Source organism: Alistipes sp. D31t1_170403_E11 (genome assembly GCF_015553985.1).
GTDB classification, from domain to species: domain Bacteria; phylum Bacteroidota; class Bacteroidia; order Bacteroidales; family Rikenellaceae; genus Alistipes; species Alistipes montrealensis.
In genome coordinates this window covers 403701-461371 of record NZ_JADNHQ010000002.1, presented here as the reverse complement: position 1 = coordinate 461371, position 57671 = coordinate 403701, and the positions used below count along the sequence as shown (strand labels likewise).

General features: G+C 58.7%; 34 protein-coding genes (2 of these 34 cut by a window edge). 11 read left to right on the top strand and 23 right to left on the bottom strand.

What is annotated here, in order from left to right:
* Nucleotides 1–1287, top strand: partial view of a S46 family peptidase gene (locus tag I2E69_RS05230; protein WP_195459470.1) — the 3' portion only. Its footprint begins 888 nt before the window's first position; the window shows 1287 of its 2175 coding nt (coding positions 889–2175); the start codon falls outside the window, past its left edge; the stop codon is at nucleotides 1285–1287.
* A 122-nt stretch (nucleotides 1288–1409) separates the two neighbouring features.
* On the opposite strand, the gene I2E69_RS05225 is transcribed toward I2E69_RS05230, so the two are convergent.
* The 3 genes from I2E69_RS05225 to I2E69_RS05215 are packed head-to-tail and all read right to left on the bottom strand — an operon-like array spanning nucleotide 1410 to nucleotide 7206.
* The gene (locus I2E69_RS05225) at nucleotides 1410–2999 is read right to left on the bottom strand and encodes a DUF6850 family outer membrane beta-barrel protein (RefSeq protein WP_195459467.1); all 1590 of its coding nucleotides are present in this window, start codon (nucleotides 2997–2999) and stop codon (nucleotides 1410–1412) included.
* 12 nt (nucleotides 3000–3011) lie between these two features.
* On the bottom strand, nucleotides 3012–4286 hold the full coding sequence (locus I2E69_RS05220) for a DUF4876 domain-containing protein (RefSeq protein ID WP_195459464.1): 1275 nt from the start codon (nucleotides 4284–4286) through the stop codon (nucleotides 3012–3014).
* 13 nt (nucleotides 4287–4299) lie between these two features.
* Nucleotides 4300–7206 (bottom strand): TonB-dependent receptor, encoded by a 2907-nt coding sequence (locus I2E69_RS05215; RefSeq protein WP_195459461.1) that lies wholly within the window; start codon nucleotides 7204–7206, stop codon nucleotides 4300–4302.
* Between the two features lie 651 nt (nucleotides 7207–7857).
* Here I2E69_RS05215 and I2E69_RS05210 point away from each other — a divergent pair.
* Together I2E69_RS05210 and I2E69_RS05205 are read left to right on the top strand one after the other, a co-directional pair.
* Nucleotides 7858–10503: a hypothetical protein gene (locus I2E69_RS05210; RefSeq protein ID WP_229095394.1), complete on the top strand. Its 2646-nt coding sequence runs from the start codon at nucleotides 7858–7860 to the stop codon at nucleotides 10501–10503.
* A gap of 92 nt (nucleotides 10504–10595) precedes the next feature.
* Nucleotides 10596–12794 (top strand): alpha-galactosidase, encoded by a 2199-nt coding sequence (locus I2E69_RS05205; protein WP_195459456.1) that lies wholly within the window; start codon nucleotides 10596–10598, stop codon nucleotides 12792–12794.
* Nucleotides 12795–12953: 159 nt separating this feature from the next.
* Here I2E69_RS05205 and I2E69_RS05200 read toward each other — a convergent pair whose 3' ends face one another.
* The 11 genes from I2E69_RS05200 to I2E69_RS05150 all read right to left on the bottom strand — a co-directional run bounded on the left by I2E69_RS05200 (nucleotide 12954) and on the right by I2E69_RS05150 (nucleotide 30703).
* Nucleotides 12954–13796: a hypothetical protein gene (locus I2E69_RS05200; protein WP_195459453.1), complete on the bottom strand. Its 843-nt coding sequence runs from the start codon at nucleotides 13794–13796 to the stop codon at nucleotides 12954–12956.
* A gap of 29 nt (nucleotides 13797–13825) precedes the next feature.
* Nucleotides 13826–14653, bottom strand: a complete 828-nt coding sequence (locus tag I2E69_RS05195; RefSeq protein ID WP_195459450.1) for an endonuclease/exonuclease/phosphatase family protein — start codon at nucleotides 14651–14653, stop codon at nucleotides 13826–13828.
* 24 nt (nucleotides 14654–14677) lie between these two features.
* The gene (locus I2E69_RS05190; RefSeq protein WP_195459447.1) at nucleotides 14678–16315 is read right to left on the bottom strand and encodes a RagB/SusD family nutrient uptake outer membrane protein; all 1638 of its coding nucleotides are present in this window, start codon (nucleotides 16313–16315) and stop codon (nucleotides 14678–14680) included.
* Between the two features lie 21 nt (nucleotides 16316–16336).
* On the bottom strand, nucleotides 16337–19543 hold the full coding sequence (locus I2E69_RS05185) for a SusC/RagA family TonB-linked outer membrane protein (protein WP_195459444.1): 3207 nt from the start codon (nucleotides 19541–19543) through the stop codon (nucleotides 16337–16339).
* Between the two features lie 334 nt (nucleotides 19544–19877).
* Nucleotides 19878–21503 (bottom strand): beta-N-acetylhexosaminidase, encoded by a 1626-nt coding sequence (locus I2E69_RS05180; RefSeq protein WP_195459441.1) that lies wholly within the window; start codon nucleotides 21501–21503, stop codon nucleotides 19878–19880.
* Between the two features lie 10 nt (nucleotides 21504–21513).
* Complete coding sequence (locus I2E69_RS05175; protein WP_195459437.1) at nucleotides 21514–22335, bottom strand: ROK family protein; 822 nt, start codon at nucleotides 22333–22335, stop codon at nucleotides 21514–21516.
* Between the two features lie 7 nt (nucleotides 22336–22342).
* Complete coding sequence (locus tag I2E69_RS05170) at nucleotides 22343–23341, bottom strand: metallophosphoesterase family protein (protein ID WP_195459434.1); 999 nt, start codon at nucleotides 23339–23341, stop codon at nucleotides 22343–22345.
* A 21-nt stretch (nucleotides 23342–23362) separates the two neighbouring features.
* On the bottom strand, nucleotides 23363–24979 hold the full coding sequence (locus I2E69_RS05165) for an MGH1-like glycoside hydrolase domain-containing protein (protein WP_195459431.1): 1617 nt from the start codon (nucleotides 24977–24979) through the stop codon (nucleotides 23363–23365).
* Nucleotides 24957–26930 carry an alkaline phosphatase gene (locus I2E69_RS05160; protein WP_195459429.1) on the bottom strand — a complete coding sequence of 658 codons (1974 nt, stop codon included), beginning with the start codon at nucleotides 26928–26930 and terminating at the stop codon, nucleotides 24957–24959. Before I2E69_RS05160 ends, I2E69_RS05165 begins: the two co-directional genes overlap by 23 nt.
* A 15-nt stretch (nucleotides 26931–26945) precedes the next feature.
* Complete coding sequence (locus I2E69_RS05155) at nucleotides 26946–27794, bottom strand: endonuclease/exonuclease/phosphatase family protein (protein ID WP_195459426.1); 849 nt, start codon at nucleotides 27792–27794, stop codon at nucleotides 26946–26948.
* 11 nt (nucleotides 27795–27805) lie between these two features.
* On the bottom strand, nucleotides 27806–30703 hold the full coding sequence (locus tag I2E69_RS05150) for a GH92 family glycosyl hydrolase (protein ID WP_410489098.1): 2898 nt from the start codon (nucleotides 30701–30703) through the stop codon (nucleotides 27806–27808).
* Between the two features lie 41 nt (nucleotides 30704–30744).
* On the opposite strand from I2E69_RS05150, the gene I2E69_RS05145 reads away from it, so the two are divergent.
* Nucleotides 30745–30981, top strand: a complete 237-nt coding sequence (locus I2E69_RS05145) for a hypothetical protein (RefSeq protein WP_195459423.1) — start codon at nucleotides 30745–30747, stop codon at nucleotides 30979–30981.
* 21 nt (nucleotides 30982–31002) lie between these two features.
* Nucleotides 31003–32178 carry a xylose operon transcription regulator XylR gene (locus I2E69_RS05140; RefSeq protein WP_195459420.1) on the top strand — a complete coding sequence of 392 codons (1176 nt, stop codon included), beginning with the start codon at nucleotides 31003–31005 and terminating at the stop codon, nucleotides 32176–32178.
* 89 nt (nucleotides 32179–32267) lie between these two features.
* On the opposite strand, the gene I2E69_RS05135 is transcribed toward I2E69_RS05140, so the two are convergent.
* The 8 genes from I2E69_RS05135 to I2E69_RS05100 form a co-directional block, all read right to left on the bottom strand.
* Nucleotides 32268–33851: a beta-N-acetylhexosaminidase gene (locus I2E69_RS05135; protein WP_195459417.1), complete on the bottom strand. Its 1584-nt coding sequence runs from the start codon at nucleotides 33849–33851 to the stop codon at nucleotides 32268–32270.
* Nucleotides 33852–33914: 63 nt separating this feature from the next.
* A complete protein-coding gene (locus tag I2E69_RS05130; protein WP_195459415.1) occupies nucleotides 33915–36194 on the bottom strand; it encodes a DUF5689 domain-containing protein in 2280 nt (759 codons plus the stop codon).
* 24 nt (nucleotides 36195–36218) lie between these two features.
* Nucleotides 36219–37775: a hypothetical protein gene (locus tag I2E69_RS05125; RefSeq protein WP_229095393.1), complete on the bottom strand. Its 1557-nt coding sequence runs from the start codon at nucleotides 37773–37775 to the stop codon at nucleotides 36219–36221.
* A gap of 20 nt (nucleotides 37776–37795) precedes the next feature.
* Nucleotides 37796–38821, bottom strand: a complete 1026-nt coding sequence (locus I2E69_RS05120) for a BACON domain-containing protein (protein WP_195459412.1) — start codon at nucleotides 38819–38821, stop codon at nucleotides 37796–37798.
* A gap of 17 nt (nucleotides 38822–38838) precedes the next feature.
* On the bottom strand, nucleotides 38839–40338 hold the full coding sequence (locus tag I2E69_RS05115) for a RagB/SusD family nutrient uptake outer membrane protein (RefSeq protein ID WP_195459410.1): 1500 nt from the start codon (nucleotides 40336–40338) through the stop codon (nucleotides 38839–38841).
* 19 nt (nucleotides 40339–40357) lie between these two features.
* Complete coding sequence (locus I2E69_RS05110; protein WP_195459408.1) at nucleotides 40358–43675, bottom strand: SusC/RagA family TonB-linked outer membrane protein; 3318 nt, start codon at nucleotides 43673–43675, stop codon at nucleotides 40358–40360.
* 25 nt (nucleotides 43676–43700) lie between these two features.
* Nucleotides 43701–45290 (bottom strand): metallophosphoesterase N-terminal domain-containing protein, encoded by a 1590-nt coding sequence (locus tag I2E69_RS05105; RefSeq protein ID WP_195459404.1) that lies wholly within the window; start codon nucleotides 45288–45290, stop codon nucleotides 43701–43703.
* A gap of 22 nt (nucleotides 45291–45312) precedes the next feature.
* On the bottom strand, nucleotides 45313–46899 hold the full coding sequence (locus I2E69_RS05100) for a metallophosphoesterase N-terminal domain-containing protein (RefSeq protein ID WP_195459401.1): 1587 nt from the start codon (nucleotides 46897–46899) through the stop codon (nucleotides 45313–45315).
* 261 nt (nucleotides 46900–47160) lie between these two features.
* Here I2E69_RS05100 and I2E69_RS05095 point away from each other — a divergent pair, with 261 nt between their 5' ends.
* The 6 genes from I2E69_RS05095 (at nucleotide 47161) to I2E69_RS05070 (ending at nucleotide 56395) form a co-directional block, all read left to right on the top strand.
* Nucleotides 47161–48831, top strand: a complete 1671-nt coding sequence (locus tag I2E69_RS05095) for a DUF6377 domain-containing protein (protein ID WP_195459398.1) — start codon at nucleotides 47161–47163, stop codon at nucleotides 48829–48831.
* 212 nt (nucleotides 48832–49043) lie between these two features.
* On the top strand, nucleotides 49044–50387 hold the full coding sequence (locus tag I2E69_RS05090; protein ID WP_195459395.1) for a hypothetical protein: 1344 nt from the start codon (nucleotides 49044–49046) through the stop codon (nucleotides 50385–50387).
* A 14-nt stretch (nucleotides 50388–50401) separates the two neighbouring features.
* Nucleotides 50402–51484, top strand: coding sequence for a trypsin-like peptidase domain-containing protein (locus I2E69_RS05085; protein WP_195459392.1), 1083 nt, complete (start codon nucleotides 50402–50404; stop codon nucleotides 51482–51484).
* 139 nt (nucleotides 51485–51623) lie between these two features.
* Nucleotides 51624–53741 carry a Tex family protein gene (locus I2E69_RS05080; RefSeq protein ID WP_195459388.1) on the top strand — a complete coding sequence of 706 codons (2118 nt, stop codon included), beginning with the start codon at nucleotides 51624–51626 and terminating at the stop codon, nucleotides 53739–53741.
* A gap of 13 nt (nucleotides 53742–53754) precedes the next feature.
* Nucleotides 53755–54699: a DUF1848 domain-containing protein gene (locus I2E69_RS05075; RefSeq protein ID WP_195459385.1), complete on the top strand. Its 945-nt coding sequence runs from the start codon at nucleotides 53755–53757 to the stop codon at nucleotides 54697–54699.
* A gap of 154 nt (nucleotides 54700–54853) precedes the next feature.
* Nucleotides 54854–56395 (top strand): sulfatase family protein, encoded by a 1542-nt coding sequence (locus tag I2E69_RS05070; protein WP_195459383.1) that lies wholly within the window; start codon nucleotides 54854–54856, stop codon nucleotides 56393–56395.
* Between the two features lie 132 nt (nucleotides 56396–56527).
* On the opposite strand, the gene I2E69_RS05065 is transcribed toward I2E69_RS05070, so the two are convergent.
* A protein-coding gene (locus tag I2E69_RS05065; RefSeq protein ID WP_195459380.1) for a glycoside hydrolase family 130 protein crosses the window boundary here: on the bottom strand, nucleotides 56528–57671 show its 3' portion. Its footprint extends 41 nt past the window's final position; only the last 1144 of its 1185 coding nucleotides appear in the window; its start codon lies off the right edge, out of view; the stop codon is at nucleotides 56528–56530.

Sequence of the window (57671 nt, the reverse complement as noted above, 5' to 3'; positions counted from 1 at the left end):
AAGGCGCGCCACGACCGCCTCGACATCATGAAGCGCCACATGGAGGCCGACCCCGACGTACGCCTGATGTACAGCGACAAATACTTCGGCATCAGTAACTACGCCGACTACGCCAAATGGGAGAACATCTGCCTGCGCCGTTACGACGTGATCGGCATCCGTGCCGCCGAGGAGCAGCGCCTCGCCGCCTGGATCGATGCCGACCCGGCCCGCAAGGCCGAATACGGCGACCTGCTCGCCAACCTGAAAAAGGGCTACGAAGCGCGCGCCCAGGCCGTACGCTGCAAGTGTTATTACCAGGAGACGTGGATTCGCCCGAGCGACGTAATGATGACGGCCAACCGTCTCGGCACGCTCGTCGACCGGATGCTGCGCGACAGCATCGCCACGGTAAAGGACGGCGACAAGGACTTCGCAGGCGTGAAGAGCAACACCCGGCGGATGATGAAGGATTTCGACCCGGCCACCGACAAGGAGGTGCTGACACAGATGGTGCAGAGCTTCACCGACAACGTCCCCCGCGAAATGTGGGGCGACCGACTGCCGCAGCTTTACGACCGCTTCGAAGGCAACGTTCCGGCGCTGATCGACTACGCTTTCGAAAATACCTGCTGCACCAGCTACGAGAAACTGTGCGCCTGGTTCGCCGAACCCCGTTCCGCAGAAGACATCCTCTCCGACCCGATGGCGGCCATGGCCAATTCGGTCAGCTCGCGGTGCTTCGCCGAGAATCTCAAGCAGGCCGAAGGAGCCTCCGGCATCGACACCGACGCCGAAGAACTGCGCTACGCCCACGCGATCTACGAGATGCGCGAATCGGAGGGCGTGCCCCAATACCCCGACGCCAACTCGACGATGCGCCTCACCTACGGAACCGTAGGTCCGGTTTCGCCGAAGGACGCCGTGCACTACGACTCCCGGTCGACGATCGACGGCTACCCCGAAAAATACAACCCCGACGACTACGAATTCCGTGTCGACGAGCGGATGTTCTCACTCATCCGCAACAAGGACTGGGGCCGCTGGGGCGAAAACGGCCAGCTCTACGTCAATTTCCTCACCAACAACGATATCACGGGCGGCAACTCGGGCAGCCCGGTGCTCAACGCCAAAGGCGACGTGATCGGACTGGCGTTCGACGGCAACCGCGAGTCGATGTCGGGCGACATCTACTTCCATCCGACCAACTTCAAGACCGTCTGCGTCGACATCCGCTTCGTGCTGTGGATCATGGACAAGTACGCCGGCGCCGGATCGCTGATCGACGAAATGCGGCTGGTGAAATAACCCGCCCTTAATTTATACAGGAGAACGGACCCGGTCGGGGTCCGTTCTTTTTTTGACATCCCGGCAACAAAAACCCCGCAGGGCTTTAAAGCCCTGCGGGGTTTTAATCGGGAAACGGAGGGTCAGAAATTCAGACCCACGGCTGCGAACACGCCGCCCCGGCGGCTGCCGTCCATCAGTCCGCTGCGAGCCCATGCGGCGCGCCCTTTCAAGTCGACGTAAAGGCCGATCTTTTTCGCCGGGAAGTAATGCGTATAGCGCAGGCCCGCCTCACCGTTCAGGCGGTCGTTGGTCAGGAAAGCGTACTCCTGGGCCAGCAGGTCGGCCCGGTAGTTCTCGTTGTCGATCTGCACGCCCTCGGGACACGTCTTTTCCAACTGGTTCCCGCCGCCGAACGTATATCCGCCGCGCGCCGTCACGTCGAGCCAGTTGCGACTGTCGAACCGGAAATTCTTCGTCACTCCGAGCATCAGCTTCGAAAAGTGCACATCCTGGTTGTACCGCGCCGGAGCGATCGTATACTCCGATTCGGTTTTATAGTAATTATAGGCCACATCGACGATCCACGAACTGCTCCACTCGTTACGCTTGACATAGAGTTTATAGTCGGCGTCGACGCTGCGCTGCTTCTGTGAGAACTTCAGGAAACGACCGTACTGCTTGTACGATTTTTGGTTGGTCTCCGGATCGAGCTCCAGCTCCTGAATATTGTTGTATTTCAGCAGGTCGCCCCACGAAGCGTCAACCGAAAGCCGCTGATCGACACAACGGCCCGTGAAGTTCAAGACTCCCAGATAACGATAGGTTAACTGATCGTTGTCGCCCATATGCTGGTCCAAATCGAAACGGAAACGCTCCATTTTGCTGTATTCGGCCGAAAACTGGTTGAAGAACTTCACCCGCTTTCCCAGCTTCAGTTCCATCTGGGCAGCACCTCCGTATTCGGAACCTTTGTAATAGATATCATAGAAAGTCTCGGTTCCTCCAAGCTGCTGGCTGGTATAAAACCACATACCTTCGAAGAAATAGATCATTCCGCCAGTCGTATTCGTACCGAAAGCCTTGTAGCCAATCCGCTCTGTTATACGTTTATATGTAAAATTAAGACCGGCATCCACTACCTTCGAAGTAAACATTACACCCGGCTGAACGCTCATGTACATAGAAGTCGTCTTATTGCGCGAGTCACGGCGCTTTGCCAGGCTGCGATCTTCGTATTTACCCATCGCTCCGATCACCCAGTGGCCCATACGGTAAGCTACCCCGGCCTCGATGGCATAGGTTTCATTGCGCGTGTTACCCGGAATCGAATCGCCGATCAGCATCGGAGAATCACCGATATAGGCATTTCCAGCCCAGCTCCGGTCAGTCGAAGCCGCATAATTGTAGCTCAACTTACCGTAGAACGAAAGCCGGTCCCAACGACGGTACGATTCGGACTGAACGCCGAGCACATTTACCTTCGGCCCATCGGTGACATCGCGCAGTCCGCCTTTCTCGAAATCATAATTTACTTCCGCAATGGAGAGCGAAGCCTGATTAAGCATCAAGCCCGCCGCGTTGTCCGAAACGAGCCATCCGCTTTTCGAACGAATACGTTCCAGGGTATAATATTTTTCAAGGTTCTCCTTCGGAGTGGAAGACTGGGCGAAAACGCCCGACCCCGCACATACCGCAGTCAACAGGAGTACCGCATATATTTTTTTCTTCATAGCTGTTTGGTTTTATCGGTTTTTGTACTCCGTGCAAAGGGTCGGTTCGTCGAGCGGAATCCAGTCATCAGCCGAATTATTCGTATCCTGATAAACCGTACGCCCGACGATCTCCGAAGCGCTTTCGTCCACCTTGCGGATATAGGACTGACCGCTGTACGAGGTCGTCGTGATAAACAAAGGCTGAAGACTGATGTCGGAGCAAAGGCGCGGGACGTGCGTATCGTTGTTACGAAACTCCACACCATCGAGAATACACTCCTTGGGAACCATTATCGAAGGCATATTCGTATATTTCGTAGGCTGATACATCACCTTACCGTAAGGCTGGCTTTTGAAGGCCCCATCCTTAACGTACTCATAAGGATCTTCAGGCAAGCGATACACGACGATTGCCGGCGAACTGATGGAGAGAACGATCGAATTTCCGGATGCCAGTTCACAGAAGCATTCCAACCGTTCAACGCCTGCAGCAGGAGCTTTCACCGCAGAACTCGATCCAAAACGATCAATATACATTGCCCATACATTATCCGCGGCGAGATTCATCGGTCGGCTGGTCTGGTCTGCTGTTTGTTCAACGGCACTCAGAGCAATCACGACCTCTTCACCCGGCTGTATCGGATGTTCCTGGCCTTTACCCGGAAAAACAAAACCGAAGGCATTGACCGGAATAGAGTCGCGAAGTTCGGTGCTGGTACTTCCCAACCAGAATTTATTGTACACGACCGATTTTCCCGAATTGAACGTAGTGTGGAATCCGACTCCCACGCCATCGAGATACTGCACATCGTCGGAATTATTGCAGAGCGTGAAATACTGGTCATAGTTATAATTCGCTTTCCCGTCGGCAGTCTTCGTTTTGTGAAAATAAACCTCTTTCAGAATGATCGTCCCACGCGCCGTAGCTTTAATTTCGAGATTGCTCGTCTCGGCCGACTGACCGTCTTTATTCAGAACAAAATCCTTGGTAGCATGCAGGAACTTGCTAATTCCATCCACATCGGCCACTTTGCTGATAATCACGCTGTAATTTCCATACTCGGCATCGATCCGGGTTTCACCCTTCGCATCGGTTTCGGTAACATACGTATTTCCGATCTTCGTATTGCGCATGGTTACCTTGAATCCCGCCTTGTCGAGCGACGCCAGTTCTCCGGGCAAATCGATAGAAATCAACACCTCTTTGTTGCCGTGAAGCAGTTCACTGTCTTTCATATCTTTGAGGCAGCCGCTCAGCAGAAAGATCGCTGCCAAAGGAACCATATAACATAAAATATTTTTCATCGTCTGCAACTCTTTAGAATTTAAGTTTTAATTCTGCGCCGAAATAAATATCGGTATTCACACGCTTGTAAGTTCCTGTATTCTTCAGTAACATTTTGGGATGCGAATCCGTAAAGTTGTTGGCATAGAATGAAATCTGTGCAACCCGACCGATCTCTTTCGTGACACGGAGATTGGCCATGAAATAAGGCTTGAATGAGTTTTCAATAAAGGTAGTAGTCGTACTGGCCGTCTGAAGATATTCCCGATAAGCCGCCCCATAAGTGGGGTCGTTGTACAAATCCCGATTGAAAGGCAGCACCTGACCGTCGGAGTTCATGTAGAAATCGGGGTCTCTGTAAATCATCTTACCGTTCGTTCCGTTCGAAAAATCGCCATAAACGGGATTCCCGCTGTCATCGAGAATGTAAATACCGTCAGCCTGGAGATTTCGAGTCCGGTTGAGCCATACGCACTGAATCGTCAGCGTCGTGATCAGGCGCAACTTCGGAATATGCGTGATCAGATTGATATTGGAATTGAATCGGGTGTACACCGAGCCGGAAGAAGCGGACTTGCCGCCATAATAGGCACCCAGAAACGGATTGTAGATATTTTTACCGTCGGAGGGCACTTTTACCGTAGAATAAGTATCGTACAACAGCACACCCTCGCCCTCTTTCTGGGTCATGGTCATATATGCTCCGTTGACGACGACCGAAGTCCGGACCGGACGAATCTGGCCGAAATCGAACGTATACTCGACACCCCATTTATCGTATTTACCGTCATTGGCCGGTTTTTTGACGGATGCCGTATTGAATATTTTCTCATCCCGATAAGGAAGCGGAACACCTCCCACGCCCAGGACCTTTTGTCCCGGGTTGTTCGGATCGTCCATATAAACCGGGGCTTCTGTTCCCTTATAGGTCTCATACTCCCGGAACGACACGATTTGCGGAGTCATACGAAGGGTATAACCGTTACGCATCTTCTCGTTATAATATGTAACACCTCCCTTGATACCAAACATCTCGAAATCGAGACCTACCTCAAGGTTCTTGCTGTACTGCATCTTCAGGTCACGGTTAATCATATCGGACTGCGGAGTCACGAATGTAGTCCATGCCGCCATGGGACCCGTTTCAGACGTTCCGCCCCAGCTGAACGAAACCCGGTCGATATACACCGGAAAAGGATAAAGCAACCGTAAGGCCGGCAGCGTGGTCTGAATACCCCAGCCGCCGCGGATACTGAGTTCACGAACTTTTTTCGGGGCCCGGTTGCTGATGATTGTATATTTGGCGTTGAAACGCGGATCAACAGCCCAGTTATCGTTCAACTGATCCGTCGCCATATAGGTGAAACGCCCGCCTGCCTGCAACGTAAGCGACGTTTTTCCGATCGGAAGCGTCGCTTTTTCTTCGGCAAAGACAGCCACCTGATTCAAAAAAGGAATATCACTGAACGGTTCCGGACGGAATGACATGGGGCGCACGCCCTCGTAATACTGACCCTTGCCTGTATTTCCCGAATTATTCCATTCGACACCGAGCATCGCCTTGTTGTAAACCTTGCCGTAACGTCCCGAAAGTTCGGCTACCATTTTAGCCGTCGTGTAATAAGCCATACTCAGATTCCGAATATCGCTCAAGTAATTGTCGGGCATAAATTCAGTCAGATACTCCCCGTTTTCCAAAGCTCCGGGATTGGCGACGCCAAGCGCACTGGGAGCTGTCCGCTGACGGGCATACTGACGGGTCATCGACGTATTGAGTACATATTTCAACGTCGTAATCCACGATTTATTGAGCAGCCATGAACCATTGAGGTTGATCGACAGATTCCGGTCGTCGAGTTCCTTGCGTTCCGCCTGCGAGATATTGTCCGGATCTGCCTTCGTTGTGCCGCGCGAAAGGTAGCCGCTCACCTTGGCATTGAACTGAAATGGAGTGCGATCACGGTTAAAGGTGTTGGTATAACCCACCGAAAACGTTCCGCGGTCATAAGCTTCTTCCACCGTACGGATATCTTTCATCGCATTGGCGTAATCGATCGACGCATTGAGGAACCCCTTGTCGGGGCCCAATGCATAACCTTTGGTCAGCGCCACGGCCTTAGTATCCGGCACGGTCTTCACCCGGACTTCATAAGGAGTACGACCTTGCTTGGTCTTGACAACGACCGCTCCGGCGCTCATATTACCGTATTCGGCCGACGCCACACCGCGAATAACTTCGATCGATTCGATATTGTCGGTCGAAATCGTACGCATGTCGATACCTCGACTCGTTTGCTGCCCGAAAGCAGCAGCTTTTCCACCCATCAGCATTGCGTTATTATTCATAACGGCCCCATCGACATAGACACCTACCGAACTCGAGTTGATACTGCTCGCCTCCTTACCGTCCGTCATCGAGTTAGGGAGATCACGGATGCCAACGAAATTCGAAGTGGAGTTCGTCAATTCCGGATTCGCGGTCAACACACCCGGCAGCAACTGCATCACGTCCTTGACGGAGGTTGCCTGCAGGTGGTCCATCGCCTGACGGTCGATCGTCGACGAGGAGTTGATGCTGCGGCCCCGCTGGGCCGTCACGGTCACGGTGTTCAGTTGCAGGCTCGACTCCTTGAGGCGCAATGACAGCGTTCCGATCGAACTGGTGACCGTCACCTTATACGAAAGGGGCTCGTAGCCCAGGCAGGTCGTCTCGATGGTATAGCTGCCGGTAGTCACCGACGGCATCCGGAACCGGCCTTTGGCATCGGTCACCACCCACAGTTCGAGCGTCGGGATGGCAACCACACAGCCTGCAATCGGCTGTTTCGTGTTATACTCCGTCACGGTTCCTTCGATGGAAACCTTCTTCGGAGCCTGGGCCTGCACACCCAGCGGAATGCAGACGCCCGCCAATAAAAGTACTAGTAAAAATTTCTTCATGGCAAACAGGGTTATGTGAATACTGAGAATGTTGTTCGTTTCTGAGGCACAAAGATACGCGACCGCAAAACGGGCCGCAATCCCGAATAATGGGGATTTTTAACGATCAGGGAACATAAAAGCGACTGCCGGCAACTGCACGGCGCAATTGTCGGGTATCGGAAAATACTCGGCTGTCAACAGGGAATACGGCGGCTCCCGCGGGGGGGGGAACCCGGGCAGGGAGTTCGTCGGCACGATCCGGAACACAAGTCCGTCCGTCTGCGGTGCGGTGATTCAATTCACTTTTCCTCATGCCGGTCTCTTTAATTTACGATGGGTCTTGCGTCGCAAGATAAGAAAAAAACAGCATTCCGGATGCCTTTTCGGGGCATGAATTCACCCTCGGTTACGATCCGGACGCATCCGGCGGAATATTGCAAAAGAATTTAACCGTATCCTTCCATTCGGTTTCGATTCGCAACAGACTGACGGGGCCGAAAATTCTTTTTCTCGGACCGATTGTACTATGGACGGAAATTACTACCTTGCAACCCATAAACCTTTTCACTCCCCGGTTTGGCCCGTTACTTACTCCTGATTCTCGCCCTTCTCGGTTTTGTCGGCATGCCCTCCGCGCATCCGGCACGAAGCGGTGCACCCCAATCCCGCATGGTTTACGCACAAGTCCTGGGCGGCAGGTCGGCACGCACGACCATTATCGTGCAGGACAAACAGACGCGGGACCCGCTGATCGGCGCTACGGTCTCGATCATCAGCAGGAGCGATACGCTGCGGGGCACAACCACCAAAGAGGATTTCTACCGCATCCTGGCCACCTACCACTGCGACCGTATTTTCCGCGATTCGGTCGATCTGGAAGTCTCTTACGTCGGCTACAAGCCCTTCAAACGGCGCTACGGCAAGAACGAGTTCCGGGGCAGTATCGATGTCAAAATGGAGTTCGACGAGCAATCGATCGCCCAGGTCGTGGTCGTCGGGCAGCAGGTCGCCATGGTTTTCCGGGGCGACACGACGGTCTACAACGCCGGGGCCTTCAAAACCATGGCCGACGACCGTTTCGCGGAACTGCTGAAACAGTTGCCGGGAGTCGAAATCAAGGACAACAAGATTTACGCCGAAGGACAGGAGGTCAAACGGGTGCTCATCGACGGCAAAAACCTCTTCGGGACCCAAACGTCCTATGTCCTCACCGACCTCGAAGCTTCGGATGTCAAGAGCGTGCGGGTCTACGAAGACCTGAGCCCCACGGCAAAACGCATGGGCGACAACACCGCCGAAAAGGAGAAGGTGATGGATGTCGAGACCAAGTCGAAGCGCGGGTTCATCCAGGGCGGCAACCTGGAAGCCTCGCTCGGAGCGAGCCTCGAAAAGGACTACTCGGGGCGGCATGAAATCCGCCACTCCGAGGCCGGGACTTTCTACCGCAACAGCGAGAAGGGCAACCTGCGTCTCGAAGCCTCCAATTCGAAGGACAGCAATCAGCAGGGGGAGACCGCCTCGTACAACTCGAAAACCACCCCCACCAAACAGACCGACGCCCGTGCGGAGTACACCCTCCGCCGGGGCGACTCGACCAACGTCATGACCACCGTCCGGTTCGGCCGCAGCCGCCAGAGCAGCATCAACCGCTCGCAAACCGAATATTTCCCGACCGAAGCCTACGCCCTGCGCAACGAGGAGAGCGTCAGCGAATCGCTCTCGAAGTCGCTTTCGACCGAAGTCGCGAATTTCACCAGCATCCAGCGGAAAAAGAATGTGCTCGGCGCCTCAACCTCCTTCTCGATCGACGACGGCTCGTCGGCAGGACACAACCGCATGAAACAGCAGATCGACGACGAACAAACCCGGACCGACCTCAACAGCAATTCCGACAAACGGGACATCCGGCTCAATCTCTCCCTCTATTACCAGACACGGATCTCCGAGCGTTCGACGCTGACATTCAGCATCTCGGGCCGGTACAACACCGGCAACCGCGACGGATGGCGTATCGACACGACGGCCTCGACACCCGGCCTGCAGGTCAAACTGCGCAACGACGGCGACAGCCGCAGCTATTCGATCGGCGCCAATGTGGGCTACCGCTACAAACTGGGAAAGAAGGGTTCGTTCGGCGCATCCTATAACTTCAGCCGCGACTACGACCGGTCGAAACAACTGGCAGTCGATTTCCTCAGCGATCCGCGGGGTGTCATCGACACTGTCAATTCCTACAACTATACGAACGACACCTACACGCATAACCTGCAGGCCAACCTTCAATACCGGAACGAGGATTTCTGGATGACGGCCGGACTGACCGGCACGGTCTACGACATCGCCCGCAGCGAACGGTTCCCGGAAGAAGCGCGTTTCCCGCGGCTGTTCTTCGAGGTGAGCCCCTGGGTCTCCCTCTCGGTCGGCAAGTCCCGGCGGCGGTTTTCGTTCAACCTCAGCTCCTATCCGCAGATGATTCCGCTCGAATCGCTGCGCTCGACGCTCGACGCCACCAATCCCCTTGCACTGCAAGCCGGAAATCCCGACCTCAAATTGCAGAACAACCTTTCGGCAACGACGGGATTCCAGTTCACCGATGTCAAGAAAGCCCTCAATTTCAGCGTGCGGCTCAACGGCAGTTACACCGTCAACTACATCGCCTCGCGGCGCACGCTCTTCCTCGAAGACACCTACCTGCCCCAGTACGATTACACGGCGCAGAAAGGAGCGCAACTCTCCACGCAGGACAATGTCGGAGGCTGCTACAACATCGGAGGTACGGTCTCCTACTCGCAGCAGGTCAACCCGCTGCGGTCGACCGTAAACGTCTCGGTGAACTACGGATTCAACCAGACGCCCTACTTCACCGGCGACGACCTCTTCCATTCGCTCCGGCATTCGCTCCGCATCGGTTTCGGGTTCGACTCGGGCTTTTCGACCAAGGTCAAATTCTCCGTCCGTTCCAACACCTCGATGAGTTCCTACACCACGCAGAAAGAGACCTCGCAGGAGTTGCGCGAACAGGTCAACGCCCGCGTCGACCTGCGGTTCGGCAAATATTTCGGCTCGGTCGGTACGCTCTACGAGTTCTACTGCAACAGTCGTTCGCATTCGCTCACGCGCCATAACGTGATCCTCAACGCCTCCGCCGGGCGTAAATTCGGCAAGGAAAACCGACTGGGCTGTTCGATCGGCGTCATCGACATCCTCAACCGTCCCGACTACGCCACCACCAGTTTCGATACCGACTACATCGTCACCTCTTCGACCTCCTACCTGGGCCGTTACGGCTACCTGCGCATCGCCTATACGTTCTGATCGCAACTCACGGAATTCCGTTGTTATTTCGGATCATTTCATATAGTTTCGCAGATTTTCGTATCTTTGGGCCAGAAACCACTAAAAACACGATGAAAAAACTACTGATTCCCCTGATCGCCGCTTTCGCCGCGAACACCGTATCGGCCGCCGCGCCGCCGCAGGTCATCGACATCAGCACCGACAACGTATCGATGGTGCTCACCGCCACCCCCGGAGGTGAAGTATATTTCCGCCACTTCGGCGGACGCATCGACGACACGGCGCCGCTCGCCGCCTACAAGAGCAGCCGCCGCGGCGACCACGGAACCGAAGACCTGGCCTACTCGGCACAAGGAGGCCGCAATTTCCGCGAACCCGCCCTGCGCATCACCCATGCCAATGGCGATATGAACACCGAACTGCGCTACGTATCGCACACCTCGAAACAACTCTCCGACAAAAACGTGACGGAGACCGTCGTGAAAATGACAGACTGCTGCCAGGCGCTCGACGTGGAACTGGTTTTCACGGCCTATGCCAAAGAGAACGTCATCTCGACGCACGCTGTGATCCGCAACCGCGAAAAAGGACCTGTAACGCTACACAGCTTCTACTCCTCGTCGCTGCCCCTGAAAGCCGACAAATACCTCCTGACCCACCTCTACGGAGCCTGGGCCCGCGAGGCACAGGTCGACCACACGGTGCTGACCCACGGTTCGAAAAGCATCGAGTCGACGCGTGAAGTACGCACTACCCACACCGAGAATCCCGCCTTCCTGCTCACGCTGGGCAGCGACACGTTCAGCGAGAACTGCGGCGAGGTCATCGGCGGAGCGCTGGCCTGGAGCGGCAATTTCCGCCTCAACTTCGAGGTCGACGAATTCGACGCGCTGACCATCCTCGCCGGTGCGAATCCCAACTCTTCGGCCTACAAACTCCGTCCGGGCGCATCGTTCACCACCCCCGAAATGATCTACACCCACTCGTTCTGCGGCGCAGGCGGCGCCTCGCGCAACTTCCACGACTGGGCCCGCAACTACGGCGTTTACCGCGGCCACGAGGTTGTTCCAACGCTGCTCAACAGTTGGGAGGGCGCCTATTTCAAATTCGACGCCAAGGTTCTCAAAGACATGATTGACGACGCAGCCTCGATGGGCCTGGAAATGTTCGTCCTCGACGACGGCTGGTTCGGCAATAAATACCCGCGTAACGACTCCGGCGCCGGACTGGGCGACTGGCAGGTGAATGCCGCGAAACTGCCCGAAGGCATCGACCACATCGCCTCCTACGCCCATTCGAAGGGACTGAAATTCGGCATCTGGATCGAACCCGAGATGGTCAACCCCAAGAGCGAACTGGCCGAGAAACACCCCGACTGGATCGTCCGTCCGCCGAAGCGCGAGGCCCCGCAGACCCGCAACCAGTGGCTGCTCGACCTTTCGAACCCCAAAGTACAGGATTTCGTATTCGAGGTATTCGACAACACGATGAAACTCTCGGACAAAATCGACTACATCAAGTGGGACGCCAACCGCAACGCCAACAACATGGGTTCGGCCTACCTCCCCGCCGACGAACAGTCGCATTTCTGGATCGACTACGCCCAGGGCTTCTACAAGGTGATGGAACGCATCCGCGCCAAATATCCCGACGTACTGATCCAGGCCTGCGCCTCGGGCGGCGGCCGTGTGGAGTACGGCGCCCTGAAATATTTCGACGAAGTGTGGACAAGCGACAACACCGAGGCGCTTTCGCGCGCCCGCATCCAGTACGGCACGAGCCTCTTCTACCCGGCTATCGTCATGGGTTCGCACGTCTCGGCGACGCCCAACCACCAGACGGGCAACATCACGCCCATCAAATTCCGCTTCGACATGGCCTGCGCCGGACGCCTCGGCATGGAACTCCAGCCCAAACAGATGACCGACCAGGAGCGGCAGTTCGCCCGCCGGGCCATCGCCAGCTACAAGGAGTACCGCGACATCGTCATGCAGGGCGACCTCTACCGCATCGGCACGCCCTACGACAAGAACGGCTGCTACGGCCTGATGTATGTCTCTAAAGATAAAAAGCAGGCCGTCCTGTTCACTTACAGCCTGCAATACCAGGGCCGTTCGCTGATCCCGAAATTCCGCCTGCAGGGCCTCGACCCCAAGACGGGTTACACCGTTCGCGAACTCAACGTCGACAAACCCCGCAGTTGGTTCGACGGCAAGACCCTCAGCGGCGAAATGCTTGCGAATGCCGGCATCAACCCCGCAATGCCGAAGATTTACGACAGTTGCGTATTCCTGCTCACGGCGGAATAATCCCGGTTGCAATGCGATAAAAACGGGGAGGCTTCTTTCGAAGCCTCCCCGTTTATCATCCCGGCGCCCGCCGCCGGAAACAGACAGCAGACGGCTGCAAAAAAAGAAGACGCGCCGTCGCCGGCACGTCTTCCCCTCCTCTGAAATAAAAACCCAACTCTACCACATCAGGTTCACGGTGTAGGCCGTAATCCCGTTTGCCAGATTGTCGCTCGTAACGCCCGTAGGAGCCCAGAAACGCTCTTCGCTGATCATGAACAGGGTGTAACCGCTTCCTTGCGCCAGATTGTGCGCATGGAAGGTCGCGTCGGTCGACGCCACGGTCGACTGAAGACCCGAAAACAGTTCGTTCTTCACGGTTCCGATCATCAGCATGTTCATCTTCTCGCGCTTGAGTTTGTTCATCACCCCGTTTTCGCCGCCGAAAGCCGCAACCTGGTCCGCCGTGTCGAAACGCGCCGTGCGGAACTCGATATTGAACGAAACATCGACCGTTCCGGTGACGTTTCCGCTTTCATCCTTGTCCGTGCGGGTTCCCTCCATCTTGGGCGACATACCCGTGATGTAACAGCCCTTGCCGCAGGCCTCCGACTTCACCAGCCGCGACGGCTGGTTGAAGAAGAGCATACTGCCTTCGTAGGTAGTCCTGTTCTTCAGCCGGTTGAATGCAAACGCCGTCCAGCGGTAAGCGTTGAGCGAAACCGTCATCACTTTCGTCAGGTCGACATTGTCCGTCCGGTCGAGAATCGTGAGCCACGCCCCCTCCTGTCCCTTGAGCGTGTTGACCATGTAATTGTTGATCGCCGTATAGTCTGCATCGCCCGTAACCAGCGGGGCGTCGGTCAAACGGCTCACCACCTGAATTTTGGCGTTGAACTTGTCCGAAGGACTTGCGCTGACCGATTCCAGCGAATAAGAGTCGTCCTCGGTGCATCCGGTGAATACCGGAGCCGCAAGAGCCAGGGCGAGGACGGCAGCGAGATATTTTTTCACACTTTTCATTTTTTCGTCTTTGAGAGTTCAACAAGCGGTTATTTAAGCGAAATAACACCGATGATCGGATCGTGGTCGGAGAGTTTGCCGCAACTGACGGAATTCCCGCTGATTTTCGTCCACGCATTTTTCGGATAGGTGAAAATAAAATCCACCCACGACGAGTAAATCAGGTCTCCCGGTTCGGAGATGGCGGGAATACTGGAAGCGCTGCCCACATTCATGTCGCCCATCAGCACCGTCGGATAGGCCGGTTCGTTCAGGCCGATGAAGTCGGCCACCTCCTGTGCCTGCCTGATCTTTCCGGAGGAATTGATCTGGTGGTCGAGGTGCGAGCAGACGATACGCACGACCTGCCCCTCGGAGTCCGATGTCGGAACCAGGATATCGGCATAGCCCACGCTGCGCTGGTCGGCGCCGTACGTTCTGGTATAGGCGTCGTTATTGAACTGATAGTTTCCTTCGCCCAGGTAGTGTTTGTAGGAGATCAGTTTCGACCCCGTAGCGATAATGGGATATTTCGACAGGATGCCGTTTCCATAATACCCTACGTCCTTCGGATAGGACATGATGTAATAAGGAAACATGTCCAGGCGCGTGGCCAGTTCCACCAGCTTCTCCTTACCCATGCGGCTGGTTCCGCTTTCGAGTTCGTTCAGGCAGAGGACATCCGGGTCCTGAGCCTTGATCAGGGTGACATACTGGTCGATGTCGAAGGTGATCTGGTTGGATTTGTCGGTCATTTCGAACGAGAGCACGTTCCAATCCATCACCTTGAGCTGGACCTTCTGGGCGCTCGCCGTCGCGGCCGAAAGGAACAGGCCGCACAAGGCGCCCGCACGGACGATATTTTTCAACAGTTTCATAGCTGCTTATGGTATTAGTGGTTATTAATAGCCTTTGTTCTGCACGAGGTTCACCGAACCGTTGAATGCGGTGACCGGAATCGGGAAAACCTGGTTGATTTCGGGGTTGAACGTACGGCCGTTGTCGTAGTTCGACGGGGCATCGATCACGACCGTCTGCGTCGCGGCGTCCCAATGCGAATTGGCACGGCGGGTAGGTTTTGCATATTCGGTCTTCGCATCGCCCCAGCGAACCATATCGAGGTGGCGCGCAGGCATGAACTCGAAGGCGAGCTCGCAGCGGCGCTGGTTCTTCAGCTCGGCTTTCGTCGCAGGGCTGTTCTCCGGGAGGCGTGCGCGCTTGCGGATGCGGTTGAGCAGCGCCTTGGCCTCGGCATCTCCTTCGCCGTTTTTCCAGATCAGGGCCTCGGCCTTCATCAGCAGGACATCGGCAAAGCGGATCAGGCAGGTCCCGAGCGTATTGCTGGCATTGTCGCCGTTGCTGTTTACCTCTTTTCCGATGCAGTCCGCCCCTTCCCACGGCGACAGGAACTTACGGCAGGTAAGGCCCGTATCGGAGGAAATGTCGTAGTTGAAAGAGCTGCCGTTCTTGAGTCCGTAACCGCCGAAGATGACATCCTGGCCCACGAACTTGACATGCTGTCCGGGATAGAGGATCGTGGCGTCGCGGCGGATGTCGCCCGATTCGAACGCCTCCCACAGGCCGAGGGTCGGCTGGAAGTAACCCCACGTGTTATAGAGCTTCCAACCGCCGTTCTGGAACAGCATGCCGTGGTATTTCGGACCATCGACCGAGCTTCCCAGCAGCGAGAAGAGATATTCGCTGCCGAAGTTCTGCTCCTTGCGCCAGAGGTTGGCGAAAGCGTTGGGGGTTCCGTCGTCGAAAAGTTCGCGCTTGTCCTTGCCCGAAAGCGCCATCACTTTGTCGCACATCTCGATCACGACATCGTAATACGAAGCGTCGTACTGGGCGGCATAGAGGGCCGCACGGGCGGCAAAAGCCCATGCCGCAGCCTTGTGCGGATAACCGTACTGCTCGGCGGGCAGTTCGGAGAAGAGCGGCAGACGTTCGCCGGCCTCACGCATATCCTTGATGATCTGTTCGTAGTTCATCACCACCGAAGCGGGGCGCGGCGAGTCCATCGCAGCGGGTTCGGTCGTATCGAGGATAATCGGAATGCCGCCGTTGATGCCGCCGTCGCCGTAATAGGGAGCGATCCAGAGCATAGCCAGTCCGCGGAAGAAATAGGCGATGCCGGTAGCTTTCGTCTTGAAGGCGGGACTCAACTGGCTCATCGTCGGAACGACCTTGATGAGGTTGTTAGCCTTGGCGTTGGTCTCGTACATCTCTTTCCAGGTGGTTTTCACGTCGCGTCCGTTGCTCGGGCTCATCTGGAAATTGCGGATCTGCTCGGCCTCGGCCTGGGGACGGCCCACGGTCACATTGTCGCTGCAACACTCGAACCACGCGATACCGCGTCCGGTGACGCCCTCCGAGTTATTCGAAGTAAAGGAGTAGAGGGCGGCAATGGCCTTGGTGATGTCATCCTCCGTCTCCCATGTTTTTGCCTCGTGGTACTTCTTGACATCGAGAAAATCGGTGCATCCCAATAAAAGAAGTCCGCAGGCAAATATGCTGATCGTTGATAATATCCTTTTCATATCTGTGTAGTTATACATTGGTTAGAAGTTGATGTTTACACCGAAGTTGTAGAAACGGGATACCGGATAGACACCGCTGTCGATACCGTAGTTGCCCACCTCGGGGTCGATACCGTCATAACCGGTGATCGTAAATGCGTTGTCGACACTTACATACAGACGGATCGAGGTGCTCTGCAGCCCGATGGCGCGGCCGACGGACTTGGGAAGCGTATAACCCAGCGTAACGTTCTTCAGGCGCAGGTAGTCGCCCTTCTCCAGGAAAATATCGGAGAACTTGGTGTAGTTGCCGTTGCTGTCCTGCGTAAGGCCCAGGCGGGGATACTTGCTGTGCTCGGGGTTGAAATCCCAGGTGTCGAGCACTTCGGTGCTCAGGTTGCCGTAGTCGTCGCGGGCATTCATCGAGAGCTGCTTCGTGCCGTTGTAAATCTTGTTGCCGGTCACGCCCTGGAACATGAAGTTGAAATCGAAACCCTTCCAGTTGAGCGAAGCTCCGAACGAGAAGGTATTCTTCGGGGCATAAGACCCGGACAGCACCTGGTCGGCATCGTTGATCACGCCGTCGTTATTGGTGTCCACGAAGATCAGGTCGCCCACCTTCGCATCGGGCATCAGGAGTTTGGCCTCACCGGTCTCGGGATTCTTGTAGATATACTTGTCGATCTCGTCCTGCGAGCGGAAAATGCCGGCCGTACGGTATACCTGGAACGAATACCAGGGATTTCCCTTGTCCGAATAGAGCAACGGCGTACTGTTCAGATTGGGATTCTTGTGCTGGACCGCACCCTTGCGGATACCGTATTCACGCACGTAACCCTTGTTCGTCGAGAATATACCCCACACGTTGTAATTGAGTTTGCCGTGGGCGGCCGTTCCGTTGTAGTTGACCGAGAACTCCCATCCCCGGTTCAGCACGTTACCCATGTTGCCGTAGGGAGCGTCGTGCACACCGATCTGCTCGGGGGTCGGAATCACGTCGATCAGGTCCTTCGTGACCTTGTGGTAATAATCGACGCTGACCGAAAGCGAATTGTTGAACAACTCCATATCGAGTCCGGCGCTGGTCTGCTCGGTCGTCTCCCAACGGGCATTGAGGTTCGGAATCGTCGAGAGATAGGTCCCGGTGATCGTCTGGTTGAGGCCCTGGCCGAAGATGCCGGGCCAGTCGTAGGTCAGCAGTTCCGCCGTAGCGACATTGTTCTTGTACAGCTCGACGTTACCCACTTTACCCCAGCCTGCGCGGAACTTCACCAGGTCGAAGACCTTGTCGAGGCCGGCGTTTTGGAAGAATTTTTCCGAAGAGAGTTTCCACGAACCGGAAACCGACGGGAACCAGTCGTAAGGCTTCGATATCGGGAGTTTCGACGAAGCGTCGCGGCGGATGCTGCCTACGAGGAAATAACGGTCGTCGAACGAATAACCCACACGGGCCAGAACGGAATACATCGTATAGTCGTACTTGCGCTCCTGGGGTTTGATCGTCCAGTCGTTGGCGTCGTCCCACAGCAGATCGTCCTTATCTTCGGGATAGTCCTTCGAGAAGATGCTGCGGCGGTGCGTTTTCTTGGAATCGGCGGTGAAACCGGCCATGGCGCTGATATGGTGCTTGCCGAAGAGCTCGGCCCAGCTTACGGTCGTCTCCGAGAGCCAGTGGCGGTCGCGGTAGAAGAACTGCTCGCGGTTGCTCTTCGTACGCATCAGACCGGCCTCCTTCATGACGGGATAGAACTCGTCCTCCTCTTTCGTACGCAGGTCGGCCGTAAATTCAGAACGGATGGTAAGCGACGAGATAGGCTTGATTTCCAGCGACGTGGTCGAGAAGATTTTGTTCTCCGGATACTTGCGGTGGAGCCGTTCGAGATAGGCCACCGGGTTGTAAATATTGGGGGTTCCGGATACGCCGGCCCATTTGGGCGTGGTTCCTCCGAAATACCGGTTGCCCTTCTCGTCGAGTGCATAGCTTCCGTCCTCGTTCATCTCATAGACGGGGGCGAACCTTGGATACCACATGGCGCCCATGATCGGGCCCTGGTGGCCGGTGTCCACGTCGCCCTGGCCGTTCGAGGCGCTGAACGAAACGCGCTCCGAGAGTTTGAGCCATTTGGTCAGCGTGAAATCCGTCTGCAACTTGCCGCCGAAACTCTCGCTGTACGTGTTGAGCAGCACTCCCTTGGTCTTGTCGTAGGAGAGCGACAGTACCGACTGGATCTTGTCGCTGCCTCCCGAAATAGAGGCTGCATAGTGCTGTTTCGATCCCGTCCGGAAAATCTCGTCCAGCCAGTTCGTGCGGGTCACGTTGCCGAACGGGAAAAGCTCGGGATTCATCGCCGAAGGAAGCGCCTTGCCGCCCGGGTTGTTATCGACGGCCTTCTTCCATACCATGTTGAACTCCTCGGCATTCAGCAGACTGGGAAGGCTCGAAATCTTCTCGACGCCGTACGAAACGTTGACATCCACGCGAACCTGGCCGCTCTTGGCCCGCTTCGTCGTAATCAGCACAACGCCGCTCGAACCTACCGAAGCACCGTAGATAGCGGCCGAAGCGGCATCCTTGAGAATCGTCACCGTCTCGATGTCGTCGGTCATAAAAGGTGCGTTGGGCACTCCGTCCACGACGAACAGCACGCCGTCGCCCGATGTCGGGCCGTCGTTGCCGCGGTCCGAACCCTGGTCATTGCCTTTCGAACCGCGTCCGCGGATCGAGTACGACGCCTTTTTCATCGGGTCGCCCGACTGCTGGATCGTAACACCCGGCATGCGGCCCTGGAGGATGGTCGCCAGGTCGCCGGCACGGCTCTTCGCCACGTCGTCCAGCTTGACTGTCGTCACGGCCATCGAAAGATCTTCCTTGCGCTGCGAACCGTAACCGATGGCCACAACCTCACCGATCATCATCGCGTCGTCCTCCAGGACGACATCGATCTGGGTGCGGTTCATCACGGCCAGGCTCTGCGGCTTGCAGCCTACATAGGAGAAATCGAGGGTGGCAGTGCCTTTCACAGAAATCTGGTAGCGGCCCTCGGCATCGGTTGTCACGCCGTTGGTCGTACCTTTTTCTATGACCGAGGCGCCTACGAGCGGCTCTTTGGAGGAGCCCGTCACGCGTCCCGAGACCGAGACCCGTTCCTGCGCCCACGCCGGGAAAATGAGTAAGCAGCACAGCAAACTCATCAGAAGAAAACGGGCCATGCCCCGATCCTTCTCCGAAGAAGTCAAATTCATTTTCATAGAGTTTAGGTTAAGTGAAATAATTTTAGAGTGGAATAATTCGGTATTATCGGGAAATATATTTTAAAGTATTTTAAAAACTCGGCCCGATTTTACCATATATTTATAACCACCCGTTTTTCATTATTCAAAATTACGCACCGCACCGTCCTGAATGGGTGTTATTTGCGTATTTGAATCCTCACATTACGCATAATTCGCACAAGGCTTCCCGAAGGTCCGGGAAGTCACGGAAACGACCCGAAATTGTCACAGGAACGAGATTCGGACGCAATACGGAGCCAGCGCACGGACTTCGGGGTCCCGGCGCTGCCAGCGGTATTTCAAAAGATTTCTACCTGAAAATATGGCGGGCGTAATCATACCCGCAAACGTCGTAAAGTCCTGCCAGACGCCGCACGCGACGCACATAATCCGGATAATCCTTGCGATCGAGGCTCCATCCCGTTTCTGCGAGCGCGCTCAGGCGCGGCAGCAACATGTATTCGGCCTGCGAAAAGGTCGGAATATACTCCGTCCAGAGGTTGGCCTGCACGCCCAGGACACAGCTCCGCTGCGCGGGCGTCAGCCCGGCATAGGGGTCAAGCGCATAGGCTTTTTCGACGGAGACATACCCTCCCCAGGCAAGCGGTTCGGCCTCGCAGTCCTCCGACTGGTAGTAGTCGAAATAACAATATTCCGCAGGCGACATGATCACCTGGTTTCCCTGCCGGGCAGCCCGCACGCCTCCTTCGGTCCCGCGCCACGACATAATGGTCGCCGTCGCCGTGACATCGCCTTCGAGAATTTCATCCCAGCCGATCAGCCGGCGCCCGTGTGCATTGAGAAATTTCTCCACGCGCGCCGTGGCGTAGTTCTGCAACTGCCGGGGACGTTTCAGCCCCTCGGCCTTCATCCGGGCCCGGCACGCCGGACACCGCTCCCACATCACCGTCGGACATTCGTCGCCCCCGATGTGGATATACTCCGAAGGGAACAGTTCCACGACTTCGTCCAGGACCCCTTCGATGAATTCGAACGTAGACTCCCGGCCGATGCAAAACACGCGGTCGTCGATGTCCCACGTCTGGCGCACCTCGTACTGCTCGCCCGTGCAGCCCAGCCACGGATAGGAGGCCAACGCAGCCACCGCATGCCCCGGAAATTCGATTTCGGGAATCACCGTCACCGACCGAGCCGCGGCATAGGCCACCACATCCCGGATTTCATCCTGCGTATAATAACCTCCGTGCGGGGTTTCGTCGTAGCGGCACGACGCATCGTACTCGCCCCCGGGGTCCTTGCCGATCAGCGTGCGCCTGCGCACCGAACCGATCCCGGTCAGTCTCGGATATTTTTTAATCTCGATGCGCCACCCCTGATCGTCGGTCAGATGCCAGTGGAAAACGTTCATCTTGTGCAGCGCCAGGATGTCGATCATCGTTTTGACCTCGTCGACCGTAAAGAAATGACGGGCCGCATCGAGCATCGCGCCCCGGTAAGCCAGGCAGGGCTTGTCCGCGATCTCCACCGCCGGGATTTCGACCGCCCGCACGTCCCCGGCCGTATAGGCCTCCAGGGGAATCAACTGGCGAAGCGTCTGTACGGCATAGAACGCCCCGTGGACGCTTCCGCCCGTGATGTCGATTCGCTCCGGGGTCACCGCAAGGCGGTAGGCCTCGGCGGGCATTGCGGGATCGCAGGCGATATTCACCGTCCCCGGACACGCCTCTGCCGCAGTTTCCACGGCCAACGCCTGCCCGAAAACAGGCGTCAGCGCCTCGTCGAGCGCCTGCAGCGCATCGGCCATGCCGTCGGCAAGCACCCTCACGCGCGTCGAAGCCTTCAGCACGAACACGCCCGGCCCGGCTACGACCGATTCGGGACAGGGTACGACGGCTATTTCGCCGTCGGTCGGAATCCGCCTGCCGCAGCCGCAAAGGAGCGCACACGAGACAAAAATCGGGATCAGTTTTTTCATCGACATCCTATTATTCGCAGGCCGAAGCTCCGAGCAGGCCGCCGTTTTCAATGGTCGAACAACAGATATGGAGCCGCTCGACGGTTTTTTCGTAAGGAAACTCCCGGAGCGTTTCGTACATCGCGTCCTTGTAAAAATCGAACGCCTGCGCGATGCTGCCACCGAAAACGATCACTTCGGGATCGTACGCGTAAAGGATCATCATGACCAGCCGCCCGATATGGCCCCCGAACTCGTTCCACAGGGCAAGTGCCCCGGCGTCGCCCTCCCGGGCGCGGTCGGCGGCCTCCTTGCCGGTCGTACCGCGGCCCACGAAGAACCGGCTGCTGCAATAGTATTCGTAATCGCGGTCGAGATAGGGGATGCTCCCGATCTCCCCGGCCCCTGTGTTGTGCCCGGCATGAAGCCGCCCGTCGATCACCACACCTGCCCCGACGCCTGTTCCGAGCGCCACGCACACGACACTGCGGTAACCGCTCGCTTCGCCGAACCGGCATACGCCCAGCGCAAAGCAGTTGCAATCGTTGTCCACATGGACCGGCACGCCGAAACGCCGTTCGAGCCGGTCCTTGAGGTGTACCTCGCGCCACGACGGAATCCCGACCACATTGTAGACGATCCCCCGCTGCGCATCGACCACCGACGGCACACCGATACCGATACGCGACACCTCGGGCGTGATGAGCGACGCAATGAGCGATACGATGTGTTCCACGACCTCCTCTTCCGGACGGTCGGCCTTACAGGGTTCGGAAAGCAGCCGGACGATCCGTCCCTCGTCCACCAGTCCCACGCGCACGTTCGTGCCGCCCAGGTCTACACCAATTCTCATTTCAGCGTTATTTTTCGATTTTCCGTATCTCTCCGTCCCGGAACTCCACGTGGTCCACGATGCGCCCGTCGCGCTCGTGAATCCAACTTTCGAAACTCCGTTCCCCGGCCCGAAGCACCAGCAGGCGTACCCCCGGCCGCAGGTTGTTGTAGGTCGTATTGTCGCCCGAAAACCGGCCGTAACCCAACGCGATACCCTTCTCCGCCACGATGTAGTCGATGTCGTGGTCGTGTCCCACGAATATGCCCATCACGTCGCCCGATTCACGCATCGCCGCGAACATGCCGGTGTTCAATTCCCCGGGACATTCGTCCTCGGCGGCGCGGCCGATATGCGTATTGGCGGGATTGCGCCACGCAGCCACGTATTCGGGCAGCGCAATGTGGAAGAAAGCCAGCGCAGGCAGCGGCTTACCGCCGTTCGCCGCCGTATAGGCCGCGCTCCGCGCCCGGAACCAGCCGACCTGTTCGTGGGTGAACCACGCATAGCCGTCCAACTCCTTAATCGGGGAATAGTCGTGCGAATCCATGCAGTAAAGCAGTGCGGCCGTTCCGTTTGCACCGTTTACCTCAAGCACCGCATCGGCCAGCTCGCGGTTAGCACCGAGCGTATTGAGCGACTGCGGAAACGATGTCACGATGGCCGCGATCTGCCCGCGCGTCAGGTCCTGCTCCGCGTCGTGATTGCCGAGGACGACACAGAACGGCAGTTTGCGCTCCGCCACGGGGGCGAGCACGCGTTTCCACGCCTCGGCAGCCGGACTCCCCGTCACCACGTCGCCCGTAAAGATCACCACGTCGGGGCGTTCCGTATCGAGAATATAGCGCATCTGAGCGAGGGTTTTCTCCGCCTCGGCGCGCCGCGCTTCCGTTCCCAGGTCGAGATGCACGTCGGTGAACTGCGCGATTTTGAGTTTCCCCTCCCCGTCGAACCGCAGGACCGGGGTCTGAGCCGGCGACGCACTCCACAAGGCAGCGGCGCACAGCAAAGCCAGTATCTTTTTCATAAGCAGCAAGAGTTCTTTCGTTTATTTCAGGCTGACGGGCCCGCTCTTTTCGACACGTACCGTGCGGCTCTCGCCGTCGCCCCAGTTGACTACCAGTTCGAACGGCACATTGGTGACGACCGTCACCGACGGCGTCTCCGCCGCCGAACCGCGGGCCCTGACCTTCAGGTCGACGACACCCTCCGGACCATAGGGATAGCGCTCGATGCCGTGGGCTTCGGTCTGTGTGACATCCCACACGATGCGTCCTTCGGAGAAGTCGGATTTCACGCCCAGGACATACTCGATAAAAACGGCGATGGGCGGCAGGCCGGTCCAGCCCACGAAGTCCTTGCGGGCCATGAAGCCCGGTTCGATCTTTTCGGGGGCATAGTACTCCCAGAAAGTCCCGGTATCCTTCCAGACCTGGAATACGGCGTTGAAATGGTTCGCCGCGATCTCGCGGGCCAGGTCTCGGTAACCCTTGCGGTAGAGGCCGTCGATGACCATATAGTTCGTCCCGGGCCAGACGCCTCCCTGCCAGTAACGGCCCGTCGGATTGTATTTCGGATGATCGGCCGACAGCGACGGCACACGGTGCGGGCGGGCGAACTCGGCCGTATCCGAAAGATGGGCCACCAGCCTGTCGAGACGCTCTTTGTTCAGCACGTCGGTCTGCAAGGCCCAGTAGGCCCCGATACCCTTCGTCGCGCAGAGCGTTCCGTCGCCGTAGCGGTCGCAGAGAAAACCCGTCTCATCGTTCCACAGGTGCTCGTTGACGTAACTGCGCAACTGTTTCATCTCGTCCTCCATCTCCTCGATCTCCTGCCACCGCTCGATGTGGAACCCGATGTTCAGCAGGGCATCGTCGACCAGCATCTGCTGCAGGTTGGTGTCGAGCCATACCATGTGTCCGTGTGAGAAAATCTGGTTGTATTGGGGTTTCACGCGCGGCATGTTGTCCATGCCCGTTCCCCAGCCGCTCGACCAGTAGGTCCCGTCAGGCCACGTGCGGTTCAGACGCCACCATTTGGCATAAGCACACAGGGCCGGAAAAATCTTATGAAGGCGTTCCACGTCACCGAACTGACGAAAATACATCAACTCAACCCACGGCAGCAGGTTCGGACCCGTGGAGGTGGGGTCGTAACGCTCGAAACAGTCCGAACCGTCGGCCCGGATCTCCCGGCAGATGAAGCCGTCGGGATGCTGCTTGGCGTAGAAGTTGTCGAGCGAACGCTGGAACGGGAAATAGCGGTAACCGTAACGGGCGAACATCATCATGAACGACGCATCCCACATGAAGATATTGCCGTTATAGGCTACGTCGAGGTACGACGCGACGAATCCCGAGCCCTCCTGCGGCTGGCGGATATTGCCCACGGCGATCTTCCACGCGTGCCAATACATCTCGATCTCCTTCTCGTGCCCCTCCCAGACGGGTGCGGGGAGTATCTTCCGGGCCTCGGCGAACGGACGCGGCCGGGTCAGCCGGGGCTTCGCCGTCCGGAAATCGTTTTCAGCCACGAACACCTCCTTGACGTAGGTGTTCTTATAGGGCAGCTTGTAAGGACCCGACGTGAGGTCCTGTGCCGCGCATACGCCGCAGAGGGCTATTGCGAGGAGAGCCAGCAGGCTATTTTTTCGGTTTCTTCGCATCTTTTTTCACATTATTTTGGGTGGAAGTCAATTCTTTGATACGGCGGGCGATCTCCGTGTTGCGGTATACGCCGCAGAAACGGTCGGCCCCGGGGCCGTAGGCAAACACGGGAAGCAGGATCGGCGTATGGTCGTCGGAGACGTAAACGCCCATCACGCGGCCCGTCTGCTCATCGCCGTCGACGAGCGTCAGGCCGCCCGTTTCATGGTCCGCGGTGACGATCACGAGCGTCTCGCCGTTGGAATCCGCGAACTTCATCGCCTCGGCGACAGCCAAATCGAAGCTCAGCATCTCGATGATCGAACCGGGCAGGCATTTCGAGTGGCCCGCATAGTCGATCTTGGCTCCTTCGACCATCAGGAAAAAGCCGTCGCCGCCCAACTCCTGCAATTTGGCGATCGAAGCTCTCGTAGCGTCGGCCAGCAGCGGGAGGTTCGACTCTTCGGCGGCATCGTCCATACGCTCGTCAATGCAGATCGTCGGACCCTCGGCGGCATTGATCCGGTCGACGGCATGCACGAAATTATACCGCTTCGAAAGTTCCTCTTCAAGGTTGCGGCCGTCGTCGCGGTGGGTGAATTTGCGAATACCGCTGCCGCACACCAGGTCGACATGCCCGTCGAGCAGGTCGGCGGTCAGTTCATCGGAGTTGTCTCGTTCGGTATTGTGGCCGTAGAACGCCGTCGGAGTGGCGTCGGCGATGTCGCCCAGCGTCAGCACGCCCGTCCGGAGGCCCTTGCCGTGAAAATAATCGGTCAGCGAAGGATAGGCCACGCTGTCGGGACTTATCGAGATATGGCGGTTATCGTGGGGCTCGCCCGTGGCCAGGGCGCTGCCGCCGGCTGCCGAATCGGTCGTAAATACATCGGCGGCATTATTCTGCTGCAGGCCGATGTACTTCATGCCGAACAGCGAAAGTCCCTTGTTGGCATATGCACCCGCAGCGATCTGCGCCAACCCCATGCCGTCGCCGATCAGGAAAATAACGTTTTTGATTCTCCCCGTGCCCCCGTCGTTCAGGTAGGTCGGGGCATAAACGTCGATGCCCTTCGAGAGCTGGAGCTTCTCGTTCTGGAACCCGGCGAAATCGCGCGTCGCCTTATCCAGCCGCTTGGTTCCCGTCACGCCGTCGGAGGCCGTGCGGCGTTCGCCGATCCGGAAATTCTTGTTGCCGAAGTCGCTGAAGAAATCGGCGCAGGCTTCCGGCCGGTCGGTGTTGATGTAATCGATCCCCATGTCGTAGAACGTGTAGTATACCGTCACGCCCTCGGGAGCACCCCAGAAACGGACCGGTTTGCCCATAGCATGCGCCCGGTCGATCACCTTCTCGATATTTTTCAGTTCGGCGGCAATGATCGAACCTTTGCCGTTCCAGACGGAGAAATCGCCGAAGTCGGCGCTGACAAGCGCGATGCGCTCCAGTTGCCCGGGCGTATAATCGGCGTCCCACGCCCCGTCGAAAAGCACATAGGCCGGATATTTCGCGAAGTCCGCAGGTGCGGGAACCCGCCCCGTAACGGCAATGCGCACGGCCTCGGGGTTGACCCGCGTATCGAACACCGCCGGATATTTGTCCAGCAGTTTCACCACGGCGTCGAGCGTAGGCGCGGTTTCGGACTTGAGCTCGATCATCAACTGCAGGTGGTCTTCCGACCCGGCCCAGGCGCGGTTGCCGTTGCGGGCGAACAGCGTCACGAGCGGCTCGACATAGAGCGCCTCGAAGGTCAGCTCCGGCGTCAGGTCGGGCAGGTCGTGCCCTACGAGCAGTTTGCCGTCGACCAGGAATACATCGGCCTCGATCGAGTAGACCTGCTGGGCATAAGCCTGGTAGAAGGGTACGGTGCGCGCATAGTCGTTGTGCGAGTGGATCAGTATGGGGCGTTTGGCCGCAGCCGTCGCACAGAGGCAGAGCAGCAGGGCCAGCAGGGGAAATCCGAACAGTCTTTTCATAGTTTGCAGGCGTATTTATGGTTTTACAAAACGAATGGCGGCCATCACGGGGGCATGGTCGGAAACGTAACCGCCGTCGAGCGTGTCGGGCAGAACCTCGTAACGGTCGACTGCAACCCGGTCTCCGGTAAAAATATAGTCGATCAGCGGACGTTCGCCCTCGGGGATCGCCCCGAAGTCGGAGAAACTCCACGGTGTCCCGGCCAGTTGTGCGGCAATGGCTTTGGCATCGTGCAGCAGGCCGTTGCGCGTGACGTGTGCGATGACCTCCGACGACGGTTCGGCGTTGAAATCGCCCGTAAGGATCACCGGGCGCCCGCCGGACATCGCAACGATGCGTCGGAGCAGCAGCGACACTCCTTCGCGGCGGGCCTGTTCGCCGACATGGTCGAGATGCGTGTCGATGAAGAAGAACTCCGCACCGCTCTTCCTGTCGCGCAGCACGGCCCACGTGGCGGTACGCTCGCAGGCCCCGTCCCAGCCCAGCGACCCGGCGGCTTCGGGCGTCTCGCTCAGCCAGAACGTTCCCGATTCCACCCGCGTGAAACGGTCCGTGCGGTAGAACACCGCGCAGTATTCGCCCCGCTCACGGCCGTCCTCACGGCCCACGCCCACCGCCTCGTAGCCGGGCAGACGGTCGAGCAGGTCGTGCAACTGGCCCGAAAGCACCTCCTGGGTTCCGAAAACGTCGATGCGGTGCGACGTGACCACCTCCGCCGCACGGTCGCGGCGGTACATCCAGTTGTTCTCCCCGTCTTCAGGGTTGTCGTAACGCATATTGAACGTCATGACGTTCAGTCCGGCCTGCGGGGCCGCTGCGCAGGCGGTCATTACCGCCGCCAGAAGATAGATCAGTCGTTTCATCGTTTGTGCACTTATTTTCCGAGCAGCAGGTTTTCAGCGGGAATCGGTTCGAACTCCGTCTTCCCGGGCGCTTTCCAGCCCCACGAAAGGTCCTGTCCCTCGTAATCCTCGAAATAAAGCAGCGTGTAGGGATGCAGCCCGGCTTCGAGCGCTACGCGGCCCGAAGCGGCCACCGAAGCGTGCGAACAGTCGTTGTCGACGACCCTGCGGCCCCCGACGAGCAGTACGCTGCCGTCGTCGCTTTTGGTCATGAACTCCCACACGCCGCGTTCGGGAATGCGGATCAGCCCTTCGAAAACATAGCCGAAATGGTCTTCCTCGGGCGCACCGGCAATCGAAGGCTCGGGCATCGTGCCCTGCGACACGAACCGCCCTTTGGCGATGTCGGCGACCTGCGAGAACGTGCCCTCGTAATAGCGGTAACGCACGCCCGGAGCCTCGGCCTGCACGGCTGCCGGCCGCATGAAGACCGCCTTCTCGGCATGGAGCGTCAGCGTCCGGCTCGGAGCGGCTCCCTCCTTGAAACCTTTGGCCCGGAGCGTCAGGGAGCGGTCGACCGGAACCGGCACGGCATAGAGCGCCGAAGTTTCCGTGGGTTCGGAGCCGTCGAGCGTGTAGCGTATCTCCGCCCCGGCGGTCGTTGTCGCCAGGTCGACCGACAGCGGTTCGCTGAAAAGGCTCGCGTCGCAGGTCGTATAGGGAATCGAAACCACCTCCCCGGCGGTCAGCGAACGGGGCCATGCGCCGGGGTCCGTGCCGCGCTCCCGATTCGGTTTCGGCTGAAGGACAAAGCGCAGTTCGCCGCCCTGCATCAGCTTTTGGGCCGGAATGTAGTTCGTGCCGACCGGTTCGCCGTCGAACGTTACCGAAGCGATGTAACGGTTGCGCGCAGGGTCGTTGGCCGTAACCGTCAGCGTCCACCCGCCGGAAAGCCGCACGACGGCCTTTTCGAACAGCGGCGTCGTAAGGACGAATTCGTTCGAACCGGGGCACACCGGGTAGAAACCCAGCGACGAGAAGACATACCACGCCGACATCTGTCCGCAGTCCTCGTTGCCGATGACGCCCGCGGGCGTCGGGGCATACATCGCATCGAGCAGCGTACGCGTCAGCTCCTGGGTACGCCACGGCTGGCCGGCGTAATTATATAAATACGCCATATGGTGGCTCGGCTCGTTGCCGTGGGCATACTGCCCCATCATCCCGGTGATGTCGACCATGCCGACATCCAGTCCTGCGGGCGTTTCGAGCGTAAAGAGGCGGTCGAGCTGGCGGATGAACTCTTCGCGGCCGCCGAAAAGCTGGATGAGACCGTTCACGTCGTGCGGCACGAAGAAACGGTACTGCCACGGCGTAGCCTCGGTATAGTCGCGCCCCGAAACGAACTCCTCGAAGGGCGCCGCCCAACTGCCGTCGGACTGCCGGCCCCGGAAAAAACCGGTCGAACCGTCGAAAACATTGACGTAGTTGAGCGCGCGGGCCGAATACTCCGCGAAATCGGCATCGCGGCCCAGCGCCTGGGCCATGCGGGCGATCGCCCAGTCGTCGTAGGCATATTCGAGCAGGCACGATACCGACTCGCGCCTGACGTTCGACGGGATGAAGCCCTGCGAAACGTAGTAATCCGAACCCTTCTTATTGATGTTCGACGAACGTTTCATCGCCTCGAAAGCTTTTTCAACATCATAGCCGCGAATCCCCTTCAGGTAGGCGTCGGCAATGACCGACACGGCATGGTAACCGATCATCGTGTGCGTCTCGCCCGATGCCAGCGGCCAGATCGGCAGTTCGCCCGTCGTGTCGTACATGTCGAGCATGCTGCGGATCATGTCGTTAACCAGCCGTTCATTGACAAGCGTCTGGAGCGGATTCCACGCCCGGAACGTATCCCACAGCGAGAACGTGGAGTAGTAGGATTCCCCGGCAGGCAGTTGTCCGACGGTCTGGTCGTGGCGGCGGTACTGCCCGTTGACATCGCTCATCAGGTTGGGCGTCAGCTTGGTATGATATTGTGCCGTATAGAAGTTTACACGCTGGTCATGCGTGCCTCCTTCGACGACGATGTCGCCCAGCGCCTCGCGCCAGCTCGCGGCGGCCCGGGAGCGCACCGCATCGAAATCCAGTTCCGGAACTTCGGCGAGGCCGTTCTCCCGCGCATTGGCGGCGCTCACCGACGACAGGCCGACCGCCGCGGTCAGCTTTTCGACTTCGGGTGCGAAAGTCAGCACGGCGAAATCGCCGAACAGTTCCGCTTTTCGGACCGGCTCGGAGAAACGGGCTGCGAAATAGACATAGTGGTCGTTCACCCAGCCCTGCGTCCTGCGCATGCCCGTCAGTTCGCCCGACGCCCATTGCAAGTCGTGCAGGTCGACCTTTTCGTCGGTGATCGTATGCCCCAGATCGACCACCACGCGGCGTTCTCCCGCACCGCGAAACGTGTAGCGGTGCACGCCCGTACGGGGTGCGGCGGTCAGTTCCACGTCGATGCCCTCGGCCGGAAGCGCCACGGCGTAATAGCCGCACGACGCCTTTTCATCCTTGTGCGAAAAAGCGTAGGGTTTGTGGTCGAACACCGGGCCGGAAGCGCCTTCGGTCACGACATTCCCGCGCAGCGTGGGATAGAACAGCACGTCGGCCAGGTCGGCACAGCCCGTACCGCTCAGGTGGGTATGCGAAAAACCATCGATGGTCGTATCGTCGTAGTGATAACCCGAACAGGCGTCCCAATCGCCGGCGCGGGTATCGGGGCTGAGCTGCACCATCCCGAACGGGGTCGTGGCGCCGGGATAGGTGTGGCCGTGAAAACCCGTCCCCACAAACGGATCGACACAATCGACCGGATCGGTCGAACGGGGTGCACAGGAAGCGACCGCAAGGGTCAGCAGTGCAAACAGAGGGGTTCGCATCATGGTCAGCAGTTTTGTCCGACCCCACCGGAAATTAAAGGAGAATGCACCGTAAAGACGGCAGTCCGGCCTGCGGCGGTTCTCCGGCGCATCCGATAGCGGGTCGCGAAATTTTAGGTTATACAAATGTAGTGCATCCCTCCGGGCCGGACCGTGGTCATTTGCGCTTTTACATCCTCAAATCACGCATAAAATTCCCATCCGCACGACAGCAGCCCGGCCGGAAAATCAGAAAAATCACGCCTTTAGGAAAGGAATCTGCAAAAAAAGCCTATCTTTGACTACGAAAACCCACTCGAAAAATGGCACGCGTAATTTTCCTGACGGACTTCTCCGAAGAATACGCCCGCAGCATCCTGCTGGGAATAGCCCGCTACGCCAAAGAGACCGGACAGGCCTGGAACCTGTGCAAACTGCCGCTTTCGATCCGCGACAAATTCGGCATCGAAGCGGTCGTCGAGTGGGCCAAACGCATGAAGGCCGACGCCGTGATCGGGCAGTTCTACAACACGGATAACGTGGACCTGTTCCTCCAGAACGGCATCATCGCCGTGGCGCAGGATTTCAAGAAACGCTTCACGACCATACCCAACATCACCGGACCGCACCGTCTGGCCGGAGAGATGGGCGCCGAATATTTCATCAAAAAAGGATTCCGCCATTTCGCATTCTACGGCGTGCGCGGCATCGTCTGGTCGGATGAGCGCTGCCAGGGATTCCGCGAAGCCGTCGCCCGCGCGAATCCGGCCTTTACGTTTTCGGCCCTGCACAACAACTCGCAGAACGACCTGTGGTACTACGACTCCACCCAGCTCATCATCTGGCTCCAATCGCTGCCTAAACCCGTTGCAATCATGGCCTGCGACGACAACCAGGCATACCATATCACCGAAGCGTGCATGCAAATTGACGGGGGGGGGAATTTCCGCATTCCGGACGACATTGCCATCCTGGGCGTCGACAACGACGAAACCATCTGCCAGCTCTCGTCGCCTAACCTTTCGTCGCTCAACCAGTCCGTCGAGCAGGGCGGCTACGACGTAGCCAAACTTATCGACCGGCAAATCCGCACCCCGGAAGCGGGCTGGGAAGACGTTGTCGTCAAACCGACCCACATCATCACGCGCCAATCGACCGACATCTACGCCAACAACGATCCCTACATCGCCAAAGTCCTGAAACACATCCACGAGAACATCAGCCAGAAACTCACGGTCGACAACCTGGTGACGCTCGTCCCGCTGTCACGGCGCCTGCTCGAAACCCGCTTCAAAAAGGAGATGGGCACTTCGATTTACGATTACGTCATCCAGATCCGCATCGAAAAGATGGCTCAACTGCTGTGCGAAGGGCTGAGCGTCTCGGACGCCGCCGCGGAACTGGGTTTTTCGGACATCAAAAACGTTTCACGCACGTTCAAGCAGCTCAAAGGCTACACCCCTTCCGAATACCGGCAGGCGATGTCCCCGACCCGGTAACCCCCGCCGCAACAACCGTACGCACGAAAAATCCGGCGGAACCTCAGCCTGAAAACCGAAATCCCGCCGGATACTTTTTGTCCGCAGCGTCACTCGATGCCCCGGAATACAAAATCGGCATACCGGTATCCCGCACGGTCGTACAGGCCGCGCAGCGTGCCGAGCCGCCGCACGAAATCGTCGTAGTCGCGCCTCTCGGGAGCCCACGCCACCTCGGACATGGCCGCCAGGCGGGGCAGCAGCATGTACTCCGCATGGTCCATCGTGGCGATGTACTCGGTCCAGAGGTTGGCCTGGACGCCGAGGATGTTGCGGGCCTGCGCTTCATCGAGCCGGTCGAAGGGGTCGTAGCCGTAGAGTTTGCGGATCGGGACGTTACGGCCGATTGCCAGCCGCTCGCCGTTCTTCTCCGGGTCGGAAGTCTGGTAATAGTCGAGGTAGAAGTAGAACCGCGGGGACATGATCACCCGGTTGCCCGACTTCGCGGCCTTGATTCCGCCCTCTGTACCGCGCCACGACATGACGATCGTCGAGGGCGTCACGCCGCCTTCGAGCAGTTCGTCCCAGCCGATCATCTCGCGCCCGTGGGCATGCAGCCACTCCTCGATGCGGCACACGAAGTAGCTCTGGAGGGCATTCTCGTCCTTCAGCCCTTCCTGCCGCATGCGGCGCTGGCAGTCGGGACACTTTTCCCACCGCACCTTGGGGCACTCGTCGCCGCCTACGTGGATGTATTTCGACGGGAAGAGTTCGAGTACCTCCGAAAGCACGTTTTCGAGAAACTCGAAAGTCGTCTCGCGGCCCGCACAGAGGACATCGCTGCTGTAAAACCACGTCGTACGCACCTCGTAAGGTCCCTGCGTACACCCCAGCCACGGATACGACGCCAGCGCGGCCATCGAATGGCCGGGCAGTTCGATCTCGGGAATCACGTCGATACAGCGCTCCGCGGCATAGGCCACCACCTCACGGATTTCGTCCTGCGTGTAGTAACCGCCGTAGGGCGTGCCGTCGTATTCGTCCGAGGTCTTGTAATGGCCGATCAGCGTCTCTTTGCGCACCGACCCCACACGCGTCAGTTCGGGATAGCGTTTGATCTCGATGCGCCACCCCTGGTCATCGGTCAGATGCCAGTGGAAAGTATTGAGTTTGTGAAGCGCCATGATGTCGATGAACCGTTTGACATCCTCCACGGGATAGAAGTACCGTGCCACGTCGAACATCGCACCGCGGTAGCCGAAAAACGGCTTGTCGCGTACCTCCGCAACGGGGACCCGGCCGCCGCCGATCATCTGGCGCAGGGTCTGCACGCCGTAGAGCACCGCCCGGGGCGAGCCTCCGCAGATCAACACGCCTTTCGGCGTCGCGCTCAGGGTGTACTCTTCGTCCGGGAACGTACCGTCCAGTTGCAGGTCGATGCCCTTGTGTACGGGTTTATCCGTCACGACGGGCTTCCGCACCCCGGCATCGGCCAGATAGCCGGCGCACAGCGCAGCAACGGATTGCAGCGACGGGTCGTCGTAACCGATCTTGCACCCACGGCCGATGCGGAACGTCCCGTCGCCCGGAACGACCGACACGGGGCGGGGAATGACATGGATTTCAGGCAGCGGGGCTTCGGCGCACGCAGCCGAGAGCAGGAGCACGGCGACAAGGATCAGGATTCTTTGCACAAATTCGGGATTTTGCCGTCAGCGACCGGGACGGGATTTTACCCGTCCCGGTCGTCTGTGAGGTTATTTTTTGTTGTAACGAATGGCGAAATAGTTCATGCACGACGGCGAGTCGATCGGCTGCGCGGCATACTCGTCGAGGCTTCCGCCGAGGTTCCGGGCCGCCTGCAGGCGGATGTAGACGTTCTTTTTACCCAGCATTTCCAACGGCAGTTTTACATCGACGGGTTTCCATCCCGCATACTGCCAGTAACGCGTCGCAGGAGTCCAGCGCGCCATGTCGGGCACGGTGTAGGAGTCGATATAGGTCCAGTCGTCGTCGTTGTCCATGTTGCCCGTCTCGGACCATGCGACGTTGAAATAGCGGGGCGAACCGTATTTGCCGCTGTCGTAGCGGTCGTTCAGCACGCTTACCTGCATCGACAGCACGTCGGTCGAGATACCTTCGGTCGAGAAATTGACGATCCACGCATGGCCGCGGTCGTTGGCCTTGTCCCACCAGTACCAGTCGACCCATGCGGGGCCTTCGGCACTGCCCTTGCGGGGAACCTTGCCTTTGCCTCCGCCCGAGGTGTCGCCCGAGGTGTTGTTGTTCACGTCGGCGAAATCGCGCCACCAGTCGGTTCCGTCTTCGAGGATGATGCCCATGCCGTTGACATTGCCGATGTTCGACCCGAAAATGAACGTAGATTTGTTGCCTACCGGCCCGAGGTAGCTGAAATCCTCGTTGGAAAGGATCTTGATCGCACCCGTCCCGTCCTTGTAGCTGTGCGTCAGGTAGCCGTTCGTGCCGTAGGTCGGATAAACCTTGTTGTTGTCGTACTGCAGGAAACGGTACTCGGTCAGCAGCGCCGAGAAGCTGTCCTTGAAATCCTCGGCCAGCCCGTCGAAGTCCGATTTCGAAACGTGGCGCAACTGGTAACGGCCGATATAACCGTAGGAATCGTCGTCGCCGCTCGGGTTGTCCTCCCACTCGAAACGCGGGAACAACTCGTGGACGACGATGCCCGAGAGTTTGCCCGAGCCATAGGGCAGACGGCTGCCGTCGCGGCGGTAGAGGCACGTCGTGTTGGTGTAGAGGTAGATGTGCTCGCCCTCGATGTCGCGCACGAGCGACGCGCATTTCTCCGTACGGTTGGCGCCCGTGGCATTGGCATAACCCTCGTTGATCGGGGTCAGCGGACCTTTGCGGATCGGCAGTTCGCAGTCGGTGAGCGTCACGTAAGTGTAGATATCGTCGTCGGTCAACTGGCTGATACGCTTTTCCCTGTGCGGAATATCCGCCGCCGTGCCCAACTGCGAACTGATGATCATGGCCGATTTCACGCCCTTGAGCGCAAAACGGTCCGGATCGGTATCGTGGACCAGGCGCACGCCCTTCAGCGAGAGCTGGATGCGGCTGTAACGCATGAAAATGTTGTCGTCGGCGGTCTGCGTTTCGATCATAAAGCCCAGGCTGCCGTCGATGCTCTCGACATAGGCGGTCTTTTTGCTGACCTCGTAGTTGATCGTAGACTCGGTGGTCATGGGATTGGCCCCCATGTTGCCGCCCGCGGCGTCGCTGACGACCCATGCCGAAATATAATAGTCGTTTTCGATGGTCACGACCTGCCCGGGACCGCACAGCGAACGAATCTCTTCGAACGAACGCTCCGTGCCGAAATCGTCGTGGGCATTGGCCTGCACGACGTAGAGTTTGGCCGAAGTGACTTTGTCCCAGCCGTTCGTGAACGAGAGCGTTATCTCCGCCGAGCGCATATTCTCCCCGTCGGGGTTGGCCTGCGTGGCGAAGAGCAGCGCCCCCGACCGGCTGTCGACGCGTACGTCGGAAATCCAGTCGGCAGCGCCCTCGTCGGGATAAACGACCTTCGTCACGAGGCGTTCCGCGCCGATATTAGTGTCGAGCGGAGCCGAAACCGACTGCTCGCCGCTGCTGCCCTTGACCGAAATGTTGGGCGCGGGAAATACGAGCCGCTCCTCGATCAGCCCCTCCTGGCGGATGTAAACCGTATCGCGGCGGCGTCCGCTGTCGTCCTGCAACAGCAGGCGCGCCACGCGGGCGAACGAGTCGTTGGCTCCGTAGGCGACACTGAAAGCGCCGTCGCCCGGAATCCGGCCGGTATGAAATTCGACCCAGGGAGTCGCTTCGAGCAGCGAGACGTTGCAGCCGCGGTTGCTGTACACCTCGACTTCGACCGTGCCGCTCTGTGCCGGCACGATGTATTCGCCTTTCACGGCGCCGAGTTCGATGACCGGGACGGAGTCCGGATCGTCGGCGCAGGCCGCCGCACAACCTGCGAAGGCCGTCAGCAGCAACAATTTCCAGCTATTTTTCGTTTTCATGTTGTCTTGGTTTTAAACGGGTGGTTAATCCAGCAGGCGGACCTCGATGTCATCGACGAAATAGTAGCTCGTCGTGGCCGCCGTACCGGTTTTCTCGAAGAAGTTGAACGAGGTATCCTTCGACACGCCGTCAGCGATCAGCCGCACTTCGGCCCAGCCGTCGGTTCCGATCGTGGAGTTGGGGATGTAGGCCGACGTAGCGGGCGTGAAGGCCATCTTCTCACCGTCGATGTAAACCTCCTGGTAGGTCCCCTTGTCGATCCAGCTCTGGAACGAGTCGGTCATATTCGCCCCTTTGACGTAGCAGAGGCGGAAGGTGATCTGCACGCTGCCCGAAGCGTCGGCAGGAATGTTCGCCAACTTCGGCGTGTGGATTTTGCCGCGGCCCAGCGTCGGCGACCCGACGCGCAGGCAGCCCTGGAACTCGGCGCATCGGTAGAGGTAAGTCCAGTCGTAGAGGTTGCGGTTGCGGATGTAGTCCGCCGTCACGTTGTTGACGGCCGCAGGGGGAGCTATGTTCCACGAATTGGTGTAATCCGCTGTTCCGGCGGCATTCTCCATTATGTAGAAAGGAGCCTCCTCGAGACCCGTCGCCGATCCCGCGGCGGTCGTTCCGGCCAGGCTGCCGCTGCTCTGCTGGGCTTCGGTCTGCGAGGGCGAATACCCCTTCGTATTGCCGATGTAATTCCCGCCCCAGGCACAGGCGTCGAAATACTCCGCGAACACCAGGTCGGCGTCGGGTGCATAGGCGATCGCAGGGGTCTCGGTCACGACGTTCCGCTTGATCGTCCGCGGGGTCGGCGAATCGAGGGTCATCGCCCGGTGCGAACGGTCGGTGATGCGGATTTTCAGCCCCGAAGCATACGCGCGGGCAGGCATCACCACATAGAAATCGGTTCCGCTTTCGCTCAGTGCGACGCCCTCGCCCGCACCGCCGCAGTTCATCACCAGGTGGTAAGCGCGGGCCGAACTCGCCGTGCCAGGCACGAGGATTTTGTTCCCCTCGCTGTCGGTTTCGAGCGTGGAATAGCCCGAAATCGGAGCGCCCGACCTGTCCTCGACGAGAATGGTGTTGATCGTCGCCGAGCCTTTGAGCGTCAGTTTCAGCACGCCGCACATGTTGCGCAGCGTGACGTTCACGTAACCTTTGTCTTCGTCGATACCCGTCGCTTCGCCGTACATCGGCATCGCATTGCGCCCGAAAGTGCCGGGACCGGCGTAGAACTGCGCCAGCGGCAACTTGAAGTTGGCGGCCTCCTTCGACTGCTGGAGGAAATTGCAGGCCGACGGGAACACCACTTCGTAACGCGGGGCCTCGGGAACTTCGGGCACGGCGGCCGAGCCGTCGTCGAGCAGGAAAACCTCGTAGGCCACGCCGTTGATATCGACCATATCTCCCGGCTGGAACTTCACGCGCAGGGTTTCGTCCAGCATGGCGCGCGTGTCCGCCCCTGCATCGAGGCGCAGCGAAACGCGTTTCACCGGAGCTGGCCCGGGCAGGCCGGCGGTCTCGACGGGAATTTCGGAACACCCCGCCAGCAGCAGGCCGCAAGCTATCAATAGATTCTGTATCTTTTTCATTTTTGCCTCTGTTTAGTCGGTTACCATTCGTTGTCGTCTTTTTCGTCTTCCATCTGGTCGCCTTCCAACCCGCCGATGTCGCACTTCTCCTGCGTCAGGGTTACGTAGTCGGTCGTAATCGTCCGTCCGCGTCCATCGTCGTAACGCAGGGCGATGCGCGCCGAACGCGGTGCGGCGGGATTGGCCGGGACCTTCACACTCAGCAGGCCAGCCTCGCGGTCGATCTTATAATCCGTCAACCAGCCTTCGGCGCCGGTCAGGTAGTCGCACACCAACGTCAGGCCGCCGTAAATCGCCGGAATGTTGCACTCGAAGGCCTGTTTGAACGTCTCGCCGTAGGCAGCCGCGGCATGGGTCTCTTCGGCAGGCGTCATCGTCAGTTTCAACGCTTCGGCGCTCTGCGTGACAGTGGCGCGGGTCTCGTAGCGGGCGCCGTTGCCGTCCGTAACCCAGAGGGTCACCGTGGCGAAACGCATCGCCCCGGTCGTGTTGTCCGTCACCGTGAAACGCAGCGACTCATCGTCGAGCGCAACATCGGTAATCCACCCTTCGCCGCTGTCCTCGCCATAGGAGACTTCGTGCTGCACGCGCTCCAGGTCGGGACCGAGGTTGCTCGAAAGGGTCATCTCCACGGGACATCCTTCGCCCAACAGCGCAACGCTTCCGGGCGTAACGGTCAGCGTCGGGTCCGTAATTCCCGCGGCCTGGAACATCACCACTTCGCAGAGGCGGTCCCCGGAACCGATGCGGATGGTCGCCTTGCGCGACAAACCGCCGTTGGCGTCGTATTCGAATACGAAATCGCCGTTTTCGCGCCCCGACGCCCGGTCGATGCGCGCCCATGCGCCGCCGGATTCCGAATCCAGGGAGAGCGACCACTTGCCGGTCGAATAGACCATCACGCGGGTCACGCCTTCCTTGGCCGGCAGTTCGACCAGGTTGTTATCCACGGCCAGCCGGATCGTCGGTTCGAACGGCTCGTTGCACCCGTACAGCGCCCCGCAGAGCGCCGCGAGCAATGCAATGCCTTTATAGCTGAATCTCATAATGTTCCGTTTTTAGGTTAAAGTCCGTATTTTTCATACTCCTTGTTGTCGAGCGCATAGCCCGAGTAGACCACCTGCGTGTCGGGAATCGGGTAGTATTCGTGGCAGGGCAGGATGGCGTTGCGAACGGTCTCGTAATCGGCCGATTCGAGGGTCTTCGTATACCAGATACCCCACCGCACCAGGTCGAATTTGCGCTGAAACTCGCCGATCAGTTCGCGGGCGCGCTCGTTCTGTATCTCTTCGAGCGTACGCTCCCAACTCTTGAAGACCGTGAATTCGGCGATACCCGCACGGTTTTTCACCTGGTTGAGATAGAATTTCGTCTGCTCCAGATTCTCCTTCATACACCAGCACTCGGCTGCCATCAGCACGGCGTCGGCATAGCGGAAAACCTTGTAGTTGTTCGAGTCGTAGCTGTCGCGCATGCCGGGACACCAGAATTTCGGGCCGAGCCACGGGCGCGTCCCGACGCTCTTGAACTCCTGTCCGCCGTACTCCCACGCGAGGTTCATCTCCACACGGCGGTCGCCGCCCGTACGGGTCTGCAATCCGGCGCTGAAAACCAGGTTGGGCCGCATGCCGGGCCACACGTTGGCGTCGTCGCCCAGCTCCTCGATCTTCACACCGTCGAAAACGTCGCTTCCCGACTCCGCGGTGGTCTGGTTAGGCATGCAGATGCAGGCGTAGTTCGAAGTATAGATCAGGCCTCCCGAAGTGTAGGAATGCTGGATTTCGAGGATCGACTCGGGAGTGTTCTTCATGCGGAACGGAACGTCCGAGAGCGGGTACTGGTCGAGCGTGCCGTAAATCTTCTCCAGTTCTGCGAGCGCTTCGAGCGCCGTGTCCCACTGCTTGTTCCACATCGCCATCTTGGCGGCGAGCATCCACCCCACGGCCGCACCCATGCGGTTGTCGGCAACCTCCGACGAACGCACCTGGTCGAGGCTCGGGACGTTATCCATCAACTCTTCGATCAGGTAATTGCGGGTCTCGACGGCCGACATGCGCGGCAGCCGGGCTGCCTGGTTGAGCAGCTCCTCGGTATTCACGTCGATCGTGTAGAAGGGCACGTCGCCGAAGACCGACGTGAGCAGGTAATAATACATCGCCCGAAGGATCATGCCCTCGGCCAGCAGCTTTTGGCGATCATCCTCGCTCACGGTGGCATTCTTGATGCCCTCGATGGCAGCGTTGCAGTACATCACGGCCTTGTAGCCCTGCGTCCACACCGTAGCTCCGTAACCGGGCAGCGCAGGCGAGATTTCGAGACGCGAATCGTAGACCGTCGGCGAGTTGTGGAACAGCAGGTCGGTGACCCCCTCGGTCATCACGCCGAAGTTGAAGTTATAGATCGTCTTGAGCGGAATGTAGCAACTGTTCAGACCGGCGATACACTCCGACTTGTTGCGGTAGAAGTTGCTCCGGTTGACGAAGAACTCGGGCGTTTCCTGAAGCGAGCAGGCTCCCGTGAGCGCCACCGCCGCCGTCAGCAAAACCAGTTTTATCGATTTCATAATCGTAGTCGTTTTTTGATTAGTAGCGGATTTGAACACTGAAAATCACCGTGCGCGCCCGCGGATAGGCGCCCATATCGACGCGGCGCAGCGTCGAGCTTTCGCTCGAAGTCGAAACGTCGGGGTCGAAACCGTTGTACTTCGACCACAGGTAGAGGTTTTCGCCGCTGACGCTCAGCGTGATGTCGCGCAGCCACTTCACCCGCTTGCGCAGGTCGAACGTGTAGGCCACCGAGACGTTTTTCAGGCGCAGGTACGACGCGTCGTGCACCTGCAGGTCGCTCGGGACATGCACCTGCACACCGCCCGCGCGGGGCAGGTCGGAGTCGGGGTTGCGCACCGGATGCCACGAGTTGGCCATATAGCGGTACTGGTTCGTGGAGTAGGTTCCCGCCATGTAGAGCTCCGAGTAGTTGTAGATTTTGCCGCCGAGCGAATAGGCGAAGTAGACGCCGACCTTCAACTGCCCGATGTTGAACGTGTTCTGCAGACCTCCGTAGATCGTGGGGTCGGCGTTGCCCAGGTAGACCAGGTCCTTCTGGTCCAGCGAGCCGTCGTTGTTGGTGTCGACGTAGCGCGGCAGGCCGGGGTTGATCGCGGTCGTGGCCGAAACATAGGTGTGGGTCACCTTGTTGCGTTCGATCTCCTCCTGGTTGTGCCACACGCCGCCGTACTTGAAGCCCCACAGGGCGTTGAGCGGCCGACCCTTGACATAGCCGTACATCATGTACTGGCTGTTGCCGGGGCTGTTCATGGCGCTGACGAAATCCTCCGTACCGATGTCCTCGACCATCTGCTTGTTGTGCGAGAGCGTGAGCGACGTCGACCACGAGAATTTGGGCTTAACGATGTTGCGCGTCTCGAGGGTCAGCTCGAGGCCCTTATTCGACGTGCGTCCGATGTTCTCGAAGTGGCTCGTATAGCCCGACTGCGCGGCTTTCTGGACCGAGAGCAGCAGGTCGCGGGTCTTCGAAATGTAGCCTTCGAAGGTGATGTTCAGGCGCTTCTTGAACAGCGAAGCGTCGATGGCGGCGTTGTAGAGGTCGGTGGTCTCCCACGTCAGGTTGTCGCTCGCCACGCGCACCGGGTAGTACGCCGTCGACTGCGAGCCGCCCAGCAGGTAGCCGCCCGAGGTCGAGGTGTAGGCCTCGATCGAACGGTAGGGCTTGATGGCGTCGTTGCCAGTGCGTCCGGCGCTCAGGCGCAGTGACAGCTCCTCGACCCAGCGCACGCGGCGCATGAAAAACTCGTTGGAGATGTTCCACTTGACGGCTGCCGACGGGAAGAAGCCCCACTTGTGGTTGGCGGCGAAGTTCGACGATCCGTCGTAACGGCCGGTCAGCGTCAGGTAGTAGCGTTTCTTGTAGTTGTAGTTCACGCGGGCCAGCACCGACATCTTCGTAACATAGTTGGTATAGGAGGTGCACGTGTAGTTCTCCTTGTCGTAGATGCCGTTCATGTTGTTCCACTTGTTGTCGTCGACGATCAGCCCCTTGGCGGTGAGTTCCATGCCGTTGAGGCGCGATTTCGAGCCCGTGAAGCCGCCCATCACGTCGAACTGGTGGCCCGTTTTCGAGGTGTAGGCGTAGGTCGCGGTGTTCTCGGTCGAGAGCGTGCGCGTGTCGTACTCGGCGCGGTAGCCCTCGCCGCCCTCGCCTTCGTTCTTAACGGGCAGCGTGCTCGGGTAGAAGCGGTAGTCGTGCCGCTGGTAGAGGTAGTAGGTGAACTTGCTGCTGATCTTCAGCCCCTCGACAGGTTTGATGTCCACATAGAGGGTGTTAGTCGAGGCGAATCGCTCGAGCGTGTTCTCGTTCAGGTCGATCGTGAAACGCGGGTTGTTGATCGTCTGGCCCGAACCGTAGAAGGGGTTGTAGGTGTCCTCGGGACCCAGGATGGGCGCCAGGTAAGTCGCGGCGTTCCACACCGACGAGCCGCCGATGTTGGCCTTGTTGTTGGCCTCGTCGCGGTAGGAGATCGACGAGTTGACGCCCGCCGTGAACCACTTGGCGAATTCGTGCGAGACGTTGACGCGGGCCGTCGTGCGCTGGAAACCGCTGTCGTCGACGATACCCTGGATGTCGCTGTAACCCAGCGACACGAAGTAGCTGCTCGTCTTCGAGCGGCCCGACACCGAGAGGTTGTAGTTCTGGTAGGGAGCCGTACGGGTGATCTCGTCGATCCAGTTGGTTCCCCGGCCCAGCGAATAGGGGTTGTTGTAGGTGTAGTCCTGGACCGGACGGTTGCCCATCTGCCAGTTGAAATAGGTCACGTCGTTGCGGTAGAGGGCGAACTCCGTGGCGTTCATCACGTCGAGGTTGCGCGGAAGCTGCGAAAAGCCCATATCGGCCTTGAGCGTGATCCACGGTTTGCTCACCGTGGGATTGCCCTTCTTCGTAGTGACGATGATTACGCCGTTCGACCCGCGTGCGCCGTAGATGGCCGTCGACGAGGCGTCCTTGAGCACCGAGATCGACTCGATGTCGGCCGAATTGATGTCGCTCAGGTCGTGCACGGCGTCGATGATGCCGTCGACCACGATCAGCGGCTCGTTCGACGCGGTGATCGAGCGCGTGCCGCGGATGCGGATCGAGGTCGAGGCGGTCGGGTCGCCCGACGTAGACATGATGTCGGCGCCGGCCACACGGCCCTGCAACGCCTGGTCCACCGAGACCACCGGAATGTCCTTGATGTCGCCCATCTTGACGTTGGTCACCGAACCCGTGAGGTCGGTTTTCTTCACCTCGCTGTAACCGATCACGACCACTTCGTCGATGTCCTTGTTGTCAGCCACCAGCCCGACATCAATCTGCGAACGGTTGCCGACGCGGATTTTCTGGGGAACGTAGCCCAGGTAGGAGAAGTCGAGCACCGACTCGGCGGACTGTGTCCGGAGGGTGTAGGCTCCCTTTGCGTCGGTCGTGGTTCCGCGCGTCGAACCCGAGAGCACGACCGTCACGCCGGCCAGCGGGCCGCCGGTGTCGCTGTCGGTCACGACGCCTTTCACCACGCCCGGTTCCCGGGTTTGGGACACGGGTTTCAATGCCACGTCGACCTGCGTCCGGCCTTCGGTGGGGACCTTCCGGGCGACGTATCCCTCCAGGGAGAATTCGAGTACGGCCTCGGCGGAGGACACCCGGATGGTGTAAGCGCCCTTTGCGTCGGTCGTGGTTGCCGCAGCCGCGCCGGAGAGTTTTACACTCACACCGGCAAGCGGCCTGCCGCTGTCGCTGTCGGTCACAACGCCTTTCACTCCGGCGGCCGTCTGGGCCGTCAGCGAAGAGAGGGTGACCGATACCAGCACAAGCAGCGCTCCGATCATTTTGTAGAATTTTCTCATATTAGGTAGTATTAGGGGACTTCGGTTATTTTTCGATCCGTGTGACCACCCGGAAATCGCGGTTCAGGATGTGGTCCGTACCCACGATTTCGATCTCGGCGTCGGGGTCCTTCGGAGTGTAGAGGTAGAGGCGCACAGGCTTCTGCTTGAGCCAGGTATAACGCTCGTAGGGGATGATGCCCTCCTCGACCAGCGAACGGGCCGCAAGGTCGTAGCGCTGGACCAGCCGGCCGCGGCCATAGGTCTGCTCGCCGTTCTCTTTGCAGACGAACGTCCAGTTAGGGGCGATCCCCCAGAAGAAAACCAGCACCGACGGTGCGCCGCCCGCAGGATCGAGCGCCGAGGAGCTCGCAATCCCGGTGTTCGAGGTCACGCCTTTGTTGTAAACCCGGAACTGCCGCTTGCTGTTGCCGTCGGCCCAGTCGACAAGCGACCGGCTTTCGAGGCAGTCGCCCCGGAAAACATACTCGGTGAAAGCGGCGGGATGGCCGTTGCAGCAGATGCCCTGCCGATACCACCAGTTGCCCGTAATGGCCGGATGGACGTACTCCACCATGCGGTCGCTGACGCGCGTCGTGCCTTCGGTGTGCCAGTCGCCGGTCATAATGGTAACGTCGTAGTCCTGTAACAGCACGAACAGTTCGTCCTTGTTCTTGAGGTTATACCAGATATCGTCCCAGGCGCCGTTGTTGGCCACCAGGGGCACGTGGCAGGCCACGACGAGCCGGCGGATCGAGGGGTCGAGCGCCTTGAGGTCCTTGTAGAGCCACGCCAACTGTTCCGGGGCGATGATCTTGTCGTACTTGTTGCGGCCGTGGTAGAGCATGTCGTCGAGCACGACGTAGTGGACCTTGCCGAGGTTGAACGAGTAGTAGGTCGGACCGAAATACTTGCGGTATTCGGCTTCGGCCTCGTAATCGGTTTCGTACTTGTGGCAATGGTCGTGGTTGCCGATGACGTGGTACATCAGGAAGGGGGTGTCTTTAGCGAGCCGCAGGTACTCGGGCATGCCCGTCTTGTTGCGGAACCAGTATTCCGAGTGGGTCATGTCGCCCAGGTTGAGCCCGTAGACCGGCATGCGCTGCATCACGCTGTCGGCATACCCGACCAGCCGGGGCATAAAGTCGTCGCGGAACTGGACCGAATCGACCGGGGCGATGACGTTGCCGCTGCCGGGCGGAATGTCGATCACACGGCCCGAGACGTGTTCGTCGGCCACGACGAGCAGCGTGTAGTCGTCGTTGGCGGCGCGTGTGAGGTGGAAGTCGAACTGCTGGACGCTCTTTTTATCCGCCGTCTTGTCGAGGGCGTAAAAGAACTTGGGCAGGAATCCGGAATAGACCTCCGGATCGTAGCCGCGCGGCGTGGAGATCATCACGAACTCGGAGCGCGAGAGTTTGGTTTTGAGCCAGTAGCGGCCTTCGGCATCGGTTTTCGTGACGTTGAAGCCGTCGGAGACGACGACCCCCTCGATGCCGCGGCCTTCGCACGCGACATAACCTTTGACCGTAACCCCCGATTTATCGGGAATGGCCGGCAGTCCGGCGCTTCGGGCCGGCGCCGCGAACAACACGGCAACGGCCAGGAAGAGCAGAAATTTTCTGTTTTTCATCATATAAAAGTGGTATGGATTCGGATTATTCGATCTTCGTGTCGATGACGTGCAGCAACGATCCTTTCTGGTTGGTAACCGTGATGCGGACGGCAGCCGCAGGGTCGGCCGGGACGTATTGCAGCCAGTGGTCGGCCGTACGGACCGTCGCGCACCACGAATACTTCACCCATCCGATCAGCTCCCGGTTGCAGAAGTCGCGGTGAATGGGGTCGTAGCGCGCCACGCGCGTCAGCCGGCCCGAAGTCTGTACGCCGTTCTCGTAGCAGGTGAAGGTCCAGTCGGGACGCATCTCCCAGAGATTGACCAAAATAGCGGGCGAACCTCCGGCAGGGTCCGACGATGCGCCGGGAGCGACGGTCCCGGTATTGGTCGTAACTCCCTTGTTGTAGACGCGGTAGCGTTCCGCGGCATACTCCTCCCCGAACGGCACGATGCGGTGGCTCATGGAAGCTCCGTTGACGGTGTAGGCAGCAAAAGCCGCCGGGGTCCCGTCGTTGCAAAGGAGTTTGTACCACCATGTGCCGCACACGGCCGGAAGGATGTATTCCACAGCCTTGTCGCCGATGCGGACCGAATGGGCATGATGCCAGTGTCCGCTCATCACCGTGAGGTTATAGCCGGCAAAGAGCGCATAGAACTCGTCGAAATTTTCGAGGGCCTTTTTATAGGAGCCGTCTGTCTGGAGGCTGTTGACAGTGGGAACGTGCATCGCGACGACCACGTCGCGGAGGGCCGGGTCCATCGCCGCGAGGTCCTTGCGGAGCCACTCCATCTGCCGGTCGTCGATGCGCGTGGAGTAGGCGTTCGAACCTTTGTAGATCATGTCGTCGAGCACGACGTAATGGATGCTCCCCAGGTTGAACGAATAATAGGTGGGGCCCAGCGCCGCTTTATACTGTGCATCGGCCGTATCGTCGGCAACTTTGTGGCAGTAGTCGTGGTTGCCGATGACGTGGAAAACGGGGAAGTCGATCCCCTTCATCGACTCGATATACTGCGGAAAGGAGTAGTTTTTCGAGTACCAGTACTCCGAATGGGTCATGTCGCCCAGATTCAGTCCGTAGACACGGTAGCCCTCGGGGGCCGAGGCGGCATAGGAGGCAAGGCGGGGAATGAAACGATCCCGGCACTGTTTGGCATCGAGTTCGGCGACGACCGTTCCGGCATCGTCGGGATAGCCCGGCTTGCGCCCCGAAATGTGCATGTCGGCCATGACCAGCAGCAGGTGGCGAGTATTGTCCACGGCCGTCAGGTCGAAGTCGAAGCGCTGCACGCCCGTGGCGGCGGGGTCGATAGGGGCATAAAAAGATGAAAGGATTCCGTCGCGGGCCGTCTCGTAGCCCGAAGGCACGGAAATCCGCACGAAGTCGGCCGAAGCGAGGTCGCTCGCAAAGGAATAATAACCTGCGGCATCGGTTTTCACGACGTTCACGCCGTCGGAAACCACGACTCCGGCGATGCCCTGGCCGTTGCAGCGGACATATCCGCAGACATCCCCCGCCCCGGCGGGAGGAGGCGCCGGATTCTCCGGCGAAGATTCGGACGAACAGCCTGCGAAAAGCATCAATGCAAGCGCGGCCGATGAAAGGCAATTCAAGATTCGGTTCATTTTTGGTTGGGTTTGCGTGTTGCCGCCTGGCAACGGGTTTGTCGGTATGGCAAATGTACCCATAAATAGACAGCCCCCGCAGGAGGCCCGGAAAAATCAAACCCATCGAAAACGCAATCAAATGAATATCAATACCCCGAGAATAAATCGGACTTGTTTTATCAAACCTCTCAACAACCCCGCAACGGTCCAAAAACCCTCCGAAACGTTTTTTTGAAACCGAATTTTACTATCTTGTCTGACCGAAACACGCCATTTGCCATGAACCGAAACCTCCGCTGCCTGCTGTTTGCCGTCACGGCCCTCCTGACGACCGGCTGCCACGACGACCTCGACCGCGAGATCGACGCGGCGATCCATGAACTGAACGACGTAATCCGGAACGAAGCGGTTTACGTGGGCCGCCGCCACAACATCATCCGCAAATACCAATACATTGCCGACACCACCCGCAGCGACAGGACACGGACCTGGGCCTACATCACCCTGGCGGGCCATTACAGCCACTTCCAGCTCGACTCGTCGGCCTACTACTGCATGCAGGCCCGCGCGCTGGCCGAGCAGTTGGGCGACAAACGGCTGATCAACGACGCCAAGGTCCGTACGGCCATCGTTCTGATCGGCAACGTCGAACTCGCGGAGGCCAACCGCGTGCTGCGAGGCGTCGACACCACGAACAGCCGGGAGGTCGACCTGACGCTCTACTACCGCACCCGGGCCACGGTATTCCGCGAATCGAAGCGTTTCAGCGTTTTCCCCGAGGTGCAGCGCCGCTACGACGACTCGCTCAAATACTACCTTAAAGCCTATCTCAACCGCGCTTCGGGACCGCGCATCGCCTACCAGAAAAAGAATTTCGAAGCCGAACTGCTGCGCCTCGAAGGACGCAACCGGGAAGCGCTGGAAAAACTCGAAGGGCTCATCAGAGACGACATCGACAGCCTCGATATATTCCAGAAAGGCAACATCATCTATCAGATCGCACGCAACTATACCGACATGGGCGACAACCGGCAGGGCATGCTGTGGGCCGCGCGCGCCTCGATCTACGAACTCTCAGCCTCGACGCGCGCCCATATGTCGCTCTACCGGCTGGCGCAGATACTCTACGAAACCGGGGAGATACGGCTGGCGAACGCCTACATCAAACGCACGCTGAATGACCTGACGGTCAGCAACTACCGCCTGCGAATGGGGCAATACGCCGAATCGCTGGACATGATCACCCGGTCGTTCGACAAATCGATGCACAGCAAACTGCTGCTGACGCTCTTCACGGCCATATCGCTCTCGGTGCTGCTGATCATCATTCTCTGGCAGGCGATCCACACCCTGCGGCGCAAACGCGAAATCGAACGGCTCAAAGACAGTTATTTCGAAATCAACCGCCAGTTGACCGACATCAACCAACGGCTCAATGCCACCAACAACGAACTGGTGCGCACCAACGACCAGCTCAACGACGCCAACAAGATCAAATCGGAATATGTGAGCCAGTACATGCAGCTTTGCAGTTCGTACATCCAACGCCTCGATACCTACCGCATGGGAATCATCAAACTGCTCAAAACCGAAAATGCCGAGCAGACGCTGATCACGCTGCGCTCACAGGAGTTGATACAGACCGAGCACCGCAATTTCCTGCGCCTCTTCGACGAGACTTTCCTCGGGCTGTTCCCCGACTTCATCGAGCAGGTACGCACCCTGCTCCTCGATCCCGAGCGCTTCATGCCCAAGCGGAGCAGACAGCTTTCGACCGAACTGCGTTACCTGGCGCTGGTCCGGCTGGGCGTCTCGGACTCGGCGCAGATAGCCTTGTTTCTCAACAGCACGCTCTCGACGATTTACACCTACCGGGCACGGCTGCGCAACGACCGGATCGACAAATCGTCGGACATCGAAGAGCAAATACGCAGGATTTGCCTCTCGTAGGGACGAAAATGCTTATGCGGGCGTTGTTTTTTTGCAAAAAAGTCGTCCGGAAGTTCCTCAAAGACCGATATTTTGTTATATTTGTTGATCCGGAACAATCCGGACCTTAACAAGGTAAGGAAACGGAGTCCGGCGGTCAATCATTACAAAACCCGGGCTACGGCCAAACCCGGCAGAACGACCATTATCAATAGAGCATTAAACACCATATCATGAAAATCACACCCGCTTACACAGCTCCCATACTGAGCTCCACCCAGAGCAAAGTCAATGTCGAGACCTACGAGCAGAGCGTCGACCGCTACAACGAGGGCAAGCACCTCGAAGCGCTGCACCTGCTGCTCGACCACCTCAATCCGGAATTCCGTACGAAATACGGAAACACCGACGGCACGGAATTCCACATTCCCCACGGTTCGATCCTGGTAAACATCACCGTCCGCGACGGACGGGTGCTGATCGAGGCCGACTTTCTCCAGCTTCCGGAAAAGGGCCGCGTGGCCATGCTCCGGCAGGTCGCCGACCTGAACATCAACCGCCTCATGCTGCCCCGGTTCCGCAAACAGGGAGACCGGCTCAAAATGGAGTACGGATGCGCCCTGTCGCAGAGCCATCCCCACAAGCTCTATTTCGTGCTGCGCAACATTTGCCACATCGGAGACCGCTATGACGACGAATTCTGCACCAAGTTCGGGGCGAAACGCTGCTACGAACCCCGCATCACACCCTATCCGGAAGAGGAAGCCGGGCGCATTTACGAAGCCGTGCAGCAGGCCTGCCGCGAAACGCTCGATGTCGTGAAAGAGTACGAGACGGAGCGCAAATACGGATATGCATGGAACGTCGTCGACACGGCCCTCTACAAAATATCCTACTTCGCACATCCGCAGGGTCAGTTGACCAACGACCTCGAAAAGGCCATCGACGACATGGACAAAGAACTGCCCGTAGCCGAGTTGGTAGCCAAAGGCAAAGCCTTCCTCGAAAAACTGCTCGCCATGCCCCGCGAAGAGATGGCCGACAACCTTTATTTCATCGACACGCTCGTCTCGACGAAACGGCGTTCGTCGCTCAACAACGTCCAGGAGAACATGAAGGACGTTTACCAGGAGGCCACCGAAGCCATCCAGGCCGAGAACTACGAGCGCGCAGCAGTCCGCATGCTCTACAAATTCTACGAAATGTATTTCTACAACGACGTACAGGACGACCTGAACGCCGTTGCGGCGCGCGCGCTGAGCCGTTCGGCCGGCAAACCGGTGGAAGAGGCTTCCGAAATTCTGTACGAAGCGCTGGACAACATCATGGAGGGCGAACTCGACGCGGACGACGACGAATCGCTGGAAAACCTCACCGGAGCGGCTGCGGAAGCGATGGCCGGAGCCGTCGGACAAATGCAGCAGATGGCTGCGGCCATGGAGTCGCAGGTCGCCGACATGCAGACCAAGATGCAGGAGGCGATGATGCGGGGCGACATGGCGGAGTACATGCGTCTGGCGACCGAATTCCAGATGAAGATGATGGAACAGGCCATGGGTAAAAAGAGTAACGACTAATAAAGCGCAAAACAATGGAACAGAACAACATATACCAACTGGTATTCAAGGTGACGCACGCCGGAGGCTCGGGCAGTTGCTTTTACCTGAAAAGCTGCAATCTTTTCGTAACCAACTATCACGTCGTCGAAGGGTTTCACCATGTCGCCGTGCACAGCAACGACCGCACGCCCTACCTGGCGAAGGTCGTATTGGTGAACCCGGTACTCGACATCGCCCTGCTGGCCGTCGACGGGGATTTCTCGGCGCTGCCGGAACTCAGCCTCGCCGAAAACGAGTCCCTCGCCATCGGACGCAAGGTTTACGTCGCAGGTTATCCCTACGGCATGCCTTTCACCGTGACCGAAGGTTCGGTGTCGTCGCCCAAGCAGCTCCTGGACGGCAAATACTACATCCAGACCGACGCAGCCGTGAACCCCGGCAACTCGGGAGGCCCGATGCTCAACGAGAACGGCGAGGTAGTGGGCGTGACGGTCAGCAAGTTCACGCAGGCCGACAACATGGGATTCGGTATCCGCGTCGAGACGCTGCGCAAACTGCTGGAGACGGTCGGAGAGTTCGACCGCACGATTTTCCAGGTGCAGTGCGGCAGTTGCGACGAACTGATCGCAGAGGAAGAGGAATTCTGCCCCTCGTGCGGCGAGAAACTCACCGAAGGGGTCTTCGACCAGCGCGAGCAGTCGCCCCTGGGGTCGTTCGTCGAGAGCGCCATCGAGCAGATGGGGATCAACCCGATACTGGCCCGCGACGGCTACGACTCGTGGCTCTTCCACAAGGGCAGTTCGGAAATCCGGATCTTCGTCTACGACGGCAACTACCTCTTCTCCACCTCACCGATCAACCTGCTCCCCAAGAAGGACGTGGAACCGGTGTTGGACTACATGCTGACCGAAGATTTCGGACCTTACAAGCTCGGTATCGAGGAGCGCCAGATTTACATCGCCTACCGCATCCACCTCTCGGACATCACCGACGAGTCGGAAGAGGAAATCCGGCAAAACATCGTACAACTGGCATTCAAGGCCGATGAGATGGACAACATGATGGTCGAACGTTTCGGGTGCGAATTCTCGGAATATTCCAAGGCCGAAGCCTAAGAAATTTTACCCGGTATGAAAAGCGGCGGATTGAGTTTTCAATCCGCCGCTTTTGCCGAACGGCCGGCACGGGCCGGGGGCGAATAAATTTGGCAGTGCCCCCGGGTTGCGTTATCTTTGCCGGAGAACTTTTCCGAACATGACCGAACAAATCATATCCCAACGATTGCAGATTTCCCTGCCCCAGGTGCAGGGAACCGTGCGCCTGCTCCGCGAAGGAGCGACGATCCCCTTCATCAGCCGTTACCGCAAGGAAGCCACCGGTTCGCTCGACGAAGTGCAGGTCGGCGCCGTCAAGGAGTGGCTGGACCGCCTCACCGAACTCGAGGCCCGCAAGCAGACCGTGCTCACGACGATCGAAGGGCTGGGCAGGCTGACCCCGGAGCTTCGCAAACGCATCGCGGAGTGCTGGGATTCGGTAGAGCTGGAGGACATTTACCTGCCCTACAAACCCAAACGCCGCACGCGGGCTACGGTGGCGCGCGAACGGGGGCTGGAACCGCTGGCTGAAATCATCCTAGCGCAGAACGCCCGAAACGTCGCGGAGCAGGCCCGGCGTTTCATCTCGGCCGAAGTGCCGACTCCCGGGGAGGCCATCGCCGGGGCCTGCGACATCGTCGCCGAACGGGTGTCGGAGGACGAGCGCGCCCGCAACACGCTGCGCCGCACGTTTGCGCGCGAAGGCGTCGTACATTCGAAACTCGTCAAGGGCAAGGAGGCCGAAGGAGCGAAATACTCCGACTACTTCGACGCCACGTCGCCCCTGCGCAGCATCTCATCGCACCGGTTCCTGGCCATGCAGCGCGGTGAAGACGAGGGAATCCTGAAAATCACGATCGACATAGATGCGGAGTATTGCACCGAAAGCCTTTGCCGGCAGTTTATCCGCAACGGTTCGACGACGCGCGAATGGATGGAAACCGCCGTGGCCGACTCGTTCAAACGCCTGATGCGCCCCTCGATCGAAACCGAGCAGCTTGCGGCGGCCAAGGCGAAAGCCGACGACGAAGCGATCCGGGTCTTCGCCGAAAACCTGCGCCAACTGCTGCTCTCATCCCCGCTGGGGCAGAAGCGCGTCGTAGCCATCGACCCGGGGTTCCGCACCGGATGCAAGGTCGTCGCGCTCGATTCGCAGGGCAACCTCCTGCACAACACGACTATCTATCCCCATCCCCCGCAGGGCCGGCAAGCCGAGGCAGCCGAAACTCTGAAATCGCTGGCCGCCAAGTACAAGGCCGAAGCGTTCGCCATCGGGGACGGCACGGCGGGCCGCGAAACCGAACAATTGGTCTGCGGACTGGGACTCGGCGACGTGGAGATTTTCATGGTGAGTGAGGACGGAGCATCGGTTTACTCCGCCTCGGCCGTGGCGCGCGAAGAGTTTCCGGACTACGACGTAACGGTGCGGGGAGCCGTCAGCATCGGGCGGCGTCTGATCGATCCGCTGTCGGAACTGGTCAAAATCGACCCCAAGTCGATCGGCGTGGGGCAGTACCAGCACAGCGTCGATCAGTCGAAACTCAAGGCGCGGCTCCAGACGGTCGTGGAAAGCTGTGTCAACAAAGTCGGCGTCAACATCAACACCGCCTCGAAGCACATCCTGACCTACATATCGGGCCTGGGGCCTGCGCTGGCGGAAAATATCGTTGCCTACCGTGCGGCAAACGGCGATTTCAAGAACCGCAAATCGCTACTCAAAGTGCCGCGGCTGGGCGCCAAGGCGTTCGAACAGGCGGCCGGATTCCTGCGGGTCGTGGGAGGAGCGAACCCACTGGACAACAGCGCCGTGCACCCGGAGTCATACCACATCGTCGAGCGGATGGCGGCCGATGCGGGTGTGACGGTCGAGAAACTGCTGAACGACAAATCGCTGCGCCGCGACCTGAAACCGGAGCGGTACGTGAGCGGGGAGGTGGGACTGCCGACCGTGACGGACATCCTGGAAGCGCTCGACAAACGGGGGCTCGACCCGCGCGAACAGTTGCAGGTTTTCGCGTTCGACCCCAATGTACACACGATCGGCGACCTCAGCGAAGGGATGCTCCTGCCGGGGATCGTCACCAACATCACGGCGTTCGGAGCCTTCGTCGACATCGGCGTCAAGCAGGACGGGCTGGTGCATATCTCGCAACTGGCCGACCGCTACGTAGCCTCCCCGGCCGACGTGGTACACCTGGGGCAGCATGTCGAGGTGCGGGTAACGGGCATCGACACCGTCCGGGGCCGGATCTCACTGACGATGCGCCGCGAAGCGTAAAACACCGCAAGCCATGATCATAAGCGCCAGCCGCCGGACCGACATTCCCGCATTCTACGCCAAATGGTTTATGAACCGGGTTCGGGAGGGGTATGTCCTGGTCCCGAATCCCTACAATCCGAAGCAGATCAGCCGGATCGCCCTCAACCCGGACGTCGTCGACTGCATCGTGTTCTGGACAAAGAACCCTGCGCCGATGCTCGGGGAACTCGACCGGCTCGGGGCATACAACTATTACTTCCAGTACACACTCAACCCCTACGGTCCCGAGCCGGAAAACCGCCTGCCTCCGCTGCAGGCACGGATAGAGACCTTCAAAAGGCTGTCGGAGAAAATCGGGAGGGAGCGGGTGATCTGGCGCTACGACCCGTTGTTCACCAATGAAAAATACACCGTGGAATTTCACCGGGAGGCGTTCGCCCGCACGGCGGAAGCACTGAAAGACCACACGGAACGCTGCATGCTGGGATTCATCGACCACTACCCCCATATCCGCAGGGCTGTGGGACAACTGAACATCGAACCGTTGTTACCAGAGGAGACCGAGGCGATAGCCGTCTCGTTCAAGGCTTTCGCCGATGGTTACGGCATTAGGCTAGACACCTGCACGGTGAAGGTGGACCTGCGCCGCCTAGGTATTCCGGGCGGCCTTTGCGTGGACAAACAGTTGATCGAACGCATCACGGGCTATCCGATCGCGGCGGGAAAAGACAAAAACCAGCGAGCCGTCTGCAACTGCATCGAGAGCATCGACATCGGGAGCTACGAAAGCTGCCTGAACGGGTGCGTCTACTGCTACGCCATCAAAGGAAATTACCATTCGGCGGTATCCAACAAGCGCAGGCACGACCCGGAATCGCCCCTGCTGATCGGGACCCCGGACAAGCTGGACAAGGATGCCGTGATCCGCGAGCGCCCCGTAAAAAGTCTCCGGGACCCGCAGTTCAAGCTGATGTAAGCCATTGCCGGAGGGAAAAGAGAAGCCGAGACTGTGCCCGACTTGGTCGGAAAATGGCCTTTTAAGGTCGGATATTATCCGGAAAACCCGTAAAACATCGTTACCTTTGACTATTCGGTTTTCTGCCGAAACAACCCGCTAACCGATCTACGCTATGAAAAACGGAATGTTGATTAAGTCGTCATGCATATTGGGGGCACTGGCCTCGTGCTACGGAGCCTCGGGAAAAGACCCGCGGCCCAACGTCATCCTGATCCTTGCCGACGACATGGGAATCGGGGACGTAAGGGGACTCAATCCTGACTCAAAGATAGAGACCCCCTGGCTCGACGAAATGTGCAACCGCGGCATCGCATTCACCGATGCGCACGCCTCATCGGCCCTCTCCACCCCCTCGCGCTACTCGATCCTCACGGGACGCTACAACTGGCGTTCGGAGAAAAAAGGAGGCGTACTCGGCGTCATGTCGCCCCCGATGATCGCTCCGGGACGCAAAACCATCGCCGACATGTTCAGGGCCTGTGACTATACGACGGCAATCATCGGCAAATGGCACCTGGGCTGGGACTGGACCGGCAAGGACGGCAAACCGGCAAAGAAGATCGACGACATCGACTTTACCAAACGCGTAGCCAACGGCCCCACCGACAAGGGGTTCGACTATTTCTACGGACTGACCTCGCCCTCGGGACCCCCGCACCTATACCTTGTCAACGACATGGCGGAAAAACAACCGAATATGGTATTCGAAGACTCCGGTGGAGGATTGTACAAGATCAAGGGCGGCGTCGGGCACAGCGACTGGAGTGCGGAGAGCATGCAGCCGCACCTGGCGGATAAAACGCTCGAATACCTCGACGAGAACAAGGACTCCGACAAACCGTTTTTTCTCTACATGGCCCTCACGGCGCCCCACATCCCGCTTTTTCCCAGCCCGGAATTCAAAGGGAAATCGGCGATCGGCGATTACGGCGACCTGGTGATGATGATCGACGACATCGTCGGCAGGATCAACCAGAAGCTGAAAGAGATCGGCAAGTACGACAATACGATCGTGATATTCGCTGCCGACAACGGCTGCGCCGGATACATCAACATGGGGCAGATAAACAAGAAAGACCACTACCCGTCCTATATTTACAGGGGATACAAGTCGCACGGCTGGGAAGGCGGCCACCGCATCCCCTTCATCCTGTCGTGGGGCGACCGGTACGGCCGCCGGACAGATAATTCGCTCGTATCGCTGACCGACCTCTACGCTACATTCGCCGACATGCTCGGCTACCGGGCGGACGCCGGCGAAGCCGAAGACAGTTACAGTTTCTGGCCGATACTGAACGGCACGGGCGATACGTCCCGAACCGACCTGATCGCAACATCGGGAGCCGGTTATTTCACCTACCGAACGCCGCAGTTCAAGCTGATATTCAATGCAGGCAACGGCTCCGCCGAAGAGTACAGGATCGAAGGCCGGCCTTCGTTGCAGCTCTACGACATGGTCAGCGACCCCGAAGAGAAGGTCAACCAGATAAACAATCCCGCATATGCCGGCCAGGTCCGCGAGATGGCGGCCCGGGTAAAGAAATACATCGAGGACGGACGATCGACGCCCGGTCCCGAATCGACCAACGACGGCGGCGATTCCTGGAAACAGGTTCTCGACATCATGAACGACCTATACACCAAAAATCTGTAAAGGACAAACGGCATTGATGGACGCCGGACCGAAACCGAAGTTCCGACTCCGATCGCAAAAAACCTCCGCATCGTCGATTCCGGGATGCAGAGGTTTTTTGTCAGCGGCAAGCAGCAATGCCGGAGAAGCATCTTAAGGTTTGGAATTTCCGGCGGGGATGGAGTCGCCGGGCGCTCCGGCGGCAGGATCGCAGACGGCTACGCCGACATGCGAATCGGCACACCCGTAGTAGAGATACCATTTAGATCTATAGTAAACCAGCCCTTCGATGAAGACCGTGCCGTCCTTGTACTGACCGCTCTTTTCGAAATCGTCCATGGGGCGGAAAAAGGGCACGTCGAGGCGTCCGATGACCTTACCCGGGTCCGCAGCGTCGAACAATAACTGTCCGGCAGAGTACGTGCCGCCCGGATAGCGCATGTCGCGGCGGTCGTCGGTGCGGTTCCGACCGTTGTAAAGCAGCAGGATGCCCTTGTCGGTCAGGATGGCCGGAGGTCCGCACTCGGTCAGGTCGCTGTCGAAATAGCCGATACGCGGAAAGACCACCCCCTTCAGTCCGCCCTGCTCATTCACTTCGGGCGTCCAGTCAACGAGGTTGTCCGACGTGGCGATGTTGATCATCCGCTCACCCCAGTACATCAGGTATTTGCCATTTACGCGCGTGATGACGAGTTTATCGCCGTCGAGTTTGGTCACGATCGAGGCCGATTTGCATTTCAGGTCGCGGAAACGGCCGTCATAGGCCTTTTCGAAGGCATAACCGTGCTTCGTCCAGGTCACCAGATCGCGCGAGGTAGCTACGCAGAGCCGCGGAATGCGGCGGTTCCACGCCGTATAGAGCATTACATAAGTGCCGTCCTCGGCCATGGCGACACGCGGGTCTTCACAACCTCCCGGCCACTCATACTCTTTCAGTCCGTCTTCGGCCGGAAAAAGCATGGGATCACGGCGGAATTGCATTGCCACGCCGTCGCTGCTTTCAGCCAGACCGATGCGCGAAGTGCGTTTGCCGATGCCCGTCGCCGAATTGTCCTCGGCACGGAAGAGCACGCATATTTTACCGTCCCGGACGGTCGCAGCGGGATTGAACGTATCGCTCTCCATCCATCCGACCGAATCCTGCCGCATGGGGCAGAAAAACCGGACCTGCGGGTCGGGCATGATAATGGGATTGGCCCCTGCAGGACGGACAAAGCCTCCCAGCGCCCACTCCGGCAGCCGGTTTTCGCCGTCGTCCGGACCTGCGGCACGGACCGCACCGCAACTGAAAGCGGCG

Coding starts and splice junctions, on each gene's coding strand:
- I2E69_RS05095 (WP_195459398.1), top strand. CDS start 47,161: ATGAACCGAAACCTCCGCTGCCTGCTGTTTGCCGTCACGGCCCTCCTG.
- I2E69_RS05090 (WP_195459395.1), top strand. CDS start 49,044: ATGAAAATCACACCCGCTTACACAGCTCCCATACTGAGCTCCACCCAG.
- I2E69_RS05105 (WP_195459404.1), bottom strand. CDS start 45,290: ATGATGAAAAACAGAAAATTTCTGCTCTTCCTGGCCGTTGCCGTGTTG.
- I2E69_RS05180 (WP_195459441.1), bottom strand. CDS start 21,503: ATGAAAAAACTGATCCCGATTTTTGTCTCGTGTGCGCTCCTTTGCGGC.
- I2E69_RS05130 (WP_195459415.1), bottom strand. CDS start 36,194: ATGAAAACGAAAAATAGCTGGAAATTGTTGCTGCTGACGGCCTTCGCA.
- I2E69_RS05170 (WP_195459434.1), bottom strand. CDS start 23,341: ATGAAAAAGATACTGGCTTTGCTGTGCGCCGCTGCCTTGTGGAGTGCG.
- I2E69_RS05225 (WP_195459467.1), bottom strand. CDS start 2,999: ATGAAGAAAAAAATATATGCGGTACTCCTGTTGACTGCGGTATGTGCG.
- I2E69_RS05115 (WP_195459410.1), bottom strand. CDS start 40,338: ATGAAATCGATAAAACTGGTTTTGCTGACGGCGGCGGTGGCGCTCACG.
- I2E69_RS05110 (WP_195459408.1), bottom strand. CDS start 43,675: ATGAGAAAATTCTACAAAATGATCGGAGCGCTGCTTGTGCTGGTATCG.
- I2E69_RS05125 (WP_229095393.1), bottom strand. CDS start 37,775: ATGAAAAAGATACAGAATCTATTGATAGCTTGCGGCCTGCTGCTGGCG.
- I2E69_RS05215 (WP_195459461.1), bottom strand. CDS start 7,206: ATGAAGAAATTTTTACTAGTACTTTTATTGGCGGGCGTCTGCATTCCG.
- I2E69_RS05075 (WP_195459385.1), top strand. CDS start 53,755: ATGATCATAAGCGCCAGCCGCCGGACCGACATTCCCGCATTCTACGCC.
- I2E69_RS05185 (WP_195459444.1), bottom strand. CDS start 19,543: ATGAAAATGAATTTGACTTCTTCGGAGAAGGATCGGGGCATGGCCCGT.
- I2E69_RS05165 (WP_195459431.1), bottom strand. CDS start 24,979: ATGCGAAGAAACCGAAAAAATAGCCTGCTGGCTCTCCTCGCAATAGCC.
- I2E69_RS05220 (WP_195459464.1), bottom strand. CDS start 4,286: ATGAAAAATATTTTATGTTATATGGTTCCTTTGGCAGCGATCTTTCTG.
- I2E69_RS05200 (WP_195459453.1), bottom strand. CDS start 13,796: ATGAAAAGTGTGAAAAAATATCTCGCTGCCGTCCTCGCCCTGGCTCTT.
- I2E69_RS05085 (WP_195459392.1), top strand. CDS start 50,402: ATGGAACAGAACAACATATACCAACTGGTATTCAAGGTGACGCACGCC.
- I2E69_RS05145 (WP_195459423.1), top strand. CDS start 30,745: ATGCACCGTAAAGACGGCAGTCCGGCCTGCGGCGGTTCTCCGGCGCAT.
- I2E69_RS05120 (WP_195459412.1), bottom strand. CDS start 38,821: ATGAGATTCAGCTATAAAGGCATTGCATTGCTCGCGGCGCTCTGCGGG.
- I2E69_RS05195 (WP_195459450.1), bottom strand. CDS start 14,653: ATGAAACTGTTGAAAAATATCGTCCGTGCGGGCGCCTTGTGCGGCCTG.
- I2E69_RS05100 (WP_195459401.1), bottom strand. CDS start 46,899: ATGAACCGAATCTTGAATTGCCTTTCATCGGCCGCGCTTGCATTGATG.
- I2E69_RS05070 (WP_195459383.1), top strand. CDS start 54,854: ATGAAAAACGGAATGTTGATTAAGTCGTCATGCATATTGGGGGCACTG.
- I2E69_RS05150 (WP_410489098.1), bottom strand. CDS start 30,703: ATGATGCGAACCCCTCTGTTTGCACTGCTGACCCTTGCGGTCGCTTCC.
- I2E69_RS05190 (WP_195459447.1), bottom strand. CDS start 16,315: ATGAAAAGGATATTATCAACGATCAGCATATTTGCCTGCGGACTTCTT.
- I2E69_RS05080 (WP_195459388.1), top strand. CDS start 51,624: ATGACCGAACAAATCATATCCCAACGATTGCAGATTTCCCTGCCCCAG.
- I2E69_RS05205 (WP_195459456.1), top strand. CDS start 10,596: ATGAAAAAACTACTGATTCCCCTGATCGCCGCTTTCGCCGCGAACACC.
- I2E69_RS05210 (WP_229095394.1), top strand. CDS start 7,858: ATGGTTTACGCACAAGTCCTGGGCGGCAGGTCGGCACGCACGACCATT.
- I2E69_RS05175 (WP_195459437.1), bottom strand. CDS start 22,335: ATGAGAATTGGTGTAGACCTGGGCGGCACGAACGTGCGCGTGGGACTG.
- I2E69_RS05140 (WP_195459420.1), top strand. CDS start 31,003: ATGGCACGCGTAATTTTCCTGACGGACTTCTCCGAAGAATACGCCCGC.
- I2E69_RS05155 (WP_195459426.1), bottom strand. CDS start 27,794: ATGAAACGACTGATCTATCTTCTGGCGGCGGTAATGACCGCCTGCGCA.
- I2E69_RS05160 (WP_195459429.1), bottom strand. CDS start 26,930: ATGAAAAGACTGTTCGGATTTCCCCTGCTGGCCCTGCTGCTCTGCCTC.